The sequence below is a fragment of the Methylorubrum aminovorans genome, assembly GCF_022179725.1.
GTDB lineage: Bacteria > Pseudomonadota > Alphaproteobacteria > Rhizobiales > Beijerinckiaceae > Methylobacterium > Methylobacterium aminovorans.
The window spans coordinates 1-47,951 of the sequence record NZ_BPRC01000033.1 but is presented as its reverse complement, the minus strand read 5'-3'; the positions used below and the strand labels follow the sequence as shown (position 1 = coordinate 47,951).

47 protein-coding genes and 1 pseudogene are annotated in these 47,951 nt (G+C 71.6%); 29 read left to right on the top strand and 19 right to left on the bottom strand.

Going from position 1 to position 47,951, the window contains the following annotated elements; genetic code table 11:
• Positions 1-93 (top strand): annotated as a pseudogene (locus tag MFF24_RS25010) (IS5/IS1182 family transposase); the annotation flags it as partial.
• A 54-nt stretch (positions 94-147) separates the two neighbouring features.
• On the opposite strand, the gene mutL reads toward MFF24_RS25010, so the two are convergent.
• The gene (mutL, locus tag MFF24_RS25005; protein ID WP_238228712.1) at positions 148-2,136 is read right to left on the bottom strand and encodes a DNA mismatch repair endonuclease MutL; all 1,989 of its coding nucleotides are present in this window, start codon (positions 2,134-2,136) and stop codon (positions 148-150) included.
• A gap of 70 nt (positions 2,137-2,206) precedes the next feature.
• Positions 2,207-3,448, bottom strand: coding sequence for an acyl-CoA dehydrogenase family protein (locus MFF24_RS25000; protein ID WP_166060755.1), 1,242 nt, complete (start codon positions 3,446-3,448; stop codon positions 2,207-2,209).
• 276 nt (positions 3,449-3,724) lie between these two features.
• Between MFF24_RS25000 and MFF24_RS24995 the strand changes: the two genes are divergently transcribed.
• Positions 3,725-5,587 (top strand): ABC-F family ATP-binding cassette domain-containing protein, encoded by a 1,863-nt coding sequence (locus MFF24_RS24995; RefSeq protein ID WP_238228711.1) that lies wholly within the window; start codon positions 3,725-3,727, stop codon positions 5,585-5,587.
• Between the two features lie 244 nt (positions 5,588-5,831).
• Here the strand turns inward: MFF24_RS24995 and MFF24_RS24990 are convergent, their stop codons facing one another.
• The gene (locus tag MFF24_RS24990; RefSeq protein WP_238228710.1) at positions 5,832-7,205 is read right to left on the bottom strand and encodes an MFS transporter; all 1,374 of its coding nucleotides are present in this window, start codon (positions 7,203-7,205) and stop codon (positions 5,832-5,834) included.
• A 144-nt stretch (positions 7,206-7,349) separates the two neighbouring features.
• Between MFF24_RS24990 and MFF24_RS24985 the strand changes: the two genes are divergently transcribed.
• Positions 7,350-8,390 carry an alpha/beta hydrolase gene (locus MFF24_RS24985; protein ID WP_238228709.1) on the top strand — a complete coding sequence of 347 codons (1,041 nt, stop codon included), beginning with the start codon at positions 7,350-7,352 and terminating at the stop codon, positions 8,388-8,390.
• Here MFF24_RS24985 and MFF24_RS24980 read toward each other — a convergent pair.
• Positions 8,366-9,082 carry a dihydrofolate reductase family protein gene (locus MFF24_RS24980; protein WP_238228708.1) on the bottom strand — a complete coding sequence of 239 codons (717 nt, stop codon included), beginning with the start codon at positions 9,080-9,082 and terminating at the stop codon, positions 8,366-8,368. The genes MFF24_RS24985 and MFF24_RS24980 overlap by 25 nt on opposite strands.
• A 136-nt stretch (positions 9,083-9,218) precedes the next feature.
• On the opposite strand from MFF24_RS24980, the gene MFF24_RS24975 reads away from it, so the two are divergent.
• From MFF24_RS24975 to MFF24_RS24955, 5 genes are all read left to right on the top strand, one after another.
• Positions 9,219-9,671 (top strand): OsmC family protein, encoded by a 453-nt coding sequence (locus MFF24_RS24975; protein ID WP_108941965.1) that lies wholly within the window; start codon positions 9,219-9,221, stop codon positions 9,669-9,671.
• A gap of 79 nt (positions 9,672-9,750) precedes the next feature.
• Positions 9,751-10,188: a GlcG/HbpS family heme-binding protein gene (locus MFF24_RS24970; protein ID WP_096487988.1), complete on the top strand. Its 438-nt coding sequence runs from the start codon at positions 9,751-9,753 to the stop codon at positions 10,186-10,188.
• Positions 10,189-10,277: 89 nt separating this feature from the next.
• Entirely contained in the window at positions 10,278-11,876 is a 1,599-nt protein-coding gene (locus MFF24_RS24965; RefSeq protein WP_238228707.1) for a peptide ABC transporter substrate-binding protein, read from the top strand.
• A complete protein-coding gene (locus MFF24_RS24960) occupies positions 11,873-12,796 on the top strand; it encodes an ABC transporter permease (RefSeq protein WP_238228706.1) in 924 nt (307 codons plus the stop codon). The genes MFF24_RS24965 and MFF24_RS24960 overlap by 4 nt, the downstream gene beginning before the upstream one ends.
• Positions 12,793-13,941, top strand: a complete 1,149-nt coding sequence (locus MFF24_RS24955; protein WP_238228705.1) for an ABC transporter permease — start codon at positions 12,793-12,795, stop codon at positions 13,939-13,941. The genes MFF24_RS24960 and MFF24_RS24955 overlap by 4 nt, the downstream gene beginning before the upstream one ends.
• On the opposite strand, the gene MFF24_RS24950 is transcribed toward MFF24_RS24955, so the two are convergent.
• Complete coding sequence (locus MFF24_RS24950) at positions 13,938-14,162, bottom strand: hypothetical protein (protein ID WP_238228704.1); 225 nt, start codon at positions 14,160-14,162, stop codon at positions 13,938-13,940. The two genes, MFF24_RS24955 and MFF24_RS24950, sit on opposite strands and share 4 nt — an antisense overlap.
• A gap of 176 nt (positions 14,163-14,338) precedes the next feature.
• Between MFF24_RS24950 and MFF24_RS24945 the strand changes: the two genes are divergently transcribed.
• Positions 14,339-15,817: an MFS transporter gene (locus MFF24_RS24945; RefSeq protein ID WP_108941970.1), complete on the top strand. Its 1,479-nt coding sequence runs from the start codon at positions 14,339-14,341 to the stop codon at positions 15,815-15,817.
• A gap of 97 nt (positions 15,818-15,914) precedes the next feature.
• Here MFF24_RS24945 and MFF24_RS24940 read toward each other — a convergent pair whose 3' ends face one another.
• The 3 genes from MFF24_RS24940 to MFF24_RS24930 all read right to left on the bottom strand — a co-directional run bounded on the left by MFF24_RS24940 (position 15,915) and on the right by MFF24_RS24930 (position 18,410).
• A complete protein-coding gene (locus MFF24_RS24940) occupies positions 15,915-16,490 on the bottom strand; it encodes a hypothetical protein (protein WP_238228703.1) in 576 nt (191 codons plus the stop codon).
• Between the two features lie 144 nt (positions 16,491-16,634).
• The gene (locus MFF24_RS24935) at positions 16,635-17,339 is read right to left on the bottom strand and encodes a DUF1013 domain-containing protein (RefSeq protein ID WP_238228702.1); all 705 of its coding nucleotides are present in this window, start codon (positions 17,337-17,339) and stop codon (positions 16,635-16,637) included.
• 183 nt (positions 17,340-17,522) lie between these two features.
• Positions 17,523-18,410, bottom strand: a complete 888-nt coding sequence (locus tag MFF24_RS24930; RefSeq protein ID WP_238228701.1) for a LysR family transcriptional regulator — start codon at positions 18,408-18,410, stop codon at positions 17,523-17,525.
• A 181-nt stretch (positions 18,411-18,591) separates the two neighbouring features.
• Between MFF24_RS24930 and wrbA the strand changes: the two genes are divergently transcribed.
• On the top strand, positions 18,592-19,191 hold the full coding sequence (wrbA, locus tag MFF24_RS24925) for an NAD(P)H:quinone oxidoreductase (protein WP_108941973.1): 600 nt from the start codon (positions 18,592-18,594) through the stop codon (positions 19,189-19,191).
• Positions 19,192-19,307: 116 nt separating this feature from the next.
• Here the strand turns inward: wrbA and MFF24_RS24920 are convergent, their stop codons facing one another.
• The 3 genes from MFF24_RS24920 to MFF24_RS24910 form a co-directional block, all read right to left on the bottom strand.
• Complete coding sequence (locus MFF24_RS24920) at positions 19,308-21,431, bottom strand: protein-disulfide reductase DsbD family protein (RefSeq protein WP_238228700.1); 2,124 nt, start codon at positions 21,429-21,431, stop codon at positions 19,308-19,310.
• Positions 21,432-21,598: 167 nt separating this feature from the next.
• Positions 21,599-24,346: a DNA mismatch repair protein MutS gene (mutS, locus tag MFF24_RS24915; RefSeq protein ID WP_238228699.1), complete on the bottom strand. Its 2,748-nt coding sequence runs from the start codon at positions 24,344-24,346 to the stop codon at positions 21,599-21,601.
• Positions 24,347-24,594: 248 nt separating this feature from the next.
• The gene (locus MFF24_RS24910; RefSeq protein ID WP_108941976.1) at positions 24,595-24,918 is read right to left on the bottom strand and encodes a hypothetical protein; all 324 of its coding nucleotides are present in this window, start codon (positions 24,916-24,918) and stop codon (positions 24,595-24,597) included.
• Between the two features lie 177 nt (positions 24,919-25,095).
• Here MFF24_RS24910 and hrpB point away from each other — a divergent pair, with 177 nt between their 5' ends.
• Positions 25,096-27,594, top strand: coding sequence for an ATP-dependent helicase HrpB (gene hrpB / locus MFF24_RS24905; protein ID WP_238228698.1), 2,499 nt, complete (start codon positions 25,096-25,098; stop codon positions 27,592-27,594).
• Here hrpB and MFF24_RS24900 read toward each other — a convergent pair.
• Entirely contained in the window at positions 27,551-28,303 is a 753-nt protein-coding gene (locus MFF24_RS24900; protein WP_238228714.1) for a hypothetical protein, read from the bottom strand. The two genes, hrpB and MFF24_RS24900, sit on opposite strands and share 44 nt — an antisense overlap.
• Before the next feature lie 234 nt (positions 28,304-28,537).
• Between MFF24_RS24900 and MFF24_RS24895 the strand changes: the two genes are divergently transcribed.
• Positions 28,538-28,906: a hypothetical protein gene (locus tag MFF24_RS24895; protein WP_238228697.1), complete on the top strand. Its 369-nt coding sequence runs from the start codon at positions 28,538-28,540 to the stop codon at positions 28,904-28,906.
• Between the two features lie 15 nt (positions 28,907-28,921).
• Here MFF24_RS24895 and MFF24_RS24890 read toward each other — a convergent pair whose 3' ends face one another.
• Positions 28,922-29,317, bottom strand: a complete 396-nt coding sequence (locus tag MFF24_RS24890; protein ID WP_166060771.1) for a VOC family protein — start codon at positions 29,315-29,317, stop codon at positions 28,922-28,924.
• Between the two features lie 113 nt (positions 29,318-29,430).
• Between MFF24_RS24890 and MFF24_RS24885 the strand changes: the two genes are divergently transcribed.
• Both MFF24_RS24885 and MFF24_RS28915 read left to right on the top strand, forming a co-directional pair.
• Complete coding sequence (locus tag MFF24_RS24885; RefSeq protein WP_238228696.1) at positions 29,431-30,546, top strand: tyrosine recombinase XerC; 1,116 nt, start codon at positions 29,431-29,433, stop codon at positions 30,544-30,546.
• A gap of 99 nt (positions 30,547-30,645) precedes the next feature.
• Positions 30,646-30,780 carry a hypothetical protein gene (locus tag MFF24_RS28915; protein WP_255700725.1) on the top strand — a complete coding sequence of 45 codons (135 nt, stop codon included), beginning with the start codon at positions 30,646-30,648 and terminating at the stop codon, positions 30,778-30,780.
• Between the two features lie 108 nt (positions 30,781-30,888).
• Here MFF24_RS28915 and MFF24_RS24880 read toward each other — a convergent pair whose 3' ends face one another.
• The gene (locus tag MFF24_RS24880; RefSeq protein ID WP_108941979.1) at positions 30,889-31,485 is read right to left on the bottom strand and encodes a histidine phosphatase family protein; all 597 of its coding nucleotides are present in this window, start codon (positions 31,483-31,485) and stop codon (positions 30,889-30,891) included.
• Between the two features lie 159 nt (positions 31,486-31,644).
• On the opposite strand from MFF24_RS24880, the gene MFF24_RS24875 reads away from it, so the two are divergent.
• The 3 genes from MFF24_RS24875 (at position 31,645) to MFF24_RS24865 (ending at position 34,574) form a co-directional block, all read left to right on the top strand.
• Complete coding sequence (locus MFF24_RS24875) at positions 31,645-32,643, top strand: polyphosphate kinase 2 family protein (RefSeq protein ID WP_238228695.1); 999 nt, start codon at positions 31,645-31,647, stop codon at positions 32,641-32,643.
• A gap of 86 nt (positions 32,644-32,729) precedes the next feature.
• Positions 32,730-33,881, top strand: a complete 1,152-nt coding sequence (locus MFF24_RS24870) for an AAA family ATPase (protein WP_238228694.1) — start codon at positions 32,730-32,732, stop codon at positions 33,879-33,881.
• Positions 33,882-33,884: 3 nt separating this feature from the next.
• Positions 33,885-34,574 (top strand): MOSC domain-containing protein, encoded by a 690-nt coding sequence (locus MFF24_RS24865; RefSeq protein WP_238228693.1) that lies wholly within the window; start codon positions 33,885-33,887, stop codon positions 34,572-34,574.
• A gap of 3 nt (positions 34,575-34,577) precedes the next feature.
• Here MFF24_RS24865 and fabI read toward each other — a convergent pair whose 3' ends face one another.
• The 3 genes from fabI to MFF24_RS24850 form a co-directional block, all read right to left on the bottom strand.
• Positions 34,578-35,405, bottom strand: a complete 828-nt coding sequence (fabI, locus tag MFF24_RS24860; protein ID WP_012456504.1) for an enoyl-ACP reductase FabI — start codon at positions 35,403-35,405, stop codon at positions 34,578-34,580.
• Positions 35,406-35,713: 308 nt separating this feature from the next.
• Positions 35,714-36,652 (bottom strand): DnaJ C-terminal domain-containing protein, encoded by a 939-nt coding sequence (locus tag MFF24_RS24855; RefSeq protein ID WP_238228692.1) that lies wholly within the window; start codon positions 36,650-36,652, stop codon positions 35,714-35,716.
• A 153-nt stretch (positions 36,653-36,805) separates the two neighbouring features.
• Entirely contained in the window at positions 36,806-37,342 is a 537-nt protein-coding gene (locus tag MFF24_RS24850) for an RT0821/Lpp0805 family surface protein (protein WP_133089645.1), read from the bottom strand.
• A gap of 87 nt (positions 37,343-37,429) precedes the next feature.
• On the opposite strand from MFF24_RS24850, the gene pdxH reads away from it, so the two are divergent.
• Entirely contained in the window at positions 37,430-38,074 is a 645-nt protein-coding gene (gene pdxH, locus MFF24_RS24845) for a pyridoxamine 5'-phosphate oxidase (RefSeq protein WP_108941985.1), read from the top strand.
• Positions 38,075-38,108: 34 nt separating this feature from the next.
• Here the strand turns inward: pdxH and MFF24_RS24840 are convergent, their stop codons facing one another.
• Positions 38,109-38,492: a response regulator gene (locus MFF24_RS24840; protein WP_108941986.1), complete on the bottom strand. Its 384-nt coding sequence runs from the start codon at positions 38,490-38,492 to the stop codon at positions 38,109-38,111.
• A gap of 298 nt (positions 38,493-38,790) precedes the next feature.
• On the opposite strand from MFF24_RS24840, the gene MFF24_RS24835 reads away from it, so the two are divergent.
• The 5 genes from MFF24_RS24835 to MFF24_RS24815 all read left to right on the top strand — a co-directional run bounded on the left by MFF24_RS24835 (position 38,791) and on the right by MFF24_RS24815 (position 42,159).
• The gene (locus MFF24_RS24835; protein WP_108941987.1) at positions 38,791-39,513 is read left to right on the top strand and encodes an SDR family NAD(P)-dependent oxidoreductase; all 723 of its coding nucleotides are present in this window, start codon (positions 38,791-38,793) and stop codon (positions 39,511-39,513) included.
• Positions 39,506-40,669 (top strand): hypothetical protein, encoded by a 1,164-nt coding sequence (locus tag MFF24_RS24830; protein WP_238228691.1) that lies wholly within the window; start codon positions 39,506-39,508, stop codon positions 40,667-40,669. The genes MFF24_RS24835 and MFF24_RS24830 overlap by 8 nt, the downstream gene beginning before the upstream one ends.
• A 23-nt stretch (positions 40,670-40,692) precedes the next feature.
• The gene (locus MFF24_RS24825) at positions 40,693-41,154 is read left to right on the top strand and encodes an NUDIX hydrolase (RefSeq protein WP_238228690.1); all 462 of its coding nucleotides are present in this window, start codon (positions 40,693-40,695) and stop codon (positions 41,152-41,154) included.
• Positions 41,155-41,285: 131 nt separating this feature from the next.
• A complete protein-coding gene (locus MFF24_RS24820; protein ID WP_238228689.1) occupies positions 41,286-41,732 on the top strand; it encodes a TIGR02301 family protein in 447 nt (148 codons plus the stop codon).
• Between the two features lie 172 nt (positions 41,733-41,904).
• Positions 41,905-42,159 carry a hypothetical protein gene (locus MFF24_RS24815; protein WP_108941991.1) on the top strand — a complete coding sequence of 85 codons (255 nt, stop codon included), beginning with the start codon at positions 41,905-41,907 and terminating at the stop codon, positions 42,157-42,159.
• A gap of 286 nt (positions 42,160-42,445) precedes the next feature.
• Here the strand turns inward: MFF24_RS24815 and MFF24_RS24810 are convergent, their stop codons facing one another.
• Positions 42,446-43,801 carry a dihydroorotase gene (locus MFF24_RS24810; RefSeq protein ID WP_238228688.1) on the bottom strand — a complete coding sequence of 452 codons (1,356 nt, stop codon included), beginning with the start codon at positions 43,799-43,801 and terminating at the stop codon, positions 42,446-42,448.
• A gap of 100 nt (positions 43,802-43,901) precedes the next feature.
• On the opposite strand from MFF24_RS24810, the gene ygfZ reads away from it, so the two are divergent.
• The 6 genes from ygfZ to MFF24_RS24780 form a co-directional block, all read left to right on the top strand.
• Positions 43,902-44,768 carry a CAF17-like 4Fe-4S cluster assembly/insertion protein YgfZ gene (gene ygfZ, locus MFF24_RS24805; RefSeq protein ID WP_238228687.1) on the top strand — a complete coding sequence of 289 codons (867 nt, stop codon included), beginning with the start codon at positions 43,902-43,904 and terminating at the stop codon, positions 44,766-44,768.
• Positions 44,765-45,427 (top strand): DNA-3-methyladenine glycosylase I, encoded by a 663-nt coding sequence (locus MFF24_RS24800; protein WP_238228686.1) that lies wholly within the window; start codon positions 44,765-44,767, stop codon positions 45,425-45,427. Before ygfZ ends, MFF24_RS24800 begins: the two co-directional genes overlap by 4 nt.
• A 35-nt stretch (positions 45,428-45,462) precedes the next feature.
• Positions 45,463-46,038: an HD domain-containing protein gene (locus tag MFF24_RS24795; protein ID WP_238228713.1), complete on the top strand. Its 576-nt coding sequence runs from the start codon at positions 45,463-45,465 to the stop codon at positions 46,036-46,038.
• A gap of 14 nt (positions 46,039-46,052) precedes the next feature.
• Positions 46,053-46,565 carry a tyrosine phosphatase family protein gene (locus tag MFF24_RS24790; RefSeq protein WP_238228685.1) on the top strand — a complete coding sequence of 171 codons (513 nt, stop codon included), beginning with the start codon at positions 46,053-46,055 and terminating at the stop codon, positions 46,563-46,565.
• Positions 46,566-46,663: 98 nt separating this feature from the next.
• A complete protein-coding gene (locus MFF24_RS24785) occupies positions 46,664-46,927 on the top strand; it encodes an exodeoxyribonuclease VII small subunit (RefSeq protein ID WP_108941996.1) in 264 nt (87 codons plus the stop codon).
• Between the two features lie 88 nt (positions 46,928-47,015).
• The coding region (locus MFF24_RS24780; RefSeq protein WP_283214550.1) for a 1-deoxy-D-xylulose-5-phosphate synthase N-terminal domain-containing protein at positions 47,016-47,951 on the top strand (936 nt) is incomplete at its 3' end.

The window sequence follows — 47,951 nt, the reverse complement described above, 5'->3', positions numbered from 1 at the left end:
CAGTTCCGCCGCGTCGCCACTCGCTACGAGAAGACCGCCCGCAACTACGCCGCCGTCGTCACGCTCGCCGCCATCGTCCTATGGCTCCGGTAACTGTCCACGCGACCTAGTGCCAGCCGTCTAACGGCGGCCTCACCGGGGCTGTCATCAGCGCCGTCCGAACAGCCGCTCGATATCGGCAAGTCCGAGTGTGACGAAGGTCGGGCGGCCGTGGTTGCACGAGCCGGAGAGCGGCGTCGCTTCCATCTCGCGCAGGAGCGCGTTCATTTCCTCAGGCTTGAGGCGGCGGCCGGCGCGGATCGAGCCGTGGCAGCTCATCCGCGACAGAATCGCGTCGAGGCGCCGGCTCACGGGGTCGGGATCGCCCGCGCCGGCCGGGCCACCCTCCTCGACGCCGCTGGCTTCGAGCGCGTCGAGCACGTCGAGCACGAGCCCCTTCACCGAGCCGCCCGCCAGCGCCGAGGGCACGGAGCGCACCAGCACCGCGCCGGGGCCGAACGCCTCCAGGGTGAGACCCAGCCGCTCCAGATCGGGCGCCGCCTCGACGAGGCGGTCGGCCTCCTCGGGCGCCATCTCGACGACGTCGGGGATCAGCAGCCCCTGGGCGAGCACGCCGCCGCCGGCCCGCTCGCGCTTCAGCCGCTCGTAGACGAGCCGCTCATGGGCGGCGTGCTGATCGACCAGCACGATGCCGTCGCGGGTTTGGGCGAGGATGTAGGTCTCGTGGATCTGCGCGCGGGCCGCGCCGAGCGGATGCGTGTCGGGATGGGCCTCGACCTCCGGGGCCGCCTCCGGCTCGGGCCGCAGGTCGGCGCCCGGCGGAGCGAGGTCGGCGGCGAACAGCGCCTGCGGCGTCTCGGCAAAGCCCGTCCGTCCCGGCTCGAAGGTCGGGCGCGGGGGCGTGTGGTAGCCCGCGGGCGCGGCCACCGAGGGGCCGGAGAACAGACGGCTCGCCGGGCGGGGATTCAGAACGCTTGGGACGGAGGCGCCCGAATGCACGGCGAACCGGCCCGCGCCCGCCGCCATCGGCAGAGCGCCGCCCATACTGCCGCCGGCCCGCAGCGCGTCGAGGGCCGCCTGGGTGCCGGTACTGGACGAGCGGGCGCCGGCCCGGCGCAGGGCCTCATGGATCGCGCTGACGATCAGCGCCCGCACCAGCCCCGGCTCGCGGAAGCGCAGCTCGGTCTTGGCCGGATGCACGTTCACGTCGACGAGGGCGGGATCGCAGGTGAGCGCGAGCGCGAGCACCGGATGGCGGTCGGAACTCATCGTGTCGGCATAGGCCCCGCGCACGGCGCCGAGCAGCAGCCGGTCGCGCACCGGGCGCCCGTTGACGACGAAGTGGATGTGGTTGGCCGCCCCGCGGTGGAAGGTCGGCAGGCCGACATGACCTTGGAGCGCGAAACCCTCGCGGGCCATGTCGACGGGCACGGAATTGCCGGGAAAGTCCGGCCCCAGCACCGCGCCGAGCCGACGCAGCAGCGCGGCCGGGCCCGGCTCGCTCTCGGCGGGGAACACCGTCGGGCTCCCGCTCTCGGTGCGGAGCGTGAAGCGGATCTGCGGCTGCGCCACCGCGAGCCGGCGCAGGATCTCGGCGACGGCGGCGGTCTCGGCCCGGTCGGATTTGAGGAATTTCAGCCGGGCCGGGGTTGCGGCGAAGAGTTCGGTGACCTCGATCCGGGTGCCGCGCGTCGCCGGCGCCGGGCGCACCGGGCCCTTGACCCCGGAATCGATCGTCAGGCTCACCCCCTCCCCGTCGGCCGTGCGCGAGGTGAGGGTGAGCCGCGAGACCGCCCCGATCGAGGGCAGAGCCTCGCCGCGAAAGCCGAGCGAGCCGATCCGGGTGAGGTCGCCGTCGGGCAGCTTCGAGGTGGCGTGGCGCTCGACCGCGAGCGCGAGGTCGTCGGCCCCCATGCCGATCCCGTCGTCGACGACGCGGATCAGGCGGCGCCCGCCGCCCTCGATCGCCACCTCGATGCTGCGAGCCCCGGCATCGATCGCGTTCTCGACGAGTTCCTTGACCGCCGAGGCCGGCCGCTCGACCACCTCGCCTGCGGCGATGCGATCGACCAGGATCGGGTCGAGGCGGCGGACCGCGGCGCGCGGCGGATCGCGGAAATCGGGGGCGGCGGACATGACGGGCGAAATATAGGAGGTCCAACAACCGCCCGATAGCGAGCGGTCGCCGGTATCCTCACCTCTGACCTCATCCCCGCGGCAGCATCCGGTCGCTGATGATGCGGCGCTGGATCTCGCTGGTGCCCTCGAAAATCGTGGTGAGGCGGGCATCGCGCCAGTAGCGCTCGATCCGCCGCTCGGTGGTGTAGCCGTTGCCGCCGTGGAGCTGCATCGCTTGGTTCGTCACCCGCACCGCCATCTCGGTGGCGAGCAGCTTCACCGCCGCCGACTCGCTCTCGGCGGGTAGGCCTTCGTCGAGGAGGTGGGCGACCTGTTGCCAGTAGGCGCGGGCCTGGCCCACCTCCGCCGCCATGTCGGCGAGCGCGAAGCGCAGGGCCTGGAACTGGCCGATCGGCTGGCCGAACTGCTCGCGCTCCTGAAGGTAGGCGGTGCAATCCTCCACCGCGGCCCGCGCCACGCCAACCGCACGCGCCGCGGTGTGGACGCGGGCGATGTTGAGGCCGCGTTGCACCGAGGCGAAGCCGCCGGAATCGGCGTCCGCCCCCTCGTCGCCATAGAGGCCGGTGAGCCGGTCGCGCTCGGGCACCCGCACGCCGTCGAGGCTCAGCTCGAAGGTGAGGAAGCCGTGGTAGCCGATCTTGTCGATGACCGTGCCCGTCACCCCCGGCGGGAAGGTGCCGGGCTCCTTGACGACGAGGAAGGGTTCGAGCCCGGCCGAGCGCGGCTCGCCGGGTTCGGGATCGCGCACCCGGGCCAGCACCTCGATGAAGTCGGCCCCTTGCGCGAAGCCGGCCCAGCGCTTGGTGCCGGTCAGCACCCATTCGTCACCCTCGCGCACGGCGCGGGTCTGCACCCCGGCGAGATCCGAGCCGGCCGTGGGTTCGGACAGCGCGATCGAGCCGATCCACTGGCCCTTGGCGGATTTGGCGAGCAGGGCCCGGCGGCGCTCCTCGTCGAGGGTCTGCGTGCCGAGCCCCTGGCCGCGGGCCAGGATCGAGCCGGTCGAGAGCCAGGCGCGGGCGAGCTCCTCGGAGACGAGGCAGTACTCGAACACGCCGAGGCCCATCCCGCCGTACTCGGCGGGAATGGTGATGCCGAACCAGCCCTTCTCCGCCATCTGGTCGATCAGCGAGCGGGGCATCTCACCTTTTTGCGGGTCGAGCTCGTCGGCGATGGGAAGGATCACGTCGCGGGCAAACGCCCGGGCTTCCGCCTGAAGGGCGGCGCGCCTCTCCGTGCGCCAGGGCGAGAGCAGCTCCGGCGGACGCGGCGCCTTGAAGTCCGGCTTCTCAGAATCGGCCTTGGCCATGGTTCCTCCGCGTCTTTTGTTGTCGTTCGTGCGAGCCGAACGCTCAAGCTGGCAAAACGTTCGCGCGGGGCTCTGCGGAGGGGGCTGATCCGCCTCCGACCGGACGGCCTCGATGAGGATGGCGGGGCCATCGGCGAATGGCCGAGCCTCCACCGCGCGACGCGCCTGCTCTCGCCGAGCCGGCGGCCCCTTCGCCGGAATGAGCCGTGGGCGGCGGACGCTCTTGCGCTGCGGACGCTCTTGCGCTGAGGCCCGCCCGCCCCCAGAACGCCGCCCATGCTGCGCGTCAACGATCTCACCTACCGCATCGGCGAGCGGGTCATCCTCGATTCGGCGACCTTCGCGATCCCCGACCGCGCCCGCGTCGGGCTGGTCGGCCGCAACGGGGCGGGCAAGACCACCCTGTTCCGGGCGATCCTCGGCGACTTGCCGACCGATGCCGGCGCGGTCTCGATCCCGAAGGGCATGCGCATCGGCGCGGTGGCGCAGGAGGCGCCGGCCGGCCCCGAGACCCTGCACGAGGTGGTGCTCGCCGCCGACCTCGAACGCGCCCGGCTGATGCGGGAGGCGGAAGACGCCGACGGCCTGCGCCGGGCCGAGATCGAGACGCGGCTCGTCGATATCGGCGCGCATTCGGCGCCGGCCCGCGCGGCGGCGATCCTGCACGGTCTCGGCTTCGACGCGGCGGCGCAGGCGCGGCCCTGCTCGGATTTCTCCGGCGGATGGCGCATGCGGGTGGCGCTCGCGGCGATCCTGTTCTCCGAGCCGGACCTGCTGCTGCTGGACGAGCCCACCAACTACCTCGACATCGAGGGCACGCTCTGGCTCTACGACTACCTCGAAAAATACCCGCGCACGGCGATCATCATCAGCCACGACCGGGAACTGCTCGACACGTCGGTCGATCACATTCTCCATCTCGACCGCGGCAAGCTGACGATCTACCGCGGTGGCTTCACCAGCTTCTCGCGCCAGCTCTCCGAGAAGCGGGTGCTGCAGGCCAAGGCGAAAGCCAAGCAGGACGCCGAGCGGGCCCATCTCCAGAGCTTCATCGACCGCTTCAAGGCCAAGGCGACCAAGGCGCGCCAAGCCCAATCGCGGATGAAGCGGCTCGCCAAGATGGAGCCGATCGCGGCCCTCCTCGAGGACGAGGCGCCGGTGATCCACCTCCCCAGCCCGGACAAGCCGCTCTCGCCGCCGATCGTCGCCATGGAGCGGGTGAGCGCCGGCTACGGCGAGCGGGTCGTGCTCTCGGGGCTCAATCTCAGTCTCGCCCCCGACGACCGGGTGGCGCTGCTCGGCGCCAACGGCAACGGCAAGTCGACCTTCTGCAAGCTGATCGGTGGCCGGCTTCCCCCGCTCGCCGGCGAGCTGAAGCGCTCCTCCAAGATGGAGGTCGCCTATTTCGCCCAGCACCAGCTCGACGAGCTGCGGCCGTCCGAGAGCGCGGTGGCGCATGTGCGCGATCGGATGCCCGATGCGCCGGAGGCGAAGGTGCGCTCGGCCGCCGCCCGCCTCGGCTTCCCCGCGTCAAAGGCGGACACGCCGGTCTCGCAGCTCTCGGGCGGCGAGAAGGCGCGGTTGCTGATGGGGCTCGCCGCCTTCGACGGGCCGCACCTGCTGATTCTCGACGAGCCGACCAACCACCTCGACATCGAGAGCCGGCAGGCCCTGGTCGAGGCGATCAACGACTACGAGGGGGCGGTGATCCTCGTCTCCCACGACCGCTTCCTGATCGAGGCCTGCGCCGACCGGCTCTGGATCGTCGGCAACGGCTCGGTGAAGACCTTCGACGGCGACATGGACGATTACCGCCGCCTCGTGCTGGCCGGCCCGGAGCGGGCGGACACGTCGGGTGAGGGCACCGGCGGCCAGAAGGCCGAGGCGCGCCGCTCGGCGGTGGAGCGCCGCGCGGCGCTCGCGCCCCTCAAGAAGCGCCTCGAGGCGATCGAGGCGCGCATGGCCAAGCTCTCGGGCGCGATCGAGAAGATCGACGCGGCGCTCGCCGATGGCACCGCCTTCCTCAAGGACGCGGCCAAGGCCGGGGACCTGGCCCGCATGCGCGCCGAGGCGGCCGAGGCTTTAGCCAGGGCCGAGGAGGAGTGGCTGGAAGTGAGCGGCGAGATCGAGGCGGCCTGACGTCCGCGCCACACCCGTGTCAGCCGCTCGGAGCGTGAGCGGACAAGGCTTCCAGGCCAGGCGACCATTCCTCATGCCCAGGTGCCGAGCGAACGCTCGGCCTCGAAGCACCCCGGAACGGTCGATCCCACGGCATCGGGCTGCCGGGGAGAGGCGTCGCGGCGTGCTGCGAGGCTCGCCTGTCGCGAGCACCTCAGCATGAGGGGGCGTCCAGAGTGCCGGAAACGGCGTGGGAAAGCGTCTCTCAGATGGGTTCGCGCGCGAGGTGCCCGCCATGCGGCGCGGTCTTCGCGCCCGACCGGCTGAGCAGGGCCGCGATCCCTGCCGCCCCCGCCGCGAGTCCGAGCCAGAGCTCGGTGGACATCGCGCGGGCCGGAAGCAACAGGGCCGGGAGCTGCGTCAGATAAAGCGGGCCGAGGAGCGTCCCGAGCCCGCCCGCGAGGACGAACAGCCCGGTCGCCGCGGCGTTGCGCTCCGGCGGCGCGGCCCGCAGCAGGGCCAGCGCGTTGGCGACGCTGAACAACCCGCGGCCGAGGCCGAAGGCGAGGAGGCCGGCGGCCAGGATCGGCCATGCCTGCGCCTCGCCGCCCGGGGAGGCTACGGCGAGGGCGGCGAGACCGACCGCTGTCAGCCCCATTCCGATCCGGGCCAGCGACAGCGCGCCGGACCGGCCGGCGAGGAAGCCCGCCCCGGCGGTGAGGGCGGCGAGACCCAGGAACATGAAGCCGATGCCGTCCTGAGACAGGCCGGCGAAGCCGTTGAGGCGGGAGAGCAGGCCCGTATCCGCCGCGGTGAGCGCGATGTTGCCCACGAACGCCGCGGCGAGCAGCCATCCGGCCTGCGGGCGCGCGAGAAGATCGAGCGGCAGCAGCGGCGCCGGCCGCCGCCATTGCTGCCAGATCCAGAGCGCCGAGAGCATCAGGCCGAGATTGAGCACGAGCAGCGCCACGACCGGCCGGATCACCGCGAGCGGCACGGCGGCCAGGAGCAGCCCGAGAGAAAGCACCGACAGGACGGCGCCGAGCCCATCGAAGCGCGGCCGCGATGCGTCGTCCTCCGGTAGGGCGATCAGACCGAGGATCAGGCTCGGCAGAGCCAGGAGCAGGGTGGGGACGAGGATCCCGAGGCTGCCCAGGAAGGAAAGCGCGAACCCGGCCCCCATCTGGACCAGCAGCAGCGCCGGAAGGGCGGCGAGTTCCGCGCAGCCGAGGCCAAGCCCAAGGCGCGCCTCGCCGAAGAGGCGGCGCAGCAGGCTCCAGCCCGCGCAGAGGAGCAGCGCGGAGCCCGCCCCTTGCGCAAGGCGCAAGGCCAGCAGCGGCACGAGGTCGAGCGGCAGGGAAGCGGCGGGGACGAGGACGGCCAGCGCGAGGAGCGCGACGAGGAAGCCGCGGCGCGGTCCCAGCCGCGCGGCGAGCGCCGCCATCGGCAGCGCGGCCAGGATCAGGCCGTAGGCATGCGCCGTCTGGATCACACCGGCCGTGGCGACCGGGTAGGCCCCCTGCTGCATCACCCACGGCATCAGCATCGCCATTCCCGTGGTCGGCAGCGCCGCCATCCCGAGGCCCGTCAGGACGGCGGTGATCGCGAGGACACGCCGCTCGGGCTTGCGATCCTGCATCCGGTTTCTTCCCCCCTTCGCTCCGATACAGGCTTAACGGGAAGACGACGCGGCGTGAACCGTGGGTGGCAGGCGAGTCATGGGCGATCGGCAACGCAGGGGCTCGCCCCGCGTTGTCCGTCGCGAATCCCGAACGGAGGAACCATGCGCGGCCCGAGCCATCCCGTGACCCGTCGCAGCGGCAAGGTCGGCGCCTTCGCCCTGCTGCCGCTCGCCGCGGCCGGCGCCTGGATCGCCTGGAGCCATCTCGGGCTGAACCGGGCCGGCCCCCTGCCCCCGGCCCTGCCGGGGCGGCGGAGCACCCTGCGCACGCGCTCCGGACGGGTGAACCTCTACGCCTCGGATGCCCAGGGCGGACGGCCACTTCTCTTGATCCACTCGGTCAACGCGGCGGCCAACGCCTACGAGGTCAAGCCGCTCTACGAGCATTACCGGCGGTACCGCCCGGTCTACGCGCTCGAACTGCCGGGCTTCGGCCATTCCGAGCGGGCGGACCGGATCTACACGCCCCGGCTGATGACCGACGCGATCCTCGACGCGGCGGCCGAGATCGCCGGCCGCCACGGCGGCGCCGCGCTCGACGCGATCGCGCTCTCGCTCCCCTGCGCCTATCTCGCCCGCGCCGCGCTGGAGCGGCCGGACCTGTTCGCGACCCTCGGCCTCATCAGCCCGACCGGCTTCGACGCCCGGCTGTCGGGATACGGACCCAAAGACGCCAACCGCGGCAAGCCGCTGGCGCGGCAGCTCGCCGCCTTCCCGCTCTGGGGCCGCCCGCTCTTCGACGCGCTGGTGAGCCGACCGAGCATGCGCTTCTTCCTGGAAAAGACCTGGGGCAGCCGCGACATCGACGAGGGCCTGCTCGCCTACGACCAGCTCTCGGCGCATCAGCCGGGGGCCGAGCACGCGCCGTTCTCATTCCTCTCCGGTTACCTGTTCCCCGACGACACCACGCGGGTCTACGAGGCGCTGACGCTTCCGATTTTCATGGTCCACGGGGCGCGGGGCGACTTCGTCGATTACCGCTATGTCAGCGAGGTGGCTGGCCGCTCGAACTGGACGATCCGGCGGCTGCCCACCGGCGCCTTCCCACATTTCGAGGATCGGGCGGCGGTGACAGGCGCCTATGACGCCTTCCTCGCCGCCCACCGCGAGAGGCGGGATCAGCCCACCGTCTCGATCCGGTAGCGCAGCCAGACGGTACCGTCGTCGAACGGCTCGCAGGCGGTGCGCGTGAGGCGGCGCCGCGAGCCCATGGACTCTTCCTCTCCGCCCTCGAAGTCGAACAGGGCCGGCGTGCCGATCACGCCGTCGATGGCGGGTGCGAGCAGCAGGCTGAGTTCGTCCACGAGCCCGGCCTTGAGCATCGAGCCGTTGATGCGCCCGCCGCCCTCGACCAGCAGCCGCTCGATGCCGAACAGGCGCTTGAGCTTCTTCAGCGCCAGGGCGAAATCGACCGCGTGCTCGCCGGCGATGATGTAGGACTGGCCCCCTGCCTTCAGGCGGCGCAAGCGGTCGTCGGAGGCCTGTCCCGTGGTGAGCACGATGACGTGATCGCCCTCGATGTCGTTGCGCGCACCCCAATCCATCGCGCCGCGGGCATCGAGCGCCACCGCGTAGCCGGCGGCGTCGGTGCGGGCGACGTGGTCCTCGCGCGACGCCGGATCGTCCGGCGGTGCGGACGCGAGAGGTTTTGCGCTGTCGGCATAGCCCTGCATGGTGATGCGCCCGCACATCCAGGCATCGCCCTTCAGCCGCTTGTGGACCGCCTCGTAGTGCGAATCCGCGTCGATGGTGGTCCAGCGCCGGACCTTGATGCGGCCATCGACCGAGGTCGTCATGTGGCACAGGACGTAGGGGCGCTCCGAGGTGTCGGCCATGGCGGCGGGCTTCCTGCTGTTCGGGATCGAAGGCCGGAACTAGACCGCCTCGACCCGCCGGCCAGGGCCGCTCCGGACGCCTTTGCCGGGCATGGCGCCGCAGATAGGCTGGTGGCGGCAGAGAGGGAGAGGCACCATGGCGACCTACACTGCGGATGTTCGCTGGGCGCTCGCGGCGGGCGAGGATTTCGCCGCCGGGCGCTATAGCCGGGGACACACCCTGCGCTTCGATGGCGGCGTCGAACTCGCGGGCTCGGCCTCGCCCCACGTCGTCGGCAAGTGGGCGGTGGCGTCGGCGGTCGACCCCGAGGAGATGCTGGTGGCAGCGCTCTCCTCCTGCCACATGCTGAGCTTCCTCCACGTCGCCCGGCTCGCGGGCTTCTCCGCCCGCACCTATCGCGATCATGCCGAGGGCACGATGGCGGAGATCGCCCCCGGCCGACAGGCGGTGACGCGGGTGGTGCTGCATCCGCGCATCGAATGGGCCGGCCCGGCGCCCGACGCGGAGCGGCTCGCCGCCCTCCACGAAGAGGCGCACCAGACCTGCTTCATCGCCAATTCCGTGCGCACCGAGGTGACGGTCGCCTGAGGCGCGCTTGGCACAACCGGTCCCGCCGGTGCATGTCCTCGACGACACAATCCTTCGAGGACATCCGCGAGGACATTCGATGACCGACCTGACGCTCGCCGCCGCCCAGACCCTCGTGGCGACCGCCCTGAAGACCGCCCGCGAACGGAATCTCAAGCCGCTGGCGGTGGTCGTCTACGACGCCCGCGGCGCGCTCAAGTGCCTCGCGGCCGAGGACGGCACCTCGCTGCGCCGGGCGGAGATCGCCCGCGGCAAGGCCAACGGCGCGCTCGCGCTCGGCCTCGGCTCGCGGGCGATCGCCAAGCGCGCCGAGGAGCAGCCGCATTTCGTGGCCGCGGTGAGCCACCTCGTCGGCCCGGATGCCCTGGTGCCGGTGCCCGGCGGCGTGCTGATCCGCGATGCTGGCGGCCGCCTGCTCGGCGCGGTCGGCGTCTCCGGCGACACCTCCGACAATGACGAGATCTGCGCGCTGGCCGGCATCGAGGCGGCGGGGCTGAAGGGGGATACGGGGGCTTGAGGGTCTGAAGGCCGTGTTTGAAGGCACGCGCCGCGTGTCCCCTCCTCTCGCCAGCGGGGAGAGGGGATGCTGTGGCAAATGATGACCCGATGACCTTCCTCCGGCGCACCGTCCTGCGCGGCGGCGCAGCTTGGGCCGCCGGGCTCACCCTGCCCGCCCCCGCGCGGGCGGCCTCCCCCGTCTACCGCCGCGGCAACGACGCCGACCCGGAAACGCTCGATCCGCACAAGACCTCGACGGTGGCCGAGGCGCATCTCCTGCGCGACCTGTTCGAGGGCCTGCTGACCTACGACAATCGCGGCGCCATCATTCCCGGCATGGCCGCGCGCTGGACCGTCTCCGCCGACCGCCTCACCTACCGCTTCGTCTTGCGCCCCGACGGGCGCTGGTCGAATGGCGATGCGGTCACGGCCGACGACTTCCTGTTTTCCCTGCGCCGCATCCTCGATCCGAAGACGGCGGCGAAATACGCCGAGGTGCTGTTCCCGATCCGCGGCGCGGCGGCCGTCAATGCGGGCGCGCAGCCGCCGGAGACGATGGCCGTGGCGGCCCCCGATCCCGGCACGTTGGAGATCGGGCTCGCCGAGCCGGTCCCCTACCTGCTCGAACTCCTCACCCACCAGACCTCCCTGCCGGTCCACCGCCCGTCCCTGGAGCGCTGGGGCGATGCCTTCGCGCGGCCCGGCAACCTCGTCTCGAACGGCCCCTACGCCCTGGTCGATTGGGTGCCGAACGACCGCATCACGCTCACGAAAAACCCGCATCACCGCGACGCCGCCGCGATCCCGATCGAGCGGGTCGATTTCGTCCCGACCCCGGATCTTGCCGCGGCGGTGCGGCGCTTTGCGGCCGGCGAGATCGATTCCCTCTCCGACCTGCCCGCCGACCAGATCGCCTCGCTGAAGCAGCGCTTCGGTGCGCAGGTGCGGCTCGGGCCGGGGCTCGGCCTTCTCGCCATCGCCTTCAACCTGCGGAAGAAGCCCTTCGACGACTCGCGGGTGCGCCGCGCCCTGTCGCTCGCCATCGACCGCGAGTTCCTGGCCGAGATCGTGTGGGGGCAGACCATGGCCCCGGCCTATTCCTTCTGCCCGCCGGGCCTCGACAACGCCCTGCCGCCGCCGCTCCTGCCGGGGCGCGAGGACGGACCGATCGACCGCGAGGAGGAGGCTTTGCGGCTTCTGGCGCAGGCCGGCTACGGACCGGGCAACCCGCTGCGGGTCGAGTATCGCTTCAACGTCACCGACAACAACCGTAACACGGCGATCGCGCTGGCGGATGCATGGCGCGGCATCGGCGTCGAGACCCGCTTCGTCTCCACCGACGCCAAGACCCACTTCGCCTATCTGCGCGACGGCGGTCTCTTCGACCTCGCCCGGATGTCCTGGGTCGCGGATTACTCCGACCCGCAGAACTTCTTGTTCCTGCTCCGCACCGGCAATGACGGCTTCAACGCGGGACGCTGGTCGAATCCGCGCTTCGACGGTCTGCTCAGCCGAGCCGCAGGGGAGCGCGACGTCGAAGTTCGCGCGCGGATGCTGTTCGAGGCGGAAGAAATCGTGCTCGACGAACTGCCCTGGCTGCCGCTGCTGCATTACCGCTCGAAGGCACTGATCTCGCCGCGGCTGCACGGGATGCATCCGAACATCCGCAACGTCGCCCCCACCCGCTATCTCCGGCTCGATCCGTGATCGCCCTCATCGCCCACCGGATCGCCCAGAGCCTGCCGACGCTGTTCCTCGTGGTGACGGGTAGCTTCTTCCTGATCCGGCTGGCGCCGGGCGGCCCGTTCGATCTGGAGCGGCCGCTGCCGCCGGCGGCGATGGAGAACCTGCGCCGGGTCTACGGCCTCGACCAGCCGCTCATCGTGCAGTTCGGGCGCTACCTCCTGAGCCTGTTACGGGGCGATCTCGGCCCCTCCTTCACCTTTCGTGACCTCACGGTCACCGACCTGTTCGCCCGCGGCCTGCCGGTCTCGGTGACGCTCGGCGGCCTCGCGCTCGTCCTCGCGCTGGCCCTCGGCCTGGCGCTGGGAAGCGTCGCCGCGCTCAACCGCGGCGGGGCGGCTGACCGTCTGGTGGGGCTCGCCGCCTCCCTCGGGCTCGCGGTGCCGAGCTTCGTCACCGCCCCCCTGTTCCAGATCGTGTTCGGCCTCGGGCTCGCCTGGCTCCCCGTCGGCGGCTGGGCCGACGGAAATCCGAAAAACCTCGTCCTGCCGGTGCTCACTCTCGCTTTGCCCCACGCGGCGGGCATCGCCCGGCTCACCCGCGCCTCGCTCGGCGAGGTGCTGATCCAGCCCCATATCCGCACGCAGCGCGCCATGGGGCTGTCGCGCGCCCGCATCGCCCGGCATGCCCTGCGCGGCGCACTGCTCCCCGTGGTCGCGACGCTGGGGCCGCTGGCGGCGGGGCTGATGACCGGCTCGGTGGTGGTCGAGACCATCTTCGGCCTGCCCGGTATCGGGCGCTACTTCGTCGAGGGCGCGCTCAACCGCGATTACACCCTGGTGATGGGCACGGTGATCCTGGTGGCGGTGCTGGTGATCGTCTTCAACCTGATCGGCGACCTGATCGCCGCCGCCCTCGACCCCCGGGTGAGGCTGTCCGCATGAGCCTCGCGCTCGCCCGTCTCGCCCGCCGCCGCCTCGCCCGCGACCGGTCGGCGGTAGCGGCGCTGGCGAGCCTCGTGCTGATCGTGCTCGCTTGCCTGATCGGCCCGTCTCTCACCGGCCATCCGCCGGAGCGGATTTATCCGGACTTCGTCCGGGTGCCCCCGAGCCTCACCGCCCATCCGCAGCCCGACGAGCTGCGCCCGGCGCTGCAACGCCTCGCCTTCCGGATGCGGGTGACGCTGGAGGACGTGGCGCAGGAGGGCGACCGGGTTCGGCTGACGCTGACCGCGGACAAACCCATCGACACGCGCGCCTTCCGCCTGCTGTCCCGCTCCGGCCTGTTCGGCGAGGCCAGGGTGCTGGAGCGCTCCGCCGACGACCGCCGGATCGTGGCCGAGGTGCCGATCCGGAAACGCTATTTCGTTCTCGGCACCGACGGGCTGGGGCGCGACCTCCTCACCCGCTGCCTCGCGGCGGGGCAGGTCTCCCTGCTGATCGGGTTGACCGCGGCGCTCGCCGCGCTCCTCATCGGCGTCGCCTACGGCGCGGTCTCCGGCATGGCCGGGGGCACGGTCGATGCGCTGATGATGCGCCTCCTCGACATCCTCTACGCCCTGCCCTTCGTGTTCCTCGTCATCATGCTGCTGGTGTTCTTCCGCGCCGGGCTGTGGCTGGTGCTGGTCGCGGTGGCGGCGGTCGAGTGGCTCGACATGGCCCGCATCGTCCGCACCCAGACGCTGAGCCTGAGGGGCCGCGACTTCGTCCGCGCCGCCTACGCCCTGGGGCTGTCGTCGCGCGCGGTGATCGCCCGGCACGTCGTGCCCAACACCCTCGGCCCGATCATCGCCGCCGCGACCCTGCTGGTGCCGCGGGTGATCCTGCTGGAGAGCTTCCTGTCGTTCCTCGGCCTCGGCGTGCAGGAGCCCGACACCTCCTGGGGCGTGTTGATCGCCGAGGGATCGCGGGCGCTCGAATCCGCGCCGTGGATGCTCGCCGCGCCCGCGGGCTTCCTCGTCGTCACCCTGGTGGCGCTCAACCGGCTCGGCGACGGGCTCGGCGAGGCGCTCGACCCCAGGCATCAGAGCATCGTCCCGAAAGGTGGCCGCCAGCTTTCGGAACCGGGCGATGCGGAAACAGGGCGCTAGCGCGATTCAGCCGGCAGGTAGCCCTGGTAGACGATGCGCACCGTGCGCCGCTCGCCGGGCAGTTCCGACACGGGGATCGCCTTCGACCCGCGCAAGGCGGGGCCGGGCTCGGCGGGAGCGGTTTGCGCCTTCGGGCGTAGCGCCCAGCGTTCGGCCCCGCTGGCACTGGCCAGCGTGGAGACCGCGATCACGGCCCCCATCGCCGCCAGTCCGGCAGCCATTGGGGGAAGCAGGGTTCTGACGGAACGGTGTGCGAAAAAATTCATGGGGGGTGGCCCGGCGAATGGGGCCATTCCACAACCTGAAGCGTTTCCGAACGCTGTCGCGTCCCCTCTGCAGACCCTAGCCGGGCCGGGGTTGCGAACACTTTTGCCGAGTCAGGGTAAGCGGAGGGTTCATGACGAGCCGAGCGGAAGGTCAGGCCGGGACTGCGACCCCTGAGCGCGTCGCGGCCGGCACGGTGATCGACACCGACATCTCCGCCCGGCTCGACCGCCTGCCCTTCGGCCGCTTCCACACCCTCGTCATCGTCGCGCTCGGCATCACCTGGGTGCTCGATGGGCTCGAAGTGACCCTGGCGGGCGCCCTCGTCGGGGCGCTGCGCAAGGAGCCGATGTCGTTCACCGAGTTCGATGTCGGCCTGGCGGCGAGTTCCTACCTCATCGGTGCCGTCGTCGGCGCCGTCGGCTTCGGCTGGCTCACCGACCGGATCGGGCGAAAGAAGCTGTTCTTCATCACGCTGGCCCTCTACCTCGCGGCGACCGCGGCCACGGGCCTGTCGTGGAATATCTACAGCTTCTGCCTGTTCCGCTTCCTCACGGGGGCGGGCATCGGCGGCGAGTACACCGCGATTAACTCGACCATCCAGGAGCTGATCCCGGCCCGCGTCCGCGGCTGGACAGACCTCGTCATCAACGGCTCGTTCTGGATCGGCGCGGCGCTCGGCTCCTTCCTGTCGATCGCGCTCCTGCGCCCGGAATGGATCGACCCGGCCTGGGGCTGGCGCATCGCCTTCTTCGTCGGCGGCGGCATCGGCCTCGTGATCCTGCTCTTGCGCACCTGGATCCCCGAGAGCCCGCGCTGGCTCGTCACCCACGGCTACGCCGCGGAGGCCGACCGGGTGGTGACGGGTATCGAGAAGCGCTTCACGGACGAGGGCATCACCCTGCCCCCGCCCGACCCGTCGCGGCGCCTCAAGCTCAAGGTCCGCAGCCACACGCCGCTGTCCGAGGTGGCGCAGGCGATGTTCGTCACGAGCCGCCGCCAGACCATGGTCGGGCTGGCGCTGATGATCGCCCAGGCCTTCTTCTACAACGCCCTGTTCTTCACCTACGCCCTGGTGCTGGAGCGCTTCTACGACGTGCCCGGCGGCGATGTCGGCTGGTATCTGCTGCCCTTCGCGCTGGGCTCCTTCCTCGGCCCGCTGCTGCTGGGGCGGCTGTTCGACACGGTGGGCCGGCGCCCGATGATCGGCCTGACCTACGGCATCTCGGCGGTGCTGCTCGTCGTCGTCGGCCTCGTCTTCCGCGCCGACCTGCTCGGCCCCTGGGGCCAGACGGCGGCCTGGATGGGCGTGTTCTTCTTCGCCTCGGCGGCCGCGAGTTCCGCCTACCTGACGGTGGCCGAGACGTTCCCGCTCGAGATCCGGGCGCTGGCGATCGCCGCTTTCTACGCCATCGGCACCGGCATCGGCGGCGTCTCCGGCCCGCTCCTGTTCGGCGCCCTGGTCGAGACCGGCTCGCGCGACCTCGTGCTGGTCGGCTACTTCATCGGTGCGGCCCTGATGGCGGTGGCGGCCGTGGTCGGCTGGGTCTGGGGCACGGCGGCCGAGGGCAAGTCGCTGGAGGACGTGTCGAAGCCGCTGGCCTCGGCGTAACGTCCCCAGAAGAGCGGGCTTGCACCCCCTCGCCCAGCCTGTGGGGAGAGGGGGCGCTCGGCGAATTACGAACTTTCGGCCTTGAAGACCGCGGGTCTCACGTCGGCCCTGAGAACGGTGCCGTACCCTTCCGCCGCAGCCAGATCGCCGAGGCCACCGCCAGCGCGTCGAGCGGCAGCGTCACGGGGCCCTGGCGCTTGCCCCACAGTTCGAGGCCGCCGAAGCCGACGCGCCGGATCTCCAGCCATGCGCCGAACGGGAACACCGTCTCCGTCCCCTCGCCCGGCCCGAAGCATTCCTCGAAGGCCAGGGGGTCGACCATCATGGCGTCGTACTTGGCGAGATGGTCGACGATCGCGACCTTCGAGCGGAACGGGCCGCGGTCGCGACGGAACGAGGCGAAGCAGGGTTCGAACTCGGTCAGCGTCACCCGCAGCTTGCCGGCGATGCGCAGGTAGGGCGGGTTCGGGCCGTCCGTGTCGAAATTTTCCGGCCCCCAGCCGGCTTCGCGCATGAGGGATTCGGCGAGCGTGACCGGTTCGCCGAGAGGCGCGGTGGGGGCCTGCCCATCGAACGCAGTCGCGGGAGGGTCGGTCACGCCGCCCTCGACCAAGCCGCCGGGGTTCCCGCCGTTCGGAGGAGAGCCGCTCTCGGTCACGCCACCGTGGATCATGCCACGTCCTCGCGCCTGCCATCGCTCCGCGGGAGCGGAAAAGAGGCATTATTTCGCATTTGACGTGAGGGCGCGAGCAGTTTCTTTCAAGGGCTGCCGCTCACCCGCAGGCGGCGGGTGCGCGGCGTCGGCCCGAAAAAGATATCAATCCTCGTCGTCGTCCTCGTCGATGCGGCTCATGCCCTTGAGCTTGGCGAAGACCGCGTCGGCGTTGAGATCCTCCTCCTCGCGCTCCTCCTCGCGCTCCGCGGCGGCCGGGGCGGTCGAGATCTCGGTCGGCAGCAGCTTGGCGCCGCCGTCGGTCGGCAGCACGGCGGGACGGTCCTTGGCGGCGCGCTGCACCTCGAAGTCGAGGTCGATCTGCGAGCACAGGCCGAGCGTCACCGGGTCCATCGGCTGGAGCGAGGCGGAGTTCCAGTGGGTCCGCTCGCGGATCTGCTGGATGGTCGCCTTGGTGGTGCCCACCAGACGGATGATCTGCGCGTCCTTCAGCTCGGGATGGTTGCGGATCAGCCAGAGGATCGCGTTCGGCCGGTCCTGGCGGCGCGAGAGCGGGGTGTAACGCGGGCCCTTGGTGGTGCGCTTCACCTCGGGCAGCTTGACCTTCGAGACCGCGACCTTGAGCCGATAATTCGGCGACTTCTGCGCCTTCTCGATCTCGTCACGGGTGAGCTGGCCAGTGGTGATCGGGTCGAGGCCCTTGATGCCGGCCGCGACCTCGCCGTCGGCGATGCCCTTCACCTCGAGCGGGTGCAGCTTGCAGAAGTCGGCGATCTGCTCGAAGGCGAGCGAGGTGTTCTCGACGAGCCACACGGCGGTCGCCTTGGGCATCAGCGGACCTTGGGACATCGGACAAAGCTCCAGGCGGTTCTTCGTGGTTCGCGGCGGGGAATGGCGCGGGAGCCCGGAAAGGCTCTCCCGCGGCCTCCGGCCCGGTCAGGTCCGAAGGATCCCATGTCGCGATGAATGAGGGGATCGCCGCTTATACAGGCGGGACCGGCCGTTGCGCAATCTGGTTCCGGGTCTGCTTCATCATGCGGAACGGCCGCCCGCACGCCCTTCCATGGCCGGCCGCAAGGGGGCGACCTCGGCGGCGACGTGATCCATGAAGGCGCGCACCCGCGCCGCGTGGCGCAGGTCCGGATGGGTCAGGAGCCAGAGCGTGCCGGCCAACTCCGGCTCCGGTCCCGAGAGGCGGCGCAGGCCGGCAATCCGGTCGCCGCGGTAGCATGGCAGCGGGCCGATGCCGACACCCTCGCAAATCGCCTCGCACAGCCCCTGCACGCTGTTGAGACGGAGCGCCACGCGCTCCGGCCCGGCGCGCGCGGCGACGAAGCGGGCGAAGAGGCCGCCGGCCACAGCCTCGCTCGGGCTGACCCAGTCGGCGTCGGCATCGTCCGCCTTTCCTTGCGCCGGCCCGTAGACTGCCCAGGCGATGGTGCCGAGCCGGCGCCCGACGAGGTTGGACGGCGGCTCGCGGGTCGCGCGCAGGGCCACGTCGGCATCGCGGCGGGACAGGTTCAGCGCCTCCTCGGAGGTGATGAGTTCGATCTGGACTTGCCGGAAGCGCGCCCGGAAGCGGCCGAGCATCGGCATCAGGAGGTCTGTGACCAGCGTCGCGGCAGCGGTGACCCGCAGGAGGCCCGAGGGCGTCTGCGCCCGGTCGGCCACCTCCCGGTCGAACCGGGCGACCTCCTCCTCCATCCGCGCGGCCGCCGCCGCCATCGCCTCGCCCGCAGGCGTCGGCACGTAGCCGGAGCGATGGCGTTCGAACAGGCGCGCGCCGAGCTCGGCCTCGACCGCGGCGAGCCGGCGGAAGGCCGTGGACGGATTGATGCCGAGATGCGCCGCGGCTGGCGCCAGCCCGCCCCGATCGGCGATCGCCCGCACGAGGCGGAACTCGTCCCAGACCACCGGCACCGCGCCCTCCTTGCATCTTCGCAAGGACGATCTTGCACGGCAGGGCGTTTCTGCAAACGGGGCGAACCTTCATATGGGTGGCGCATTCGACGCTCGGGCTCGAATGGAGCGCCTCGCCTCCGTCCAAGGACGGATACCCGTTTCGGGCGAGGCACCGGGCCCGCGAACAGGAGAGACGACGATGGCGAAGGTTCTGGTGCTCTACTACTCGTCCTGGGGCCATGTGGAGCAGATGGCCAAGGCCGTGGCCGAGGGCGCCCGCGAGGCCGGGGCCGAGGTCGCGGTCAAGCGCGTGCCGGAACTGGTGCCGGACGAGGTCGCCAAGCAGTTCCACTACAAGCTCGACCAGGAGGCGCCGATCGCCACCGTCGAGGAACTGGCCGATTACGACGCCATCATCTTCGGCACGCCGACCCGTTACGGTAACATGGCCTCGCAGATGAAGCAGTTCATCGACCAGACCGGCGGCCTGTGGGCCAAGGGCGCGCTGGTCGGCAAGGTCGGCTCGGCCTTCACCTCGACCGCCTCGCAGCACGGCGGCCAGGAGACCACGCTGACGAGCTTTCACACGGTGATGTTCCACCATGGCATGGTGGTGGTGGGCCTGCCCTACAGCTTCGCGGGCCAGAACGGCGTCGAGCAGGTGAAGGGCAACTCTCCCTACGGCGCCACCACGATCGCCGACGGCGACGGCTCGCGCCAGCCCTCCGCGATCGAACTTGATGGCGCTCGCTACCAGGGCCGCCATGTGGCCGGCATCGCGGCCAAGCTCGCAGGCTGAACGGGTTTCCCCTCTCCCCGCCTGATCTTGGGCTCGCCCGGGATCAGCAAGCAAAGACCGAAGTTGGGCAGGCCCAGTTTCGGGCGGGGCGAGGGGATGCGCGGGGCTGTCTCGCCCTACTGAGCCGCCGCGACGTCCTTCTGACCGATCGCGGCGAGCACAATCCCTTCCGTCAGGATCTGCGGCAGAACCTGCGCCTCGCCCTGCCCGCGATAGACGAGGTAGAGCGGCACCCCGCTGCGGCCGTAGCGCTCCAGGAGCCGGGTGATCTCCGGGTTCTGGTTGGTCCAGTCGCCCTTGAGAAAGGCGACGTTGCCGGCCCGGAACGCCGCCTGCACGCCGTCGCGCGCCAGCACCGTGCGCTCGTTGACCTGGCAGGTGATGCACCACGCCGCCGTCATATCCACGAACACCGTGCGGCCCTCGCGCCGCAGCGTGTCGAGGCGGGCTTGCGTGAACGCCTCTTCGCCCTGGGCCAGCGCGGTGCCCCGCGCGGCGGCGCGGTCGCCGTCGAGAAGGGCAACGAGGCCCAGCGCCGCGACGAGCGCCGCGACGGCGGCCACCCGGCCGAGGCCGGTGCCGATCCGGCCGGCGCCGCGCGCCCGCTCCCAGGCCCAGGCGGCGAGCGCCACCAGGACGAGGCCGGTCAGCCCGGCGAGCAGCCCGTTGGGCCCGACCTGCTGCGCCAGGACCCAGACCAGCCACGCCACCGTGGCGTAGACGGGAAAGGCGAGCGCGCCCTTGAGCACGTCCATCCAGGCGCCCGGCCGCGGCAGAAGCCGCAGCGCCTGCGGGAACAGCGTCAGGCCGAGGAACGGCAGGGCGAGCCCGAGGCCGAGGCTGGCGAAGACAGCGAGCGCGGCGAGCGGCGACTGCGTCAGGGCAAACCCCACCGCCGCACCCATGAACGGCGCGGTGCACGGCGTGGCGACGAGCGTTGCCAGCACGCCGGTGAAGAACGAGCCCTGATAGCCCGCCCGCCGGGTCAGCCCGTCGCCGAGGCCGACGATCCCGCCGCCGAGATGCACCGCTCCCGACAGGCTGAGGCCCATGGCGAACAGCCCGTAGGCGAGCAGCGCCACCACGACCGGCGACTGGAGCTGGAAGCCCCAGCCGATCCCGGCGCCCCCCGCCTTCAGCGCGATCAGGAGACCGGCGAGCCCGAGGAAGCTCGCGAGCACGCCCAGAGTGTAGGCGAGGCCGTGCAGGCGGACGCGGGAGGCGGATTCGCCGGCCTGCCGCACGAGGCTCAGCACCTTGATCGAGAGGACGGGGAAGACGCAGGGCATCAGGTTGAGGAGAAGCCCGCCGATGAGCGCCAGCCCGGCGGCGCTCCACAGCGTCAGGCTCTCGTCCTCCGGCGCGGCGGCCGGCGCTTCGGGAGCGGTGGGAACGGCGGCGGTGGTGGGTGCGGCGACGGGCTCCGGCCCGAGGGCGTAGGCCTTGCGCACACCGTCCTCGGTGAGAGCGAGCACGCCGGCGAGCGCGTCCGGCGTTGCCTTGGCCTCGCCCGGCGTGAGCGTCAGGCGCAGGCCGCCCGCATCGACGGCGAGATCCTGCGGCGCGGCGTTCTCGATCGCGCCCTCGGCATAGGGAAAGAAGGCGGCGGCGCTGACGTCCGCGAGGCCCGGCCGGTCGAGATGCAGCACGAGGCGCTCGCCCTCGCGGGTGGTGCGATACGCTCCGGGCGCCGCTTCCGGCAGGGCGGCGCGGGCGCGGGCGAACAGGGCGGCCTGCCCCGAGGCCGGCTCGGCGGCGGCCGCCACCGGCAGGTCGAGGCTCAGCTCGGACGAGCCCGGAATGCAGATCTCCTCGCAGACGAGGTAGGACAGCGTGCCGGCGAGCCGCACCGTCTCGCCGACCCTGGCGTCCTCGGGCACTTTGAGCGGCACCAGCAGGGTGACGGCGCCCTCGTAGCCGAAATTCATCAGGGTCTGGACCGGGATGCGCTCCGGCACCGGCCATTGCACCGGGCCGACCGTGTATCCGGCGGGCAGGCGCCAGCCCATCTCCGGCGGCAGGCCGGAATCGCCGGGATTGCGCCAGTAGACATGCCAGCCCGGCTTCATCGCCATGTGCAGGCCGAGCGTCACCGTGCGGCCGGGCACCAGCGCCTCGCTCTCGGCCACGAGGCTGGCGCGGACGAGATCCTTGGCCTTGGCCGCCGTCATGGCACCCTGCGCTCCGGCAAGGCCGGGCGCGGCGAGCGTCAGGAGGAGGGCGAGGAGGAGGCGGAGCATCGATCTTTTTTCCGAGCGGCCCGGTGTCCTCACCCCCGTGCGATCATCCCGATCGCGGGGGCAGACAGGGATCGGGCCGGAGCGGGCCGGCTGTGATCAGCGACGCTCTATAGCAGACCTTGCCCGCCCCGTGATCCGCACGGCCCCGCGGCCTCGAACCGCGGCCTTTACCCGGCGGCCCGCTCCTTCTTGAGGCGGTAGAGCGCGTCGAGCGCCTCGCGCGGGGTCAGCGCGTCGGGATCGATGGTGTCGATCAGCCGGCCGAGGCGGTCGTCCGGCTCGGGGCTCACCGGCTCCGGCGGGGGCGGTGGGGCGGCGGCGAGGCTGGCAAACAGCGGCAGATCCTCGATCGTGCGGCGGGCGGGGCGCTCGCGCTCGGAGCTTTCGAGCCCTTTCAGGATCGCGCCGGCCCGCGCCACCACACTCGGCGGCAGGCCGGCGAGGCGGGCGACCTGAAGGCCGTAGGAGCGCTCGGCCACCCCCGGCACCACCTCGTGCAGGAACACCACGTCACCGCGGTCCTCGGCCACCTTGAGGGTGGCGTTGTCGAGGCGGGGCAGGCGCTGGCTCAGCGCAGTCAACTCGTGGAAGTGGGTCGCGAATAGGGCGCGACAGCCGTTCTTCTCGTGCAGGTGTTCCAGGCAGGCCCAGGCGATGGAGAGACCGTCGAAGGTCGCCGTGCCGCGGCCGATCTCGTCCAGCACCACCAGCGAGCGGCGCGTCGCCTGATTGAGGATCGCGGCGGTCTCGACCATCTCGACCATGAAGGTCGAATGGCCCCGCGCGAGGTCGTCGGCGGCGCCGACGCGGGAGAACAGGCGGTCGACCACGCCGAGTCGGGCGGAGGCCGCCGGCACGAAGGCTCCCATCTGCGCCAGCACAGCGATGAGCGCGTTCTGGCGCAGGAAAGTCGACTTGCCGCCCATGTTCGGGCCGGTGACGAGGCGGATACGCCCGGCCTCGTCGCCCGACAGGTCGCAGGCGTTGGCGATGAAGGCCTCGCCGGCCCGCATCAGGGCCGCCTCGACCACGGGATGGCGCCCGCCCCGGATCTCGAAGGCGAGGCTGTCGTCGATGACCGGCCGGGTCCAGGCGAGTTCGACCGCCAGTTCGGCGTGGCTCGCCGCGACGTCGAGGCCGGACAGGGCCTCCGCGATGTCGGCGATCGCCTCCGCCTGTTCCCCCACCTGCGCAGCGAGACGGTCGAACACCGCGGATTCGAGCGCCAGCACCCGGTCGGAGGCGCCCGCGATCTTCGATTCCAGCTCGCCGAGTTCGACGCTGGTGAAGCGCATCGCGTCGACCATAGTCTGGCGATGCACGAAGTCCTGCATCAGCCCCTTGAGGCAGGCCTCGCCCACCGCCTGCGGCACTTCGATGTAGTAGCCGAGCACGTTGTTGTGCTTGATCCGCAGGGTCCGGCAGCCGGTGGCCTCGGCGTAGCGCGCCTGGAGCGCGGCAATGACCTTTCGCGAATCCTGGCCGAGCCCGCGCGCCTCGTCGATCTCGGCGTGGTAGCCGGCGCGCACGAACCCACCGTCGCGACGGTTGAGCGGCAGGTCGTCGGCGAGCGCCCGAGCCAGCTCTTCGGCCAGTTCCCGGTCGGCCTTGTCGAGGCGGCGGGCGAGGCGGATGAGCCCGTCCGGCAGGTCCTCTCGCGACAGCCGCTCGCTGATCGTGGCGGCAGCCATGAGCCCATCGCGGAGCGCCGCGAGGTCGCGTGGGCCGGCGCGGTTCAGGCCGATGCGGGACAGCGCACGGGCGATGTCGGGGGCGGCGTGCAGCGCGTCGCGCAGATGCGCGCGCAGCGCCCCGTCCTGCGCCAGGCAGGCGACGGCGTCGTGCCGCCGGCCGATCTTCGTGAGATCCGTCAGCGGGCCGGCCAGATGCTCGGCCAGCAGCCGGGCGCCGCCGGCCGAGACCGTGCGGTCGATGGCGTCGAGCAGGCTGCCCTTGCGCTCGCCCGAGAGGGTGCGGGTGAGTTCGAGGTTGGCGCGGGTGGCCGCGTCGATGGCGAGCGTCGCGCCGCTCGCCTCGCGGCTCGGCGCGGAGAGCGGCACGCGGGTGCCAAGTTGCGTCCGTTCGAGGTAGAGCAAAGCCGCCCCGGCCGCGGCGATCTCTGCCCGGCTGAAATTGCCGAATCCGTCGAGGGTCTTGACGCCGAACTGCTCGCGGATGCGCCGCTCGGCCGAGGCCGGCTCCAGCTCCCCTTGTGCCAGCGGCACCACCGCCGCCTTGGTCTCGCGCCACAGCTTGGCCAGCGCGGGGTCGGCGTGGATGACTTCCGAGAGCACGATCTCGCGCGGCTCGTGCCGGGCGATCGCGGCGGCGAGTTCCGAACCCTCCACCTCGCTCAAGGAGAAGCGGCCGGTGGAGATGTCGAGGGCTGCGAGCCCGTAAGCCTCGCGGGTGTCGGAGACCTTGCGACGGCCGATGGCGAGCAGCAGGTTGGCCCGCGTCGGGTCGAGCAGGCGGTCCTCGGTCAGCGTGCCCGGCGTGACGAGGCGGATCACCTCGCGCCGCACCACCGATTTCGGGCCCCGCTTCTTCGCCTCGGCCGCATCCTCGGTCTGCTGGCAGACGGCGACGCGGTGGCCGAGCGCGATCAGCCGGTGCAGATAGTCGTCGGCCCGCTCCAGCGGCACGCCGCACATCGGGATGTCGGCCCCGCCATGCTTGCCGCGCTTGGTCAGGACGATGCCGAGCGCGCGGGAGGCGATCTCCGCATCCTCGAAGAACAGCTCGTAGAAGTCCCCCATCCGGTAGAACAGCAGGCAGTCCGGATTGGCTGCCTTGATCTCGATGTACTGCGCCATCATCGGCGTAGCGCCGGGGATGTCGAGGGGCGAGGAGGTCACGGTATCCGCCGCCTGGGCACGCCGTTCGAGGGGTTGGGAGCGCTGGGGTCTGGGCATGGAAACGAGGCTAGCAGCCCGGCTCCGGCCGGGCACCGCCGGCCACCCGTGAAGACCGTGGACAAGTGGGCGCTCTCCCCAGCCGTCGCAAGCGGCGGTGGTGCCGGACCGTGACAACGGCAGGGGCCCGCCCGGCATCGCGCCGGGCGGGCCCCTTTCGTGATAAATCCGATGGATCCCTTCGGGATGCGGATTTTGCTTCGCTCAGCGCCGCGCGGGCTTGTCGGTCCGTCCCGCTGGGGTAAGGCTCAGTAGCGCGGGCCGCCCGTGGTGTTGCCGAGCTGCTGCTGGTAGCCGGGCCGCTCCGGATTGCGGGCGTTCGGGTTGCCGTGGCGGTAGGTGTTCATGCGGCGGCGATGGCGCTCGGCCTTGGTCGAGTGATGGTGGCCCAGCACGCTGCGGTGGGAACGGTGCCAGCGCCGGTGGTGCCGGCTGCGGTCGCGCACGACCTCCACCGTGTCGCCGGCGATCACGCCGGGAGCGGGCATCGCGGGGGCGGCCGACGCGGCCCCGATTCCCAGACCGAAGCTGCCGAGCAGCACACCGGCTGCGAGTGTCAGGGCGATACGCATCGTCGTGTCTCTCCGTCGCGTGCATGAGACGCACGCCGAGCGCACAAGTCGTAATTGGCTCGTCCGTTCCGCGTGGAAATCAAGCTATGTTAACAAATCTTCGTGGGTGGTTCCGCTGACGTCATGACGGGGCCGGGATGGTTGCGCCGGCGAGCGAACCGCGCCACCTCGCGCATCATGTCGTCGCCCGCGCTCCCGATCGAAGCCGCCCTGCCCGCCCTGCGCGCGGCCTTGTCCGAGCGCGCCTCCGCCGTGCTCGTAGCGCCGCCGGGCGCCGGCAAGACCACGCGGGTGCCGCTGGCCCTCCTCGACGAGCCTTGGCTCGGGAGACAGAAGATCATCCTCCTCGAACCACGGCGGCTCGCGGCCCGCGGCGCGGCCGAGCGCATGGCCTCCACCCTCGGCGAGCGGGTCGGCGACATGGTCGGCCTGCGGGTCCGGCTCGGCTCCAAGATCTCGGCCCTGACCCGGATCGAGGTCGTCACCGAGGGCGTGTTCACCCGCATGATCCTCGACGATCCGGAACTGACCGGCATCGGCGCGGTGCTGTTCGACGAGTTCCACGAACGCTCCCTCGATGCCGACCTTGGTCTCGCCTTCGCCCTCGACGCGCAGGGCGCGCTGCGGGAAGACCTGCGGATTCTCGCCATGTCGGCGACCCTCGACGGCGCCCGCGTCGCCGGGCTGCTCGGCGGCGCCCCGGTCGTGGAATCGGAGGGGCGTGCCTATCCGGTCGAGACGCGCCACCTCGACCGCGATCCGAACGAGCGGATCGAGGACGCCATGGCCGCCGCGATCCTGCGGGCGTTGCGGGCCGATCCCGGTTCGGTGCTGGCCTTCCTGCCGGGTCAGGCGGAGATCCGCCGCACCGCCGAGCGGCTGGCCGACCGCCTGCCCGCGGACACCGACCTCGCGCCCCTCTACGGCGCGCTGAGCCAAGGCGAGCAGGACCGGGCGGTGGCGCCCGCGCCGCCGGGGCGGCGCAAGGTGGTGCTGGCGACGTCGATCGCCGAGACCTCGCTGACGATCCAGGGCGTGCGCATCGTCGTCGATTCGGGCCTTGCCCGCGTGCCGCTCTACGAGCCCGGCAACGGCATGACCCGTCTCGTCACCGCGCGGGCCTCGCGCGCCTCGGTCGATCAGCGCCGGGGCCGTGCCGGCCGCACCGAGCCCGGCCTGTGCTGGCGGCTCTGGCCGGAGGCGGCGACCGCCGCGCTCGAACCCTTCGCCCGGCCCGAGATTCTCTCCGCCGACCTTGCCGGCCTCACCCTCGACTGCGCCGCCTGGGGCGTCACCGATCCGACGGCCCTTGCCTTCCTCGATCCGCCCCCGTCGCCAGCGCTGGCCGAGGCGCGGGCGATGCTAACCGAACTCGGTGCCCTCGACGCCGACGGGCGGCTCACCGCGACCGGACACACCCTGCGCAGCCTGCCGCTGCCACCCCGGCTCGCCCGGATGGTCGCCCGCGCCGCCGAATCCGGTCAGGCCCGCACGGCGGCCGATCTCGCTGCCGTACTGGTCGAGCGCGGACTCGGCGGGGACGCGGTGGATCTGTCCGAGCGCCTCGACCGCTTCCGCCGCGACCGCGGCGGACGGGCCGCCGACATGCGCCGCCTCGCCGAGGGCTGGGCGCGGCAGGCGGCCAAGGCGGCGAGCGGAGCGGAGGCCGGGGGCGCTGCGGCCGACCCCTGGCTCGCCGAGCCCGGCGCCCTGCTGGCGCTCGCCTATCCCGACCGGGTGGCGCGGGCGCGCGGCCGGGAGGGCGCGTTCCTGATGGCCAATGGCCGCGCCGGCCTCGTCGATCCGGCAAGCTCGCTCGCCCGCGAGGCCTTCATCGTCGTCGCCGACCTCACCGGAACTGCTGCCTCCGCCCGTATCCTCTCGGCGGCCGCGATCGCGCCGGAGGCCATCGACGCGCTGTTCGCCGACCGGATCGCATTCGCGCGCAGCGTCAGTTTCGACCGGGAGGCGCGGGCCTTGCGCGCCCGTGAGGGCCGGCGGCTCGGGGCCGTGACGCTGGACGAACGCACCCTCCCCGTCCCCGCCGACGAGGAATCCGCAAGAGTCCTCGCCCGCGGCATCGCCGGGCTCGGCCTCGACCGCCTGCCCTGGAGACCCGCCCTGGCGCAGTGGCGCGCCCGTATCCGCTTCCTCCACGCGGCGCAGCGGGGAGCCGAGGGCGGGGAATGGCCGGACCTCTCCGATGAGGCCCTGGCCGAAAATGTCGAGGAATGGCTGGCGCCGTCCATCGTCGGCCGCGCCTCCCTCGGCGCGATCACCGCCGACGATCTCGGCCAGGCCCTGCAGAACTGTCTGCCCTGGACGCTGCGGGCCCGCCTGGAGGCGGAGGCGCCGAGCCATATCGAGGTGCCGACCGGCTCGCGTATCCCGGTCGATTACGAATCCGGCCCGGAGCCGGTTCTGGCGGTGCGGGTGCAGGAGCTGTTCGGCCTCGATCGTCACCCGACGCTCGGTGGGGGGCGCGTGCCGCTGGTGCTCCACCTGCTCTCGCCGGCCCACCGCCCGATTCAGATCACCCGCGACCTGCCGGGATTCTGGCGCGGGTCTTGGAGCGCCGTGAGATCGGAGATGCGGGGGCGCTACCCGCGCCACCCCTGGCCGGAGGATCCGCTCAGCGAGGCGCCGACCCGGCGGGCGAAGCCGCGGGGGACGTGATCGAGGACGGGGCGGGAAGTCCGGGCACCAGCCGGATCAGCAGCCGGTGGGTCGGCCACCAGACCAGCAGCGGCAGTCCGATCACCAGAGCGGTAAACCACGCCCAGGCCGGCACCATCGTCTGGGCGGCGTGGTCGCTCATGCCCCAGACATAGTTGATGTTGACCGGCGTCAGCCCCGGATCGGGCCGCGGCGGCGGCATCAGGAGGAAGCAGACGAACAGGACGACGACCGCCAGCGCCGACCACACGCTCCAGGCGCGGCGCTCGTAGCCGAGCCGCCAGACGAGGAAGACGAGCAGGAACGGCAGCCAGCCGTGGAACAGCGACAGCCCCCGCAGGAACGGCGAGGTCTCGCGGTTGAACATGTAGGCGGTCATGCCGGTCAGCGGGACACCCGCGGCCTCGGCCACGAAATCGACGACCCAGAGCGTCTGCGGCGCGAGGAGCCCGACCGCGCAGACCGAGACGAGCAGCGCGCTCTCGGCCCAGATGCCGACGAGGGTCAGGATCAGGGCGATGTCGCAGAAATACAGGAAGTTCGTTGGCCCGTAATGGGTGAGGTAGACCGGGACCAGCACCGCCATGAAGGCCGAGTAGGCGAGCTTGAGGCTCAGGGGGATGCGCGAAGGGATTCGCGCGCGGACAGGTCTGCCGCCCTGCTCGATCACCGGAGGATCGGCTGTCGCCGCGCTGCCGGAAGGACTCATTGCCACCCCCCTGTCGTTTCCGACTTGACCGTGGCCGAGATTCGTTTCGGAGAGCGTGAGGGAACGCACGCGGCCTGCGATGTCCGCGCGATCCCGATACCGTTTTCGAGTGGTTCTTCGGTCCTGCCTCCCCTGTCATCCCGGGGCCACGCAGCGGAACCAGGGATGACGGGGGTGGGCGCTGTGCCGAACCAATCACCCGCAAACCGTAAGTGACAGGAAGGAATCGGTTCGATGCGTTCAGCTGCCTGCCGCCTCTCCGGGCTCGCGCTCGCCCTCCTCGCCGCCGGTGCGGCCCGCGCGCAGACGACGCCCGACGCTGGCGGCGCCCGGCCGCTCGTCATTCCCCAGGTCGAGGGCGAGCGCCAGGGCAAGGTTCTGGGCCGGGCGCTCGCCTGCGGTGCGGAGCGCGAGCGGGTGGAGCGGGTGCTGAGGACCGGCCGCGCACGCATGCTGGCGGCGGTCGGCCGGGCGCTCACCGAGGAGCGTTATGTGCTGGCGCTCGACGACGCGATGCGCCTCGAGACGAGCCTGCCGGCGCCCTCTCCGGGCGCGTGCGAGAAGGCGCTGGCCGCCTTCGAGCGCCTGGAGACGGCACCGTAGCATCCGGCAAGAATATCAGGCGAAGCGGCCGCCCTTCTGGATCACCTCGATCTTGTAGCCGTCCGGATCGGTGGCGAAGAAGAAAGTCGCGAGCGCGGTGTCGCCGTGCTTGAGGGTTTTGACCGGCGTGACCGGGAGCCCCTCGCGCTCGAAGCGGGCATGCTCGGCCGCCGCATCCTCCACCACGAAGGCGAGGTGGCCGTAGCCGTCGCCGAGATTGTAGGGCTCCGCGCGGTCCTTGTTGACCGTCAACTCGAGTTCGAACGGCGAGGACGGGTCGCGCAGGTAGAGCAGCGTGAAGTCGGGGAAGTCGAAGCGGTCGGCCGGTTCCAGGCCGAAGGCGCGGGCGTAATAGTCGCGCGAGCGCGCCTCGTCGCGGACGCGGATCATGGTGTGGACGGGCTTGGCCATCGGCCCTCTCTCCCTTGAGCGGATCGGCGCTCATCTGGCGCGAGGGCGGCCGCGCGGAAAGGGCCTTTCCGATTAACCCTTCGTCAACCTTAAGGGACCTTTGCTCGTCGGCGATGATGCGCGCCGCGTCCCCCCGAACCGTCGATTCCAACGCCCTGCTGCCACCGGGCGACGCCGCCCTGCGCGCAGCGGTGCTCGGCTGGCGTGACGCTCTGGTGCGGGAGCGGCGCATGGCCGCCAACACCGTCGAGGCCTACGAGCGCGACCTGCGCCAGTTCCTCGAGCACCGCGCCGGCACGCCGACCATCGCCGGGCTGATCGCCCTCAAGCCCCGCGACCTGCGCGCCTTCATGGCCGCGCGCCGCGCGGAGGGCGTCGGCGGCCGCTCCTTGATGCGGATGCTCGCGGGCCTGCGCTCTTTCGCTCGTTTCCTCGAACGCGAGGGGCACGGCAGCGTGGCGGCGCTCGGCGCGGTGCGCTCGCCCAAGGTCGAGCGGCGGCTGCCGCGCCCGCTTCCCGTCTCCGCCGCCCTGGCGATGACCGCACCCGAGACCCGCCCCGACGACGCCCGTGCGCCGTGGGTGCTCGCCCGCGACGCGGCGGTGATCGCACTGCTCTACGGTTCGGGCCTGCGCATCTCCGAGGCGCTGGGGCTCGCCGCCCGCGACGCGCCGGTGCCGGGCCTCGACGAGGTGCGGGTCACGGGCAAGGGCGGCAAGGTCCGCGCCGTGCCGATTCTGCCGGCGGTGTCCGAGGCGGTGGCGGCCTATCTCGCGCTCTGCCCCCATTCCCTCGATCCGGAAGGGCCGCTCTTCGTCGGCGTGAAGGGCGGGCCGCTCTCGCCGCGGGTGGTGCAATACGCGGTGGCGGCGCTCCGCGGCGCGCTCGGGCTGCCCGAGAGCGCGACCCCGCACGCCCTGCGCCACTCCTTCGCGACGCACCTGCTCGCCCGGCAGGGGGAGCTGCGGGCGATCCAGGAACTGCTCGGCCACGCCTCGCTCTCGACCACGCAGATCTACACCAAGGTCGATGCCGCCCGCCTGATGAGCGCCTTCGAGGACGCCCATCCTCGTGCCCGCCGGCTGCCGCCGCGGCCCGAAGCGGGCCCGGCGCCGGTGACATCGATTGATGCGGAGCAAGGCTCGGGCGCCGATGCCGGCTATGCTGCCCGGCCAAGCGGCCTGCGAGAGCCGAACAAACATCACGGAGCGGAGCGCAGAAATGCGTGAGTGTGCCCCGTTTACCTTGGTCTTGCCGCGATTGAGTGGCGGATTGTCATCAACCGAGTGGCACGGCGCCGCCGAGTCAGAAGTTTCAGGGAGTGTCCGATGCGCGTGAGCGGAATCTGTCTCGCAATCCTGCCCGTCGTCGCCGTCCTCGCCGTGACCGCGACGGTGAAGACGCTTCTCCTGCCCGTCACCGCCGTGCGGCTGCTCGCCCGCGGTCGCGCCGCGCGGGCCTGATCGGCCCCGGACGCGCCTCGGGCGCGTCTGGCCAAAACACGTCCGGCAAGACGCTCCGGACACCGTCCCGCAGGGCGGCTCTTCCCTATACGTGCCTGTCCCGAAGGCTCACGCCCAGCGCCAGCCCTTGGGCTCGATGACGAGAATGCTGCCCTGGCGGATGCCGAGCCGTGGGGCGGCATAGATGTCGAGATGGCCGAGGATGACCAGCAGCACCCGGGCGACGCCGCCATGGGCGACCATCACGGTCGGGCGGCGTAGCTCGGTCACCACCTCCTCCACCCGCGCCTCGACCATGGCGTAGCTCTCCGCACCCTCCCCGCGTGGCTGGTAGCCCCAGCGGTCGCGGTCGCGCGCGGCGGCGCCCGAGGGATCGCGGCGCCGGATCTCGGCCCAGGTCTTTCCCTCCCAGGCACCGAACCCGATCTCCTTCAGCCGCCCGTCGGCGCGGTATCCGGCGGATGGCAGGCCGATACCAGTGCGCAGGATCTCCATCGTCTTCCGGGCACGGGTGAGCGGGCTCGCCACGTAATCGGCCGTCGGCAGATCCGCCCCGGCGACGCGTCGCAGGCGCTCGGCCGCCTCCGCCGCGTGGGCGAGCCCGTTGGCGTTGAGATCGGTGTCGCGGTGGCCCTGAAGCCGGCCTTCCGCGTTCCAGTCGGTCTGGCCGTGGCGCACGAACCAGATCGTCGGCACTCCGCTCATGCGGCTGCTCCGCCGGGGCCGGCGCATCCCCGCAAAGGCCCCGACGCGCCGGATCGGGAACGGCGGAGGCGGCGCATCTGTTGGGGCTCCAAGCTTTTCCCTTCCTGCGGGCCCGCCTCGGCGGCCTCGCGAATGGCTCGTGAGCGGATAATCTTCGGCATGGCACGCAAGAACGGCAAGGACGGCAGCGGCTCCCCAAGTGACAAAGCGGCTGACAAAGCCGTGGAAACAAGGTCGCAGGCGGGCTGGCGCGACCACCCGCCTTCCTTCGCCGGCTGGGCCCGTGCCGCGATCGCCGGCAGCGGCACGGCGCCGAGCCTGTCGCCGCACCTCCACCCGGTGCTGCCACCGGCCGCACCCGGCATCGTCACCGTCGAGCCCGGCCGGAGCGTCGATCTCGCCGCGATCGATCCCGGCGCCACCGGCGGCCTCGACAAGACAGAGGCCAAGGCCGCGCTCGAAGCGCAGCGCGCGCGCATCAAGGCCCTGCAGGAGAGGCTCTACGCCGAGCGCCGCCAATCCCTGCTCGTGGTGTTCCAGGCGATCGACACCGGCGGCAAGGACGGCACCATTCGCCACGTGCTGGAGGGGGTGAACCCGCAAGGATGCCGGGTCTGGTCGTTCAAGGTGCCGAACGCGGAGGAGCTCGATCAGGACTTCCTCTGGCGCTACCACCTGCGCACGCCCGGCCGCGGCCTGATCGGCGTGTTCAACCGCAGCCATTACGAGGACGTGTTGGTGGTGCGGGTGAAGGGCCTCGTGCCGGAGGAGACGTGGCGCGAGCGCTACGGGCTCATCAACGATTTCGAGCGGCTGCTGACGCTCTCAGGGACCGTGATCCTCAAGTTCTTCCTCCACATCTCCAAGGACGAGCAGAAGGAGCGCCTGGAGGCGCGCCTCGCCGACCCGGAAAAACACTGGAAGTTCGACCCCGCCGACCTCGTGGAGCGCAAGAGCTGGGACGCCTACCAGACCGCCTTCAACGACGCGCTCGCCCGCTGCTCGACGCCCTACGCCCCCTGGCACGTGGTGCCGGCCAACCGCAAATGGGCCCGCAACGTCATGGTTGCCCAGACCATCGCCGACACGCTGGAGGCGATGGATCCGCGCTTTCCCGAGCCGCGCGCGGGGCTGGAGGGCATCAAGGTGCCGGGTTGAGTTGGAGTCTCCTCGCAGGAACGCCTTCCAGAATCGTTCCCCAGGCCGTCTAGATCGACCCCCACCCAAGCGCGAGGGGAGCGTCGATGCCGACGGTTCGCGAGATCGAGGCGGCCGGCTACCGCTCGCTGCGGAGCCTCCGCTTTCCGGTCGGTCCGCTTTCGGTCTTCGTCGGCGGCAACGGCACCGGCAAGACCAATCTCTACCGCGTGCTCTCCCTGCTCCAGGCGGCGGCCGCCGGCAGCCTGACGCGGGCGCTCGCGGCTGAGGGAGGCATGGAATCCGTGCTCTGGGCCGGCCCCCGCCGCAAGGGCGAGCCGGCGCGGGTGCGGCTGTCCGCCGAGCTGTTCGACGACGCGACCGGCCACGCCTACACCTACGCGGTCGAGGTCGGCCTCGTGCCGCAAGTGGGCAGCGCGACCTACGGGGCCGGCTTCGCCCTCGAACCGCAGGTGAAGACCGAGCGGCTCACCGTGCAGGCCGGGACGCGGCCGGTCACGGTGCTCGACCGCGACGGGCCGGCCGGCTTCGTGCGCGACGAGGAGGGCCGCAAGCGCCCCTTCGGCACCGACCTGCTCCCGACCGAGACGGCGCTCGCCGCGCTGCAGGACGCCGTGCGCTTCCCCGAATTGCAGATCGTGCGGCAGGCGCTCGGCGCGTGGCGGTTCTACCACGACGTGCGCACCGATGCCGGATCGCCCCTGCGCCGCCCTTGTCTCGCGGTGACGACGCCGACGCTGGCCTCCGACGGCGCCGACCTCGCCGCCGTCTTCGCGACGCTGGCCCATATCCGCGGCGACACCGCCGACCTCGACGCGGCCTTCGCCGATGCCTTTTCCGGCGCCCGCCTCGTGGTGCCGACCCCGGACCGCGAGGCGCGCTTCGGCGTGATCTTCTCCGAATATCTGAAACGGATCTTCGAGCCGTCCGAACTCTCCGACGGGACGCTGCGCTACCTCGCGCTCGCGGGTGCATTGCTCGCCTACCGGCTGCCGCCCTTCCTCGCGCTCAACGAGCCCGAGGCCAGCCTGCACCCCGACCTGATGGAGCCGCTGGCGCGGATGATCGTGGGAGCCTCGAAGCGCAGCCAGGTCTGGCTCGTGACCCATTCCGAGCGGCTCGCCGCGGCGGTCGCCGAGCAGGGTGGCGTGCGTCCCCGCCTCGTGCTCAAGCGGGAGGGGGCGACAGGGATCGACGGCCTGCGGCGCTCCGGCGCGTTTTCCGACGAGGATGAGTAAGCGATGCGGATCGTGATCGGGGCCGTTCTGACCGGGCGCGTCGCGCCGCTCGGGGGCGGCAAAGCGACGAGCGCCATCGCCAAGACTTCCGTGGAAGGACCCGTCGCGGTGGGGCCGCTCGGTCTCTCAGGCGACGCGCAGGCCGACCGTCGCTTCCATGGCGGCCTGGATAAGGCCGTCCACCACTACGCCCTCGACCACGCGGCCGCGTGGCGCGCGGAGCTGCCGGGCCTGCCCGATCTGCTGGAGCGGCCCGGTGCCTTCGGCGAAAATATTTCGACCCATGGCCTCACCGAGCATGATGTCTGCGTCTGCGACCTGTGGCGGGTGGGCAGCGCCCTGCTTCAGGTCTCGCAGGCGCGCCAGCCCTGCTTCAAGCTGAACCTGCGCTTCGGCGTGCCGGATATGGCGCGGCGGGTGCAGGCGAGCGGGCGCACCGGCTGGTACTATCGCGTGATCGAGGAAGGGTTCGTGGCGGCCGGCGAGGCGCTGGACCTGGTCGAGCGCCCGCACCCGGACTGGCCGCTGTCGCGACTCCTGCACCATCTCTACGTCGATCGCCTCGACGCGGCGGCCCTGCGGGAAATCGCCGGCCTCGCGACGCTCGCCGAGTCCTGGCGTTCGCTCGCCGCCCGCAGGCTCGCGAGCGGCGCGGTGGAGGACTGGCGCCGACGCCTTGGTGAAGAGGGCTGAGCCTCAGTCCCGCTCGCGGGTGATGTCCGGCGCGTCGGGGTTCTTCATGCCGACGACGTGGTAGCCGGCATCGACGTGGAGGATCTCGCCGGTCATGCCACGGGACATGTCGGAGAACAGGTAGGCCGCGGTCTCGCCGACCTCCTCGATAGTCACGGTCCGGCGCATCGGCGCGTTGTACTCGTTCCACTTCAAGATGTAGCGGAAGTCGCCGATGCCCGACGCCGCCAGCGTCTTGATCGGCCCGGCCGAGATCGCGTTGACGCGGATCTGCTTCGGGCCGAGATCGGCGGCGAGGTAGCGCACGGAGGCTTCCAGCGCGGCCTTGGCGACGCCCATCACGTTGTAGTGGGGCATCCACTTCTCGGCGCCGTAATAGGTCAGGGTCAGCATCGAGCCGCCCTCGCGCATGATCTTCTCGGCCCGCTGCGCCACCGCGGTGAACGAGTAGCAGGAGATCAGCAGCGACTTGGTGAAGTTCGCCTCCGAGGTCTCGAGGTAGCGCCCCGTCAGCTCGTCCTTGTCGGAGAAGGCGATGCAGTGGACGACGAAATCGATCCCCTCCGGGAACACCTCGGCGGTCGCCGCGAAGGCGGAGTCGATCGAGGCCGGGTCGGTGACGTCGCAATGGCCGACCACGTGCGCGTTCAGTTCGCGCGCCAGCGGCTCGACGCGCTTCTTCAGCGCCTCGCCCTGATAGGTGAAGGCCAGTTCCGCCCCATGCGCGGCGGCGCTTCGGGCGATGCCCCAGGCGATCGAGCGGTTGTTGGCCACTCCCAGCACCAGCCCGCGCTTGCCCGCGAGCAGCCCGCCCGGCTTCTGTTCCGACATGCGTCACCTTCGCTTCGGCCGCGCGGGCGTCTCTCACGGGACGGCCCTGCGCCGGGGGCTTCCTTAGCGGAGGGTGGCCGGAGGGGGAAGCCTGAAGGCGCTCGCGATCGCCTCAGGGCGATCGTCGTGTTTCTGTTTCGGCCTCCGCGGACATCCTCGGCTCCTTGGGCGCTCGCTCCGCTCGACGCCTCGGCAAAAAGCCGAGGCCGCTCCGCGAGCGGCCTTCGCGCTTGCCATACGGCACGCTCGCTCTTCCACGACGTCTCGGCCCGCACCCGTTCGGCGAGCCGCAAGGCTTGCCCGACGGGTTAAGCCGTCCCGGCCTTCGCCTCGCGGCGGCGGCGGGCATAGTCGGTGAGCGCCGCGTCGTCGCCGGCCGGCAGGGCAATGGCGGTGGTGGCGAAGAGGTCGCCGCGGCTGCCGTCCTTCTTCGGTAGGCCCTTGCCGCGCAGGCGGAAGGTGCGGCCGGAACTCGTCATCGCCGGCACCTTCATCTCGACCGCGCCGGTCAGCGTCGGCACGCGCAAGGATCCACCGAGCACCGCGTCCTCCAGCGGCAGATCGACGGTGGCGCGCAGATCCGCGCCGTCCACCTTGAACACCGGATGGGGTAGGACGCGGATGGTCAGCAGCGCGTCACCAGGCTCGCCGCGGGGACCACCCGCGCCGCCCAGGCCGCGCAGGCGGATGGTCTGGCCGTCGACGACGCCCTTGGGGATCATCACGTCGACGTCGCGCCCGCCGGGCAGGCCGATGCGCATCTTCTCCTCGCCCGCGATCTGTTCGAGCGTCACGCTGAGTTCGGCCGCGACATCCTCGCCGCGGGTCGGCCCGCCGCGGGAGAACCCGCCGGCTCCCGCACCGCCGGCGCGGAAGGCCTCGCCGAAGATGTGGCTGATGAAGTCCTCGCCGACCCCGCCGGGCCCGGCCCCGGCGCCACCGCCGCGCCTCTGGGTGAAGCCCTCGAAGTCGAAGCCGCCGCGCCCGCCGCCGAAGCCGGAAAAGCCCTCGAAGCCGGTCGCCCGCGGCTTGCCCTCGGCGTCGATCTCGCCGCGGTCGAACTGCGCGCGCTTCTCCTTGTCGCCGAGGATCTCGTAGGCGGTGTTCGCCTCCGCGAAGCGCTCGGCGGCCTTCGGATCCTTGTTGCTGTCGGGGTGGTACGCCTTGGCGAGCTTGCGGAAGGCCTTCTTGATCTCGGCCTCACCCGCGCCCTTGGGCACACCCAGAACGTCGTAGGGGTTTCGCATCGGGATTCTTTTGTGGGGGGTCGCAGCCGTGCAGGAATACGGCCTCTGCCGCTTGGCTTCAACGTGGGAAGCTCGTTGCGGTTCTGCAACACCCGCGAGGGCCACCATCACCGATCCGCGACCGGTTTCTTGCGGCGCCTCGTCCGGACAGCCTCAGGACTTGGCGTTGCCGGAGGCGCGCAGCCGCTTCAGCTCCCACTCGCCGCCGGACGGCTTGCAGCCGGTGCCGCGCACGAAGCGGCTGTTGGCGCCGCCGACCACGGTGGCAAGGAAGTCGCGGCAGATCTCGTCGCCGGCGACGTAGGGCAGCCCGGTCGGGTTGACCGCGCCGCGCATGGCGGTCTCGGGGTTTTCCCACTTCACCGGGCGCCCGTTGCCCTGCGGATCGAGGGCGACGGAGAGCGCGGCGTGGGCTCGGCGCCAATCCTCGCCGTCGAGGTCGCGTCCGAAGCTCGCGGGCCGCTTCGGGATGCTGCCCGTCACGAGCGGTTCGGGCGCCACCGGCGGCTCCTCCGCCTTGAACGACAGGATCGGCCCGCTGCAGCCGCCGCAGGAGATCACGAGGCCGAGCGCCAGCAGGCCCGCGAGCCGGGCCGCGCCACCATGCCGGGGCGCGGGCTCGCGCGCCGAACCGGACGCCCCTTCGGCGAAACGCGCACGAGCGAGGGCTTTACACGGACGCAGACGCATTACACCTGAACTCAAGACAGAAACGGGGTCCGACGGGTGTGCTGCCCGACGTCGGTGCCCCCCGACCCGGCTGCCACAGGGACGAAAATGGCCATCGATCGGTTAAGAGAGGGTGATCCCGGCGGAGATCCGGTCCACCCACAGGATTTCACGTTGTCGTCAGACCCCTGGGCGCTGTTTTCCGCCTGGATGGCCGAGGCGGAAGCCGCGGAGCCGGTCGATGCCAACGCCATGGCGCTCGCCACCGCCGGCTCCGACGGTCTGCCCGACGTGCGGGTGGTGCTCCTGAAGGGCTACGATCCGCGCGGGCTCGTCTTCTACACCAACGCCGAATCGGCCAAGGGCGAGCAATTGCTGGCCAACCCGCAGGCGGCGACGGTGCTGTACTGGAAGTCCCTGGGCCGGCAGATCCGCGCCCGCGGCCCCGTCTCCCGGGTGACGATCGAGGAGGCCGACGCCTATTTCGAGAGCCGCCACCGCGACAGCCGCATCGGCGCCGTCGCCAGCCGGCAATCGCGCCCGCTCCTCGACCGCCCGACTCTGATGGCCGAGGTCGCCGCCCTGTCCGAGAAGTATGAGAACGGCCCGGTGCCCCGCCCCGAGCACTGGCTCGGCTTCCGCATCGCCCCGGTGCAACTGGAGTTCTGGCAGAACGGTGCCTACCGCCTGCACGACCGCGTCCGCTTCACCCGCGAGGGCGACGGCTGGGCCCGCGCACGGCTCTATCCCTGAGGTCGAGGCCCCGACCGAAGACGGTCGGAGGCCTTCACGGCATCACCGAGCGGATCGCCGAGATCAGGCCCTCCTCGGTGTAGGGCTTGCGGATGAACAGGCCGTCGGTCGGCACGTCGCCGGGGGCGGGCCGCACCTTGCCCGAGGTGATGACGATGCCGATGTCCGGCCAGCGCCGGTCGATGCAGGCGGCGAGCTTGATGCCGTCGATGCCAAGCGGCATGTCGATGTCGGTGACGACGACGCAGACCGTCTCGCCCGCCTCCTGAACGGCGTCGAGCATGCGGATCGCCTCGTTGCCGTTGCGGGCCTCGCGCACGGCGAATCCCGCCTCGGCGATCAGCTCCAGCGCGGCGTGCCGGATCACGGCATCATCCTCCACGACGAGGACGGTCGGCCTCGTTTCCGCTTCGCTCACGCGCGTCGCATCCCTTGTTCCGCCACTGGTCCGATCACGCGCCCGTTCCCTTGAACTCACGACCCCTGCCCTGGGGTTGCATGAAGGCCGCGGCAGAACAAGCGCGCAGAGCGGGCGGAGCCGCCCGCTTCCGGGCCGCCGCCTCTGCGGTGCCTTTCGCAATGCAGCGCCGCCCTGGATTTCCGGCAGGGCGCGGCTTATCCCTGGGGCGAAGACCCGCTCAAGCCCGCTTACCGCGGTGCGCGCGGGCAGCGAGGGAACCCCGGCCTTGGCCTCATCCAACGACCGTCGACGGGTGATGCTGCTCACCGGCGCCAGCCGCGGCATCGGGCACGCCACCGTCAAGCGCTTTTCCGCCGCGGGCTGGCGCGTCATCACCTGCTCGCGCCACCCCTTCCCCGAGAACTGCCCCTGGGAGATGGGACCGGAGGACCACCTCCAGGTCGATCTCGCCGATGCGGCGGATACGGTGCGCGGGGTGCGGGAGGTGGCCGAGCGGCTCGCCGCCGAGGGCGGCCTGCTGCACGCCCTGGTCAACAATGCCGGCATCTCGCCCAAAGGGCCGGCGGGCGAGCGGCTCGGTGCGCTCACGACCGAGTACGAGGACTGGGCCCGCGTCTTCCAGGTCAACTTCTTCGCCCCGATCCTGCTGGCGCGGGGCCTGTGCGACGAGCTGAAACGCGCGCGCGGCTCGATCGTCAACGTCACCTCGATCGCCGGCTCGCGGGTCCATCCCTTCGCGGGTGCGGCCTACGGCACCTCGAAGGCGGCGCTCGCCGGTCTCACCCGCGAGATGGCCGCGGATTTCGGGCCGCTCGGCGTGCGCGTCAACGCGATCTCGCCCGGCGAGATCGACACCTCGATCCTCTCGCCCGGAACCGACAAGCTGGTGGAGCAGATCCCGCAGCGCCGCCTCGGCACGCCGGACGAGGTCGCCAAGGCGATCTACTTCCTCTGCATCGAAGCCTCCTCCTACGTGAACGGTGCCGAACTCCACATCAACGGCGGCCAGCATGTCTGACCGCCGGGCGGTTCTCGCCGCCCTGCTGTCGCTGATCGCCCTCCCCGCTATCGCGGCGGAGGATGGGCCCCAGGGTCGGTCTCAGGTCGAGCCGGTCACGCTGCCCTTCGCGATCAAGGCGATGCGCGGCCCCGGCAGCGACGTGGCGCTCGCGGTCGCGACCTCCGGATTGCTGCCGCTCGCCCGTGCCCCCGCCAGCGCCGACCCGAAGGCCACGGCGAGCCACTCGACCGCGAGCACCGCGCCGACCCCCGTCGTCGTGGTTTGGGGCGAGGGCGGCGGCGCCGTGCTCAGCCTCGACGGCCACCGTCTGCGCACCACGCTGATCGGCGCCGAGGCGATCGAGGGGTTCGCCGCCGCCGAGACGCCGCGCGGCGCCGTGCCGGGCTCGCGCCGCGCCCTCGACGGACCCTTGAGCGCCTACCTCACCGGGCCGACGCGGGCGCTCGGCGGCGCACCGGGCCAGGGCACGGTCCTGACCTTGCGCGAGCGTCAGCCGCTCGGCGTCACCGCCGAACCGAAGGCGGTGCCGGTGACGACGCAGACCCTGGCGCCGGGGGAGGACCGGGTCTTCGCCGGCCGCGCGCCGTGGATCACCCGTCTCGACGGCCGCCCGGCGGTGGTCGCCGTGACCGCGCAGGGGGCGACCGGCTCCGGCTTGGCGCTGGCCGCGAAGGGCAAGGACGGCGCCTGGACGCTCGCGGCCCAGACGCCGCCGCAGGCGGGCAAAGACGCCGACGGTGCGCCGCTGGCGCTCGTCGGCATCGCCGACTTCACCGGAGCCGGCCAGCCGCAGATCGCCGCGATCCGTTCTCCCGACGGCGCGGGCGTGCTCCAACTCTGGCGCTTCGCCGACGGGGTTTTCAGCCTCGCGGGCGAGCGGCCGGGCTATGCCGGCCCGGCCGCGGGCGAGGGGGCGGACCTCGCCGCCGCCGTTCCCCGCACCGGTACGCCGCCCGATCTCGCCCTTCCAGTGGCGGGCCGCGGGGCGCTGGCTCTGGTCTCGCTCAAGGGCGGCACGCCGGAGGAGCGGGCGCGCGTCCCTCTGCCCGCCCCGGCCGCCCACGGCATCGCCGTGCTCGAGGCTGGCGGAAGCGCCAAAATCATCCTTGTCGGCCTCGCCGACGGCCGTCTCGTCGCGGTGCCGGCTCCGTGAGCGGCGACGGGCAGGAGGACAGAGTGCCGGACGACGGGCGGCTGTTTCCGGCCCGCCCGCTGATCGGCGTGTCGATCGCGGTGATCCGCGACGGCCGCGTACTGCTCGCCGCGCGTGCCAACGAACCGATGCGCGGCGTCTGGACCCTGCCGGGCGGCCTGCTGGAGGCCGGTGAATCCCTCGCCGAAGGGGCGCTTCGCGAATTGCAGGAGGAGGTCGGCACGCTCGCCGAGGTGGTCGGCCCGAGCCTGACGCCGACCGAGATCATCCTGCGCGACGAGGCCGGCCGCATCCGCCACCACTACGTGATCCACCCCCATGCCGCGCTCTGGCGCGCGGTCGAACCGGTGCCGGGGCCGGAGGCGCTCGCCGTGCGCTGGGCGCATCTCGATGAGATCGCGGGGCTAGCCACCACGCCGGGACTGATCGACACCCTGCGCGAGGCGTTCTCCCGCGTGGGTCAGGTGGCTGAAGGTTTGAAATGAGGGGTTCGATCGGTTCCTGGCGGCTCCCGGCACATCCTCTCGCCCCGCCAGCGGGGAGAGGGGACGACACCCGCGGCCGATCCGGCAAGCGAGCCGGTTCCGATGAAGCGGCGCGGCCGACCCGCCCTCGCTTGACCGTCAGCCTGATCGTCGCCGCCCTGCTCGCCCTCACCCCGGCGGCGGAGGCCTTTGCCCAGCAGCGATCGAGCCCGGCCCGATCCGCTCCGAAGCCGCCCGAGAAGGAGAAGGAGCCCCCGCCCCCGGCCGAGCCGCCGCCCGCGCCCTACGACCGCGACCTGATGCGGCTCTCCGAGATCGTCGGGGCGCTCGCTTTCCTGCGCAGTCTTTGCGCCGAGCCGGACGCGGCCGAGTGGCCGGCACGGATGAAGGCGATCCTCGACAGCGAAGGCGTCACCCCGAGCCGCCGCGACCGGCTGGCCGGTGCCTACAACCGGGGCTTCCGCGGCTACAGCCTGACCTACCGGATCTGCACCCCCGCCGCGGGTGAGGCCGCCCGCCGCTACATCGCCGAGGGCGAGCGGCTCTCTCACGCCATCGCTGGGCGGTTCGGAGGGTAGGGGCGACGTTTGTGGCAGGAGCGCCACACCCCGGAGCCGTTGCAAAATTCCTTCGCAATTGCCCCTTCGCATTAACCTCTTCGCAATTCCCTGCTTCCCGGCTCGTGAAGGCTGCCGTATCGTGGCGATGTCTTGCCGGCACCGTTCCGGCCGAGAAGCGAAGCCGCCCGCCATGATTCACGACACCGACACCGCTGCCTTCGACGTCGACGCGGAGAGCAAGCGCCTCGCGCTCGGACTCGTGACGGAGGCCTTCGCGGAAGGCTGTCTCGACGGGATCGACGGCGACTGCATGGCCCAGGCCGCCCTGTTCGCGGCCTTCCAGGAGCTGGTCGCCACCTACGGCGAGGACGCCACCGCCCGCTACGCCGAGACTCTGCCCGAGCGCATCCGCGGCGGCGGCTTCACCACGACGCTGCAGCACTGAGAGGCCGTCTCCGCGAGCGGACGTAGCCAACCCCTTTCCCCGTCTGCGGGGTAGGGGGGATGCGCGGCTCATCCAACCTCCGCCTGATCAGTTTGGTCCCTCACCGTCATCGCGAGGCGAAGCCGAAGCGATCCAGGGCGCGACCTATCCTGCAATGTCGCGGTGCTGGATCGCTTCGCTGACGCTCGCGATGACGGTGCGAGACAAAGCCGAACGATCGACCGGAAACGGTCTCGCGACGGGATCGCCTCGAGCCGGATCGTAAGTTTCGCTGCTCGGGCGACAGTTAGGATCTGCGCGCTTCCGCCTGCTCCGGCAGCGCTTCCTCGAACACCACCGCCTCGCCCCGCGATGGGTTGGCCAACTCGCCCTGCCACATCACCGGCGTGCCCCGCACCACGGTGCCCACCGGCCAGCCGGTGACGGTGACGCCGTCATAGGGCGTCCAGCCGCATTTTGAGGCGATCCATTCGTTGCGGATGGTTTCGCGGCGCTTGAGATCGACCACGGTGACGTCGGCGTCGTAGCCCACGGCGAGCCGCCCCTTGCGGGCGATGCCGAACAGGCGCTTGGGGCCGGCGCTGGTCAGATCGACGAGACGGGCGAGCGAGAGCCGGCCGGCATTCACGTGGTCGAGCATGATCGGCACCAGCGTCTGCACCCCGGTCATGCCCGAGGGGGAATCCGGATAGGGCTTGGCCTTCTCTTCCAGCGTGTGCGGCGCGTGGTCGGAGCCGAGCACGTCGACGATTCCCTGCGACAGTCCGCGCCAGATCCCGTCACGATGCCCGGCGTCGCGCACCGGCGGGTTCATCTGCACTAGCGTCCCGAGCCGGGCATAGGCTTCCGTTCCGTCGAGCGTCAGGTGGTGGGGCGTGACCTCGACGCTCGCGACATCTTTCGCATCCGCGAGGATCGGCATCTCGTCCATGGTTGAGATGTGCAGGATGTGGATGCGGGCGCCCGTCTCCCGCGCGATCGCGATCAGGCGCCGCGTCGCCTTCACCGCGACCTCGGGCGAGCGCCAGACCGGGTGCGAGGCGGGATCGCCAGATACGCGCAGGTCTTTCCGCGCGCGCAGCATCGGCTCGTCCTCGGAATGGAAGGCGGCGCGGCGGCGGATGCGGCTCAGGATCGCGCGCACGCCGGCATCGTCCTCGACCAGCAGCGAGCCGGTGGAGGAGCCGATGAAGACCTTGATCCCGGCCGCCCCCGGCAGCCGCTCCAACTCGGCCACCGCCTCCGCATTCTCGTGCGTGCCGCCGACCCAGAAGGCGAAGTCGCAATGCATCCGGTGGTGCGCGCGGGCCACCTTGTCGGCGAGCGCCGCGGCGCTCGTGGTCTGCGGGTTGGTGTTGGGCATCTCGAACACCGCCGTGACGCCGCCCATCACCGCCGCGCGCGAGCCCGTCTCCAGATCCTCCTTGTGGTCGAGGCCGGGCTCGCGGAAATGCACTTGGCTGTCGATCACGCCGGGCAGGAGGTGCAGGCCGCGGCAATCGCGCCGCTCCGCCGCCGCTGCGCTCGACAGGTCGCCGATGGCGGCCACGCGCCCCGCCCGGATGCCGAGATCGGCGCGGTGCTCGCCGTCGTGGTTCACCAGCGTGCCGCCGGACAGGACGAGGTCGAAAGGCGCTTCCATCGGGCTCTCCCGGTTCGCAGGGTGCGATTGAGACGCGGATCAGCGCGGCTTATGTCAGGCGTCCCATGCGCGCAACGCCGCCGCGCCCGAAGGAGATGCCATGCCGATCGCCCTGCTGCCGGACCGTGCCGTCGTCGCCGTGTCGGGGCCGGACGCGCTCCCCTTCCTGCAAGGCATCCTCACCTGCAACGTCGAGACTCTGCCCGAGGGTGAGGCGCGACTCGGCGCGCTGCTGACGCCGCAGGGCAAGATCCAGTTCGATTTCCTGGTGTCGCGCGCCGGGGACGGCTTCCGCCTCGATGTCGCGGCCGAGCGCGTGCCCGACCTCGTCAAGCGGCTCGGGCTCTACCGCCTGCGGGCCAAGGTGACGATTGCCGCCGACCCGACGCTCGGTGTCGCCGTGGCCTGGGCAAAGGACGGGAGCCTGGCCGAGACCGCGGCCGAAACCGTGCGCGTGCGCGACGGGCGCCTGCCCGCCCTCGGCGAGCGGCTGTACTTTGCCGAGGGTGCCTTCTCGGCGGATGCGACGGAGGCCGATTACCACGCCCACCGCATCGGCCTCGGCGTGCCGGAGGGCGGGCGCGACTTCGCGCTCAGCGACGCCTTCCCGCACGAGGCGCTGATGGATCAACTCGGCGGCGTTGACTTCAAGAAGGGCTGCTATGTCGGGCAGGAGGTAGTCTCGCGGATGCAGCACCGCGGCACCGCCCGCACCCGCATTCTGCCGATCGTCTACCGCGACGGCCCTGCCCCTGAACCCGGCACCGAGGTGACGGCCGGCGCGCGCAGCCTGGGCACCACGGGCAGTGCGGCGGGCGATCGGGGGCTCGCCACGATCCGCCTCGACCGTCTCGGCGATGCGCTGGCCGCCGGTGAGCCGGTGCGGGCGGGCGGCACGGTGGCGGGTGTGATGAAGCCCGACTTCGCCACCTTCGCCTTTCCCTCCGACACGGCCGCCGCCGGATGAGCGCGGATGCCTCCGGCCTCATCCTCCACTCCGACGGTTGCCCGCGCTGCTGGTGGCCGGGGCTCGATCCGTTCTACGTCGCCTATCACGACACCGAGTGGGGCGTGCCCGAGTACGACGCGCGCGCCTTGTACGAAAAACTGATCCTCGACGGGTTCCAGGCGGGACTGTCGTGGATCACCATCCTGCGCCGCCGCGAGGGCTTCCGCCGAGCCTTCGCCGGCTTCGAGCCGGAGCGGGTGGCCCGCTTCACCGAGGCCGATGTCGAACGGCTGATGGGCGACACCGGCATCATCCGCAACCGCGCCAAGATCCGCGGCGCGATCAACGGCGCGCGGGCTTGGCTCGCGATCGAGGAGGCGGGGCCGGGCTTCTCGCCCTTCCTCTGGGATTTCTGCGACGGCCGGCCGATCCAGACGAAGGCGGCGAGCCGGGCCGAGATCGCCACCGAAACCGACGTCTCAAGACGGATGGGCAAGGCTCTGAAGGCGAAGGGGTTCACCTTCTGCGGGCCGACCATCGTCCACGCTTTCATGCAGGCGGTCGGCATGGTCAACGACCACCTCACCGGCTGCCACCGCCACGCCGCCTGCGCGGCTCTTGGCAAGAGTCTTGGCAAGAGTCTTGGCGAGAATCTTGGCGAGGGCCGCCATCCGTGACAGCCAACGCGAAGCCGCCGCGCGCCTGGCAGCGGATGCTGTCGGGCCGGCGGCTCGACCTGCTCGACCCCTCGCCGCTCGATGTCGAGATCGCCGACATCGCCCACGGGCTCGCCCGCGTCGCCCGCTGGAACGGGCAGACGGCGGGGCCGCACGTCTTCTCCGTGGCGCAGCACTCCCTGCTGGTCGAAGCGATCGGCGGCGGCCTCGATCCGCGGATCGGGACGCCGGAGCGGCTCGAATTGCTGCTGCACGACGCGCCAGAATACGTCATCGGCGACATCATCTCGCCGCTGAAGAACGCGATCGGCGACGCCTATCGCAGCGTCGAGCGGCGCCTGCTCGCGGCGATCCGCCAGCGCTTCGGCCTCTGCGCACCCTCCCCGGCCCTGTCGCGCTTGGTCAAGCGCGCCGACCGCATCGCCGCGGCGATCGAGGCGACCCGGCTCGCCGGCTTTTCGCAGGCCGAGGCCGACGGGATCTTCGGGCGCCTGCCGGTCCTGCCGGAGCCGCTGTCCGCCGACATCGAGCAGTTGGTCGCCGGATGGCCGACGGCGGAGGCGGAGGCGTGCTATCGCGCCCGCTTCGAGGCGCTCCAGCGCAGCGCCTGAGGCCGAAGAAGACGATGCCCACCCTCCACATCTGCCCCCTTTCGCGCCTGCCCGAGACCGTCGCGGCTTCTGGCGCGAGCCATCTTATCACGCTGGCGACGCTGGGCAGCACGGTTGAGCGCCCCGCCCCGATCCGCCCGGAGCACCATCTCCGGGTCGGCTTCAGCGACATCGTCGCGCCGTTGGACGGCCACCTGCCGCCGGGCGAGGCGCATGTGCGGGCCGTGCTCGACTTCGTAGCGGCGTGGCCGCGCGAGCGGCCGATGGTGATCCATTGCTACGCCGGCATCAGCCGCTCGACCGCGGCGGCCTATGCGGTGGCCTGCGCCCTGCGGCCGTCCGTGGACGAGGCGGACCTCGCGCGGGAGTTGCGGCATCTCGCGCCGAGCGCCACGCCGAACCGGCTGTTCGTAGAGATCGCCGACCGCCTGCTCGGGCGCGAGGGGCGGATGAGCGCGGCGATCGCCGGGATCGGGCGCGGCGCCGAGGCTTTCGAGGGCACGCCGTTCCGGATCCCCCTGGCGTGATCGGCCGGGTGCGGAGAGCGGAGATCGGTCGCACGCAATCGACCCGGGCTTGTGCGACCGCACGTCGCCCGTCATAACGCGCGCCAAAGGGAATTCGGATGAACGATCATACACCCGACGCGTCGGCGGCGGCGCTGGACGATCTGCCCTTCGAGCGGGCCATGGAGCAGCTCGAGGAGATCGTGCGCCGCCTGGAGCGCGGCGACGTGCCCCTGGACGAGTCGGTGGCGATCTACGAGCGCGGCGAGGCGCTCAAGCGCCACTGCGAGACGCTGCTGAAGCGGGCCGAGGCGCGCATCCAGAAGATTGCGATCGGGCCGGACGGCCGGGCCGCGGGCACCGCGCCGCTCGATATCGAGTAGGCGGTCAGGTGCGGTTCGGATCCACACGAAACTCATCGCGTGCAAGGGTTTGCGCGCTGTTCCTCACTTCGGGCATGAGGCTGGTCCGGTGGCACTAGCGGACACGACGATCCTAGAGGGTCTTGAGACGCCGGATCGTCTCCGGCTTCTGCCGGAGAGCGAGCTGCAGAGGGTGGCTGACGCGGTGCGCGCCGAGATGATCGACGCGGTGTCGATCACCGGCGGCCATCTCGGCTCAGGCCTGGGCGTGGTCGAACTCACCGTGGCGCTGCACCACGTGTTCGACACCCCCGACGATCGCATCGTCTGGGACGTCGGACACCAGTGCTACCCGCACAAGATCCTCACCGGACGGCGCGATCGCATCCGCACGCTCCGCCAGGGCGGCGGCCTGTCCGGTTTCACCAAGCGCTCCGAGAGCGAGTACGACCCCTTCGGCGCGGCGCATTCCTCCACCTCGATCTCCGCCGCGCTCGGCATGGCGGTCGCCCGCGACCTCGACGAGGCGGAGGCCAAGGCCAAGGGCGGGCCGGCGCTGAAGCGCCGCAACATGATCGCGGTGATCGGCGATGGCTCGATGTCGGCCGGCATGGCGTATGAAGCCATGAACAATGCCGGCGCGCTGCACTCGCGCCTGATCGTCATCCTCAACGACAACGACATGTCGATCGCGCCGCCCGTCGGCGCGATGTCGGCCTACCTCGCCCGGCTCGCCTCCGGCGGCACCTACCGCTCCTTGCGCGAGACCGCCAAGCAGCTCGGCAAGCTCTTGCCGAAGGCGCTCTACCAGCGCGCGGCGGCGGCGGAAGAGTATGCCCGCTCGCTGATCGTGGGCGGCGGCACGATGTTCGAGGAGATGGGCTTCCACTACGTGGGTCCCGTCGACGGGCACAACCTCGACCACCTGCTTCCGGTCCTGAAGAACGTGCGCGACTCGGATCAGGGCCCGATCCTGCTCCACGTGGTGACGCAGAAGGGCAAGGGCTACGCGCCGGCGGAAGCCAGCGCCGACCGCTACCACGGC

What these genes read in the sequence shown, in the direction of transcription:
- mutL (WP_238228712.1), bottom strand. Translation starts at nt 2,136, where the DNA reads ATGTCCGCCGCCCCCGATTTCCGCGATCCGCCGCGCGCCGCGGTCCGC.
- MFF24_RS25000 (WP_166060755.1), bottom strand. Translation starts at nt 3,448, where the DNA reads ATGGCCAAGGCCGATTCTGAGAAGCCGGACTTCAAGGCGCCGCGTCCG.
- MFF24_RS24995 (WP_238228711.1), top strand. Translation starts at nt 3,725, where the DNA reads ATGCTGCGCGTCAACGATCTCACCTACCGCATCGGCGAGCGGGTCATC.
- MFF24_RS24990 (WP_238228710.1), bottom strand. Translation starts at nt 7,205, where the DNA reads ATGCAGGATCGCAAGCCCGAGCGGCGTGTCCTCGCGATCACCGCCGTC.
- MFF24_RS24985 (WP_238228709.1), top strand. Translation starts at nt 7,350, where the DNA reads ATGCGCGGCCCGAGCCATCCCGTGACCCGTCGCAGCGGCAAGGTCGGC.
- MFF24_RS24980 (WP_238228708.1), bottom strand. Translation starts at nt 9,082, where the DNA reads ATGGCCGACACCTCGGAGCGCCCCTACGTCCTGTGCCACATGACGACC.
- MFF24_RS24975 (WP_108941965.1), top strand. Translation starts at nt 9,219, where the DNA reads ATGGCGACCTACACTGCGGATGTTCGCTGGGCGCTCGCGGCGGGCGAG.
- MFF24_RS24970 (WP_096487988.1), top strand. Translation starts at nt 9,751, where the DNA reads ATGACCGACCTGACGCTCGCCGCCGCCCAGACCCTCGTGGCGACCGCC.
- MFF24_RS24965 (WP_238228707.1), top strand. Translation starts at nt 10,278, where the DNA reads ATGACCTTCCTCCGGCGCACCGTCCTGCGCGGCGGCGCAGCTTGGGCC.
- MFF24_RS24955 (WP_238228705.1), top strand. Translation starts at nt 12,793, where the DNA reads ATGAGCCTCGCGCTCGCCCGTCTCGCCCGCCGCCGCCTCGCCCGCGAC.
- MFF24_RS24950 (WP_238228704.1), bottom strand. Translation starts at nt 14,162, where the DNA reads ATGGCTGCCGGACTGGCGGCGATGGGGGCCGTGATCGCGGTCTCCACG.
- MFF24_RS24945 (WP_108941970.1), top strand. Translation starts at nt 14,339, where the DNA reads ATGACGAGCCGAGCGGAAGGTCAGGCCGGGACTGCGACCCCTGAGCGC.
- MFF24_RS24940 (WP_238228703.1), bottom strand. Translation starts at nt 16,490, where the DNA reads ATGATCCACGGTGGCGTGACCGAGAGCGGCTCTCCTCCGAACGGCGGG.
- MFF24_RS24935 (WP_238228702.1), bottom strand. Translation starts at nt 17,339, where the DNA reads ATGTCCCAAGGTCCGCTGATGCCCAAGGCGACCGCCGTGTGGCTCGTC.
- wrbA (WP_108941973.1), top strand. Translation starts at nt 18,592, where the DNA reads ATGGCGAAGGTTCTGGTGCTCTACTACTCGTCCTGGGGCCATGTGGAG.
- MFF24_RS24920 (WP_238228700.1), bottom strand. Translation starts at nt 21,431, where the DNA reads ATGCTCCGCCTCCTCCTCGCCCTCCTCCTGACGCTCGCCGCGCCCGGC.
- mutS (WP_238228699.1), bottom strand. Translation starts at nt 24,346, where the DNA reads ATGCCCAGACCCCAGCGCTCCCAACCCCTCGAACGGCGTGCCCAGGCG.
- MFF24_RS24910 (WP_108941976.1), bottom strand. Translation starts at nt 24,918, where the DNA reads ATGCGTATCGCCCTGACACTCGCAGCCGGTGTGCTGCTCGGCAGCTTC.
- hrpB (WP_238228698.1), top strand. Translation starts at nt 25,096, where the DNA reads ATGTCGTCGCCCGCGCTCCCGATCGAAGCCGCCCTGCCCGCCCTGCGC.
- MFF24_RS24900 (WP_238228714.1), bottom strand. Translation starts at nt 28,303, where the DNA reads ATGAGTCCTTCCGGCAGCGCGGCGACAGCCGATCCTCCGGTGATCGAG.
- MFF24_RS24895 (WP_238228697.1), top strand. Translation starts at nt 28,538, where the DNA reads ATGCGTTCAGCTGCCTGCCGCCTCTCCGGGCTCGCGCTCGCCCTCCTC.
- MFF24_RS24890 (WP_166060771.1), bottom strand. Translation starts at nt 29,317, where the DNA reads ATGGCCAAGCCCGTCCACACCATGATCCGCGTCCGCGACGAGGCGCGC.
- MFF24_RS24885 (WP_238228696.1), top strand. Translation starts at nt 29,431, where the DNA reads ATGATGCGCGCCGCGTCCCCCCGAACCGTCGATTCCAACGCCCTGCTG.
- MFF24_RS28915 (WP_255700725.1), top strand. Translation starts at nt 30,646, where the DNA reads ATGCGCGTGAGCGGAATCTGTCTCGCAATCCTGCCCGTCGTCGCCGTC.
- MFF24_RS24880 (WP_108941979.1), bottom strand. Translation starts at nt 31,485, where the DNA reads ATGAGCGGAGTGCCGACGATCTGGTTCGTGCGCCACGGCCAGACCGAC.
- MFF24_RS24875 (WP_238228695.1), top strand. Translation starts at nt 31,645, where the DNA reads ATGGCACGCAAGAACGGCAAGGACGGCAGCGGCTCCCCAAGTGACAAA.
- MFF24_RS24870 (WP_238228694.1), top strand. Translation starts at nt 32,730, where the DNA reads ATGCCGACGGTTCGCGAGATCGAGGCGGCCGGCTACCGCTCGCTGCGG.
- MFF24_RS24865 (WP_238228693.1), top strand. Translation starts at nt 33,885, where the DNA reads ATGCGGATCGTGATCGGGGCCGTTCTGACCGGGCGCGTCGCGCCGCTC.
- fabI (WP_012456504.1), bottom strand. Translation starts at nt 35,405, where the DNA reads ATGTCGGAACAGAAGCCGGGCGGGCTGCTCGCGGGCAAGCGCGGGCTG.
- MFF24_RS24855 (WP_238228692.1), bottom strand. Translation starts at nt 36,652, where the DNA reads ATGCGAAACCCCTACGACGTTCTGGGTGTGCCCAAGGGCGCGGGTGAG.
- MFF24_RS24850 (WP_133089645.1), bottom strand. Translation starts at nt 37,342, where the DNA reads ATGCGTCTGCGTCCGTGTAAAGCCCTCGCTCGTGCGCGTTTCGCCGAA.
- pdxH (WP_108941985.1), top strand. Translation starts at nt 37,430, where the DNA reads ATGGCCATCGATCGGTTAAGAGAGGGTGATCCCGGCGGAGATCCGGTC.
- MFF24_RS24835 (WP_108941987.1), top strand. Translation starts at nt 38,791, where the DNA reads ATGCTGCTCACCGGCGCCAGCCGCGGCATCGGGCACGCCACCGTCAAG.
- MFF24_RS24830 (WP_238228691.1), top strand. Translation starts at nt 39,506, where the DNA reads ATGTCTGACCGCCGGGCGGTTCTCGCCGCCCTGCTGTCGCTGATCGCC.
- MFF24_RS24815 (WP_108941991.1), top strand. Translation starts at nt 41,905, where the DNA reads ATGATTCACGACACCGACACCGCTGCCTTCGACGTCGACGCGGAGAGC.
- MFF24_RS24810 (WP_238228688.1), bottom strand. Translation starts at nt 43,801, where the DNA reads ATGGAAGCGCCTTTCGACCTCGTCCTGTCCGGCGGCACGCTGGTGAAC.
- ygfZ (WP_238228687.1), top strand. Translation starts at nt 43,902, where the DNA reads ATGCCGATCGCCCTGCTGCCGGACCGTGCCGTCGTCGCCGTGTCGGGG.
- MFF24_RS24800 (WP_238228686.1), top strand. Translation starts at nt 44,765, where the DNA reads ATGAGCGCGGATGCCTCCGGCCTCATCCTCCACTCCGACGGTTGCCCG.
- MFF24_RS24795 (WP_238228713.1), top strand. Translation starts at nt 45,463, where the DNA reads ATGCTGTCGGGCCGGCGGCTCGACCTGCTCGACCCCTCGCCGCTCGAT.
- MFF24_RS24790 (WP_238228685.1), top strand. Translation starts at nt 46,053, where the DNA reads ATGCCCACCCTCCACATCTGCCCCCTTTCGCGCCTGCCCGAGACCGTC.
- MFF24_RS24785 (WP_108941996.1), top strand. Translation starts at nt 46,664, where the DNA reads ATGAACGATCATACACCCGACGCGTCGGCGGCGGCGCTGGACGATCTG.